The sequence below is a fragment of the Roseomonas sp. E05 genome (assembly GCF_030063475.1).
Taxonomy (GTDB): Bacteria; Pseudomonadota; Alphaproteobacteria; order Acetobacterales; family Acetobacteraceae; genus Pseudoroseomonas.
This window is the reverse complement of sequence record NZ_JASIRT010000028.1, coordinates 1-56281: the sequence shown is the minus strand read 5'-3', so window position 1 is coordinate 56281 and position 56281 is coordinate 1. Positions and strand designations below refer to the sequence as shown.

Annotated in this window: 49 protein-coding genes (1 of these 49 cut by a window edge); 20 read left to right on the top strand and 29 right to left on the bottom strand. The window is 70.0% G+C overall.

Annotated elements, in window-relative coordinates; genetic code table 11:
• Nucleotides 1-19, bottom strand: the 5' portion of a protein-coding gene (locus QMO56_RS20965; RefSeq protein ID WP_283529030.1) for a LysR substrate-binding domain-containing protein. The gene continues 881 nt to the left of window position 1, outside the view; the window shows 19 of its 900 coding nt (coding positions 1-19); the start codon lies at nt 17-19; the stop codon falls past the left edge of the window.
• A gap of 198 nt (nt 20-217) precedes the next feature.
• On the opposite strand from QMO56_RS20965, the gene QMO56_RS20960 reads away from it, so the two are divergent.
• From QMO56_RS20960 to QMO56_RS20945, 4 genes are all read left to right on the top strand, one after another.
• A complete protein-coding gene (locus tag QMO56_RS20960) occupies nt 218-1582 on the top strand; it encodes an LLM class flavin-dependent oxidoreductase (RefSeq protein ID WP_283529028.1) in 1365 nt (454 codons plus the stop codon).
• Nucleotides 1583-1876: 294 nt separating this feature from the next.
• Complete coding sequence (locus QMO56_RS20955; protein ID WP_283529026.1) at nt 1877-2959, top strand: TRAP transporter substrate-binding protein; 1083 nt, start codon at nt 1877-1879, stop codon at nt 2957-2959.
• Nucleotides 2956-3597 carry a TRAP transporter small permease subunit gene (locus tag QMO56_RS20950; protein WP_283529024.1) on the top strand — a complete coding sequence of 214 codons (642 nt, stop codon included), beginning with the start codon at nt 2956-2958 and terminating at the stop codon, nt 3595-3597. The genes QMO56_RS20955 and QMO56_RS20950 overlap by 4 nt, the downstream gene beginning before the upstream one ends.
• A complete protein-coding gene (locus QMO56_RS20945) occupies nt 3594-4961 on the top strand; it encodes a TRAP transporter large permease (RefSeq protein WP_283529022.1) in 1368 nt (455 codons plus the stop codon). Before QMO56_RS20950 ends, QMO56_RS20945 begins: the two co-directional genes overlap by 4 nt.
• On the opposite strand, the gene QMO56_RS20940 is transcribed toward QMO56_RS20945, so the two are convergent.
• The 7 genes from QMO56_RS20940 to QMO56_RS20910 form a co-directional block, all read right to left on the bottom strand.
• Complete coding sequence (locus tag QMO56_RS20940) at nt 4951-6216, bottom strand: FAD-binding oxidoreductase (protein ID WP_283529020.1); 1266 nt, start codon at nt 6214-6216, stop codon at nt 4951-4953. The genes QMO56_RS20945 and QMO56_RS20940 overlap by 11 nt on opposite strands.
• A gap of 28 nt (nt 6217-6244) precedes the next feature.
• Nucleotides 6245-8341: a hydantoinase/oxoprolinase family protein gene (locus tag QMO56_RS20935; protein ID WP_283529018.1), complete on the bottom strand. Its 2097-nt coding sequence runs from the start codon at nt 8339-8341 to the stop codon at nt 6245-6247.
• A 26-nt stretch (nt 8342-8367) separates the two neighbouring features.
• Complete coding sequence (locus QMO56_RS20930) at nt 8368-10158, bottom strand: hydantoinase B/oxoprolinase family protein (protein WP_283529016.1); 1791 nt, start codon at nt 10156-10158, stop codon at nt 8368-8370.
• A 187-nt stretch (nt 10159-10345) separates the two neighbouring features.
• On the bottom strand, nt 10346-11230 hold the full coding sequence (locus tag QMO56_RS20925) for a LysR family transcriptional regulator (RefSeq protein ID WP_283529014.1): 885 nt from the start codon (nt 11228-11230) through the stop codon (nt 10346-10348).
• Nucleotides 11231-11313: 83 nt separating this feature from the next.
• On the bottom strand, nt 11314-12051 hold the full coding sequence (locus QMO56_RS20920; RefSeq protein WP_283529012.1) for an NTP transferase domain-containing protein: 738 nt from the start codon (nt 12049-12051) through the stop codon (nt 11314-11316).
• The gene (locus QMO56_RS20915; RefSeq protein ID WP_283529010.1) at nt 12048-13643 is read right to left on the bottom strand and encodes a hypothetical protein; all 1596 of its coding nucleotides are present in this window, start codon (nt 13641-13643) and stop codon (nt 12048-12050) included. Before QMO56_RS20915 ends, QMO56_RS20920 begins: the two co-directional genes overlap by 4 nt.
• A complete protein-coding gene (locus tag QMO56_RS20910; protein ID WP_283529008.1) occupies nt 13640-14023 on the bottom strand; it encodes an HAD hydrolase family protein in 384 nt (127 codons plus the stop codon). The genes QMO56_RS20915 and QMO56_RS20910 overlap by 4 nt, the downstream gene beginning before the upstream one ends.
• Nucleotides 14024-14269: 246 nt before the next feature.
• On the opposite strand from QMO56_RS20910, the gene QMO56_RS20905 reads away from it, so the two are divergent.
• Nucleotides 14270-15247 (top strand): tripartite tricarboxylate transporter substrate binding protein, encoded by a 978-nt coding sequence (locus QMO56_RS20905; RefSeq protein WP_283529006.1) that lies wholly within the window; start codon nt 14270-14272, stop codon nt 15245-15247.
• Between the two features lie 142 nt (nt 15248-15389).
• On the opposite strand, the gene leuD is transcribed toward QMO56_RS20905, so the two are convergent.
• Genes leuD through QMO56_RS20880 form a run of 5 tightly spaced genes read right to left on the bottom strand, consistent with a single transcriptional unit; the run spans nt 15390 to nt 20431 of the window.
• A complete protein-coding gene (gene leuD / locus QMO56_RS20900; RefSeq protein WP_283529004.1) occupies nt 15390-15995 on the bottom strand; it encodes a 3-isopropylmalate dehydratase small subunit in 606 nt (201 codons plus the stop codon).
• Entirely contained in the window at nt 15992-17401 is a 1410-nt protein-coding gene (leuC, locus tag QMO56_RS20895) for a 3-isopropylmalate dehydratase large subunit (RefSeq protein ID WP_283529002.1), read from the bottom strand. Before leuC ends, leuD begins: the two co-directional genes overlap by 4 nt.
• Entirely contained in the window at nt 17398-18963 is a 1566-nt protein-coding gene (locus tag QMO56_RS20890; protein WP_283529000.1) for a tripartite tricarboxylate transporter permease, read from the bottom strand. Before QMO56_RS20890 ends, leuC begins: the two co-directional genes overlap by 4 nt.
• Nucleotides 18964-18966: 3 nt before the next feature.
• Nucleotides 18967-19431 (bottom strand): hypothetical protein, encoded by a 465-nt coding sequence (locus QMO56_RS20885; RefSeq protein WP_283528998.1) that lies wholly within the window; start codon nt 19429-19431, stop codon nt 18967-18969.
• 4 nt (nt 19432-19435) lie between these two features.
• Nucleotides 19436-20431: a tripartite tricarboxylate transporter substrate binding protein gene (locus QMO56_RS20880; RefSeq protein WP_283528996.1), complete on the bottom strand. Its 996-nt coding sequence runs from the start codon at nt 20429-20431 to the stop codon at nt 19436-19438.
• 211 nt (nt 20432-20642) lie between these two features.
• Here QMO56_RS20880 and QMO56_RS20875 point away from each other — a divergent pair, with 211 nt between their 5' ends.
• The 3 genes from QMO56_RS20875 (at nt 20643) to QMO56_RS20865 (ending at nt 23561) form a co-directional block, all read left to right on the top strand.
• Nucleotides 20643-21605, top strand: a complete 963-nt coding sequence (locus QMO56_RS20875; protein WP_283528994.1) for an oxaloacetate decarboxylase — start codon at nt 20643-20645, stop codon at nt 21603-21605.
• A 24-nt stretch (nt 21606-21629) separates the two neighbouring features.
• Nucleotides 21630-22448, top strand: coding sequence for a GntR family transcriptional regulator (locus QMO56_RS20870; protein WP_283528991.1), 819 nt, complete (start codon nt 21630-21632; stop codon nt 22446-22448).
• A 204-nt stretch (nt 22449-22652) separates the two neighbouring features.
• Nucleotides 22653-23561 carry a glycosyltransferase gene (locus QMO56_RS20865; protein ID WP_283528989.1) on the top strand — a complete coding sequence of 303 codons (909 nt, stop codon included), beginning with the start codon at nt 22653-22655 and terminating at the stop codon, nt 23559-23561.
• Nucleotides 23562-23609: 48 nt separating this feature from the next.
• Here the strand turns inward: QMO56_RS20865 and QMO56_RS20860 are convergent, their stop codons facing one another.
• The 4 genes from QMO56_RS20860 to QMO56_RS20845 form a co-directional block, all read right to left on the bottom strand.
• The gene (locus tag QMO56_RS20860) at nt 23610-26081 is read right to left on the bottom strand and encodes a glycosyltransferase (protein WP_283528987.1); all 2472 of its coding nucleotides are present in this window, start codon (nt 26079-26081) and stop codon (nt 23610-23612) included.
• A 13-nt stretch (nt 26082-26094) separates the two neighbouring features.
• On the bottom strand, nt 26095-27012 hold the full coding sequence (locus QMO56_RS20855; RefSeq protein WP_283528986.1) for a glycosyltransferase: 918 nt from the start codon (nt 27010-27012) through the stop codon (nt 26095-26097).
• On the bottom strand, nt 27012-28799 hold the full coding sequence (locus QMO56_RS20850) for a glycosyltransferase (protein ID WP_283528984.1): 1788 nt from the start codon (nt 28797-28799) through the stop codon (nt 27012-27014). The genes QMO56_RS20855 and QMO56_RS20850 overlap by 1 nt, the downstream gene beginning before the upstream one ends.
• Before the next feature lie 101 nt (nt 28800-28900).
• A complete protein-coding gene (locus tag QMO56_RS20845) occupies nt 28901-29722 on the bottom strand; it encodes a rhamnan synthesis F family protein (RefSeq protein WP_283528982.1) in 822 nt (273 codons plus the stop codon).
• Nucleotides 29723-29983: 261 nt separating this feature from the next.
• Between QMO56_RS20845 and QMO56_RS20840 the strand changes: the two genes are divergently transcribed.
• Nucleotides 29984-30787, top strand: coding sequence for an ABC transporter permease (locus QMO56_RS20840; protein ID WP_283528980.1), 804 nt, complete (start codon nt 29984-29986; stop codon nt 30785-30787).
• Nucleotides 30777-32135: an ABC transporter ATP-binding protein gene (locus QMO56_RS20835; RefSeq protein ID WP_283528978.1), complete on the top strand. Its 1359-nt coding sequence runs from the start codon at nt 30777-30779 to the stop codon at nt 32133-32135. The genes QMO56_RS20840 and QMO56_RS20835 overlap by 11 nt, the downstream gene beginning before the upstream one ends.
• A gap of 132 nt (nt 32136-32267) precedes the next feature.
• Here QMO56_RS20835 and QMO56_RS20830 read toward each other — a convergent pair whose 3' ends face one another.
• The 4 genes from QMO56_RS20830 to QMO56_RS20815 form a co-directional block, all read right to left on the bottom strand.
• A complete protein-coding gene (locus QMO56_RS20830; RefSeq protein WP_283528976.1) occupies nt 32268-33341 on the bottom strand; it encodes an ABC transporter ATP-binding protein in 1074 nt (357 codons plus the stop codon).
• Nucleotides 33342-33345: 4 nt separating this feature from the next.
• A complete protein-coding gene (locus tag QMO56_RS20825) occupies nt 33346-35094 on the bottom strand; it encodes an iron ABC transporter permease (RefSeq protein WP_283528974.1) in 1749 nt (582 codons plus the stop codon).
• 34 nt (nt 35095-35128) lie between these two features.
• Nucleotides 35129-36178, bottom strand: coding sequence for an ABC transporter substrate-binding protein (locus QMO56_RS20820; RefSeq protein WP_283528972.1), 1050 nt, complete (start codon nt 36176-36178; stop codon nt 35129-35131).
• A gap of 81 nt (nt 36179-36259) precedes the next feature.
• Nucleotides 36260-37069: an enoyl-CoA hydratase gene (locus QMO56_RS20815; protein WP_283528970.1), complete on the bottom strand. Its 810-nt coding sequence runs from the start codon at nt 37067-37069 to the stop codon at nt 36260-36262.
• A 222-nt stretch (nt 37070-37291) separates the two neighbouring features.
• Here QMO56_RS20815 and QMO56_RS20810 point away from each other — a divergent pair, with 222 nt between their 5' ends.
• Nucleotides 37292-38071 (top strand): GntR family transcriptional regulator, encoded by a 780-nt coding sequence (locus QMO56_RS20810; protein WP_283528969.1) that lies wholly within the window; start codon nt 37292-37294, stop codon nt 38069-38071.
• Entirely contained in the window at nt 38058-38891 is an 834-nt protein-coding gene (locus tag QMO56_RS20805) for a sugar phosphate isomerase/epimerase (protein WP_283528967.1), read from the top strand. Before QMO56_RS20810 ends, QMO56_RS20805 begins: the two co-directional genes overlap by 14 nt.
• 72 nt (nt 38892-38963) lie before the next feature.
• Here QMO56_RS20805 and QMO56_RS20800 read toward each other — a convergent pair whose 3' ends face one another.
• The 6 genes from QMO56_RS20800 to QMO56_RS20775 all read right to left on the bottom strand — a co-directional run bounded on the left by QMO56_RS20800 (nt 38964) and on the right by QMO56_RS20775 (nt 42445).
• The gene (locus QMO56_RS20800) at nt 38964-39944 is read right to left on the bottom strand and encodes an alpha/beta fold hydrolase (protein WP_283528965.1); all 981 of its coding nucleotides are present in this window, start codon (nt 39942-39944) and stop codon (nt 38964-38966) included.
• Nucleotides 39934-40071, bottom strand: a complete 138-nt coding sequence (locus tag QMO56_RS20795; RefSeq protein WP_283528963.1) for a hypothetical protein — start codon at nt 40069-40071, stop codon at nt 39934-39936. The genes QMO56_RS20800 and QMO56_RS20795 overlap by 11 nt, the downstream gene beginning before the upstream one ends.
• Nucleotides 40072-40172: 101 nt before the next feature.
• A complete protein-coding gene (locus QMO56_RS20790) occupies nt 40173-40643 on the bottom strand; it encodes a cupin domain-containing protein (protein ID WP_283528961.1) in 471 nt (156 codons plus the stop codon).
• A gap of 25 nt (nt 40644-40668) precedes the next feature.
• Entirely contained in the window at nt 40669-41415 is a 747-nt protein-coding gene (locus QMO56_RS20785; RefSeq protein ID WP_283528960.1) for an SDR family NAD(P)-dependent oxidoreductase, read from the bottom strand.
• A gap of 123 nt (nt 41416-41538) precedes the next feature.
• Nucleotides 41539-41760, bottom strand: a complete 222-nt coding sequence (locus QMO56_RS20780; protein WP_283528958.1) for a hypothetical protein — start codon at nt 41758-41760, stop codon at nt 41539-41541.
• Nucleotides 41761-41854: 94 nt separating this feature from the next.
• On the bottom strand, nt 41855-42445 hold the full coding sequence (locus tag QMO56_RS20775) for a LysE family translocator (protein ID WP_283528956.1): 591 nt from the start codon (nt 42443-42445) through the stop codon (nt 41855-41857).
• A 183-nt stretch (nt 42446-42628) separates the two neighbouring features.
• On the opposite strand from QMO56_RS20775, the gene QMO56_RS20770 reads away from it, so the two are divergent.
• Together QMO56_RS20770 and QMO56_RS20765 are read left to right on the top strand one after the other, a co-directional pair.
• Nucleotides 42629-44098 (top strand): PLP-dependent aminotransferase family protein, encoded by a 1470-nt coding sequence (locus tag QMO56_RS20770; protein ID WP_283528955.1) that lies wholly within the window; start codon nt 42629-42631, stop codon nt 44096-44098.
• Nucleotides 44095-45333 (top strand): MFS transporter, encoded by a 1239-nt coding sequence (locus QMO56_RS20765; protein WP_283528953.1) that lies wholly within the window; start codon nt 44095-44097, stop codon nt 45331-45333. Before QMO56_RS20770 ends, QMO56_RS20765 begins: the two co-directional genes overlap by 4 nt.
• 92 nt (nt 45334-45425) lie before the next feature.
• Here the strand turns inward: QMO56_RS20765 and QMO56_RS20760 are convergent, their stop codons facing one another.
• Entirely contained in the window at nt 45426-46184 is a 759-nt protein-coding gene (locus QMO56_RS20760; protein ID WP_283528951.1) for a bifunctional 2-polyprenyl-6-hydroxyphenol methylase/3-demethylubiquinol 3-O-methyltransferase UbiG, read from the bottom strand.
• A gap of 801 nt (nt 46185-46985) precedes the next feature.
• Entirely contained in the window at nt 46986-47945 is a 960-nt protein-coding gene (locus QMO56_RS20755; protein ID WP_283528949.1) for a hydroxymethylglutaryl-CoA lyase, read from the bottom strand.
• A gap of 151 nt (nt 47946-48096) precedes the next feature.
• Here QMO56_RS20755 and QMO56_RS20750 point away from each other — a divergent pair, with 151 nt between their 5' ends.
• From QMO56_RS20750 to QMO56_RS20725, 6 genes are all read left to right on the top strand, one after another.
• Nucleotides 48097-50121 (top strand): hydantoinase/oxoprolinase family protein, encoded by a 2025-nt coding sequence (locus tag QMO56_RS20750; RefSeq protein ID WP_283528947.1) that lies wholly within the window; start codon nt 48097-48099, stop codon nt 50119-50121.
• A gap of 21 nt (nt 50122-50142) precedes the next feature.
• Nucleotides 50143-51897, top strand: coding sequence for a hydantoinase B/oxoprolinase family protein (locus QMO56_RS20745; protein ID WP_283528946.1), 1755 nt, complete (start codon nt 50143-50145; stop codon nt 51895-51897).
• On the top strand, nt 51890-53041 hold the full coding sequence (locus QMO56_RS20740; RefSeq protein WP_283528944.1) for a CaiB/BaiF CoA-transferase family protein: 1152 nt from the start codon (nt 51890-51892) through the stop codon (nt 53039-53041). Before QMO56_RS20745 ends, QMO56_RS20740 begins: the two co-directional genes overlap by 8 nt.
• The gene (locus tag QMO56_RS20735) at nt 53038-53847 is read left to right on the top strand and encodes an enoyl-CoA hydratase-related protein (protein WP_283528942.1); all 810 of its coding nucleotides are present in this window, start codon (nt 53038-53040) and stop codon (nt 53845-53847) included. Before QMO56_RS20740 ends, QMO56_RS20735 begins: the two co-directional genes overlap by 4 nt.
• A 47-nt stretch (nt 53848-53894) precedes the next feature.
• The gene (locus QMO56_RS20730) at nt 53895-54908 is read left to right on the top strand and encodes a tripartite tricarboxylate transporter substrate binding protein (RefSeq protein WP_283528940.1); all 1014 of its coding nucleotides are present in this window, start codon (nt 53895-53897) and stop codon (nt 54906-54908) included.
• Between the two features lie 126 nt (nt 54909-55034).
• On the top strand, nt 55035-56108 hold the full coding sequence (locus tag QMO56_RS20725) for a LacI family DNA-binding transcriptional regulator (protein ID WP_283528938.1): 1074 nt from the start codon (nt 55035-55037) through the stop codon (nt 56106-56108).
• The last annotated feature ends 173 nt before the right edge of the window (nt 56109-56281 follow it).

Below are 56281 nucleotides of genomic sequence, written 5' to 3'. Positions count from 1 at the left end.
CGCACTGACGCAGGTTCATCGCCGGGCTATCCATAACCTTAGGGAATGAAGCCGGGAGAATAAGTGCTTTGACGGCCTTGTCACGCCCTGCCACCGTTTCGCCCGGGACAGGAACCCCCGCCGCGCGGCGTCACCACCAGCAAGGTCGGGATGCCATGAGATCACCTCGCACTGTGTCCTATGCCGCCGCCCCCGGCGCAGCATGGCGGGCCTGAGGATGGCCGCTCCTCGCTTCATGCGGCTCGGGCTGAACATCGTCGCCAACGGCGCGCATGCCGCCGGCTGGCGCATGCCGCAGGCCCTGACCGACGCCTGCACGGACATCCGGCTGTGGATGCGGATGGCGCAGGCGGCCGAGCGCGCGCGCTTCAACTTCATGTTCTGGGCCGACGGCATCGCCGTGCGCCACTCGGCCAGGAGCGATGAGGAACTCTCCTACAACGCGCGCATCGACGTCTTCGAGCCGCTGACGCTGATCGGCGCGCTGGCCGCCGTGACGGAGCGGCTGGGCTTCGTCGCCAGCGCCTCGACGACCTTCAACGAGCCCTACCACATCGCCCGCAAGTTCGCCTCGCTCGACTACGTCACGCGCGGGCGGGTGGCGTGGAACGTCGTCACCTCCTGGAGCGAGCAGGAGGCGCACAATTTCGGCGCCGACCGCCTGCTGGAGCACGACAGCCGCTACGAGCGGGCGGAGGAGTTCGTCGACGTCGTCTTCGGGCTGTGGGACAGCTGGGAGGATGACGCCTTCATCCGCGACAAGGCGAGCGGCCACTATTTCGACCCGGCGAAGCTGCACACGCTGAACCATCGCGGGCGGCACTTCACGGTGAAGGGGCCGCTGAACGTCGCGCGGCCGATCCAGGGCTATCCGGTGATCGCCCAGGCCGGCTCCTCCGGCCCGGGGCAGAACCTGGGCTCGCGCATCGCCGACCTGATCTACACCGCGCAGAAGACGCGCGAGAGCGCCAGCGCCTTCTATGCCAGCGTGAAGGCGCATGCCGCAGCCGCCGGGCGGGACGCGGAGCAGATGCTGGTGATGCCGGGCATCCTGCCCATTCTCGGCCGCACCCGGCAGGAGGCGCAGGACCGCTTCGACCAGCTGCAGGAGCGGGTGCATCCCTGCCTCGGCCTGCCGATGCTGGCGGAGACCTATGGCGATCTTTCCGGCCTTGATCCGGACGGGCCGCTGCCGGCGCCGCTGGCGGGCAGCAACGCGCTGAAGAGCGCGCATGAGGCGCTGATCCGCCTCGGCCGGCAGCCCGGCATGACCATCCGCAGGCTCTACCAGATCCAGGCCGGTGCCTCCGGGCACAACATCGCCGTCGGCACGCCTTCTGACGTCGCCGACCTGATGCAGGAATGGTTCGAGAACGGCTGCTGCGACGGCTGGAACATCATGCCCGCCTTCCTGCCCGAGCCGGCCCTCGAGGCTTTCGAATGGCTGGTGCCCGAGTTGCAGCGCCGTGGCCTGGCCCGCACCGAATACGGGGGCGACGGCACGCTGCGGGGCAGCCTGGGCCTGCCAAGGCCGCCCTTCCGCAGCCGCGGCGCCCTGGCCGCCCAACCACACGGAACGTGATGGAGGCGCCGGTGCGGGTGCTGCGGATGCGGGCGGAGCAGGCGCGGAGGCGGAGGATGCCGCTGCCCGATCGCCTCGGCCTGCGGCCAGGCACGGACGGCATCCGGCGCCGCGAGGCGGGAGCCCCTCTCGTGACATAAGCGCCGCTAATGGCCTCCTCTTGGGAAAGCTGATTTGCCTTCCGCGTCGCGGCTCATGATAGGCTCTCCCCGCCGACAGGCCGCCCGCAGAAGGATGGCCCGGCACCGCCAGGCAGCACGGCCTTCCGCAGGAGGACCGTGACGGATGACCCGGATGAGCACCCTGACACGCGCGATGGCGGTTTGCCTGGCCCTCGCGGCGGCGCCCTGTGGCCGCGCGCTGGCCCAGATGCCCGAAAGCCTGCCGGCGGGCCCGTCGGTGCGCATCTCGGCGGTCACGCAGCCGCTGCCCACCCAGCCGCAATTCACCCGGGTGGACATCCCCTACCTGCGCGAGGCCGTGCCGGAGCGCTCCAAGGGCCGCATCTCCGTGCAGCTCTCCACCCATGCCGAGCGCAACCTCAGCGGCACCGAGATCGTGCGGCTGGTGCGCTCGGGGCAGGTGGATATCGGCGCGGGCACGCTTTCGACGCTCTCCGGCGACGTGCCGCTGCTGGACGGCATCGACCTGGCGGGGTTGAGCCCGGACATCGAGCAGGCGAAGACGATCGCCGACGCCATCCTCCCCGCCGCCAACAAGGACCTGGAGCGGTTCGGGGTGAAGCTGCTGAACATCTTCCCCTTCCCGGCCCAGGTGCTGTTCTGCCGCCAGCCCTTCGCCAGCCTCGCCGACCTCAAGGGGCTCAAGATCCGCACCTTCGGCAATTCGCTGAACGACTTCGTCGCCACGATCGGCGCCCAGCCGATCAGCATCGGCTTCCCCGAGGTCTACAGCGCGCTGGAGCGCGGCGTGGCCGACTGCGCCATCACCGGCACCGGCAGCGGTGCCTCGGCGCGCTGGCCGGAGGTCTCCACCCACATCTCCGACCTGCCGCTCTCCTGGGCGCTGGCGGGCTACATGGTGAACCTGGCCTGGTGGAACCGCCTGGACCCGCAGGTGCGCAGCTTCCTCGAAGGCACCTTCGCCGAGATGAACGACAAGCTGTGGGAACTCGGGCGGCAGGCCACCGAGGACGGCATCGCCTGCAATATCGGCGAGGCCGGGAGCTGCAAGCTGCACCCGCTGGCGGCGCGGCCGATGACGCTGGTGAAGGCCGCCCCGGCCGACCACGAGCTCCTGCGCAAGAGCTTCCGCGCGGTGGTGCTGCCCAACTGGGTGAAGCGCTGCGGCGCGCGCTGCGGGGAGATCTACAACACGGTGATCGCGCCGGTCAGCGGGGTGGAGTACAGCCCGTGAGGCGCAGGGTGCCGGCGGCCCTGGCGGCGGCGCGCGGCGCCTCGCGGGCGCTTGCGGTCCTGTCCACGCTGATGGCCTATGTCGCCGGCTGGAACTACATCCTCTGCGCCGCCTTCATCACCTTCGACATCCTGGCGCGCAGCTTCTTCGGCTTCTCCAGCACCGCGACGGTGGAGGTGACCAGCTACATGCTGGCCGGCGGCATCGCCTGGTCGCTCGGGCACACGCTGGTCCGCCGCGCGCATATCCGCGTCGATGTCATGGTGAACCGCATGCCGCTGCGCCTGCGCGCCGGCATGCATCTCGTCGCGCTGCTGCTGCTGGACGTCTTCGCCGCGATCTGCGCTCTCGCCGGCTGGCAGGTGGTGGAGGAAAGCCTGCTGTTCAACGCGCATGACAATTCCGGCCTGCACCTGCCGCTGGTGCTGCCGCAGGGCATCTGGACCTTCGGCCTCGCCGCCTTCTGCCTGATGGTCACGCTGCAACTGGCCGAGGGCGTGCTGGCGTTCGCCCTGGTGGGGCCGGAGGAGGTCGAGCGCATGCTCGGCTCGCGCACCGCCGATGACGAGACGCGCGAGGCGCTGGAGGCCGCCGCCATGGGCCGCGTCAACGCGCTGCAGGAGGGCGCCGCCCGATGATCGCCATCGCCGTCCTCCTCATCATGCTGGCGGTGGCGCTGTTCAGCGCGGCCGCCGGCGGCGGCGACATCCCGCTGCCTGAGATCCTCGGATTGACCGCGGTCTTCGCCGTCTTCTTCGGCGCCGGGGTGTACATCGCCGCGGTGCTCGGCATCCTCGGCATGCTGGTCGGGCTGGTCTTCTCCGACCGCCCCTGGTGGGGCTTCGTCGGCCAGACGCTCTGGGCGCCGTCCAGCAACTTCGTGCTGGTCGCCGTGCCGCTGTTCATCCTGATGGGGGAGATCCTGCTGCGCGCCGGCCTCTCGGACCGGCTCTACCGGGCGCTGAACATCTGGCTGAACCGGCTGCCGGGCGGGCTGCTGCACACCAACATCGCGGCCTGCGCGGTGTTCTCGGCGATCTCCGGCTCCTCCGTCGCCACGGCGGCGACCATCGGCTCCGTGGCGCTGCCCTATTTCAAGGGCTCGCACTACGACAACCGCATGGTGCTCGGCTCGCTCGCCGCCGGCGGCGCGCTGGGCAGCCTGATCCCGCCCGGCATCACCTTCATCGTCTATGGGCTGATCACCGAGACCTCGGTCGGGCAGCTCTATGTCGCCGCGCTGCTGCCCAGCCTGCTGGTCACCGGCCTTTGCATGCTGGTGATCGTGGCGCATGGGCTGCGGCGCCGGCAGGAACGGCCGCCGCCGCTGCCGCTCGGGATGAAGCTGCGCGCGCTGCTCGACCTCGGCCCGACCCTGCTGCTGATGCTGCTGGTGCTCGGCTCGATCTATGCCGGCTATGCCACGCCGACCGAGGCGGCGGCGCTGGGGGTGGTGGGCGCGGCGCTCTTCGCGCTGATCGAGCGGCGGCTCAGCTTCCGCCTGCTGAACGCGGCGGCGGAGGCGACGGCGCGCAACACCGCGCTGCTCGGCCTCGTCATCCTCGGCGCCTACCTGCTGAACTACCTGCTGACGGCCATCAACGCGCCGCAGGTGATCTCGGGGATGATCTCCGGACTGCCGCTGCCGCCCTGGGGCATCATGCTCTGCATCATCGGCCTCTACCTGGCGCTCGGCACCTTCATGGAGGGCTTCTCCATGATCATCACCACCGTGCCGGTGATCTTTCCGGTGGTGACGGCGCTGGGCTACGATCCGGTCTGGTTCGGCGTGCTGATCACGCTGCTGGTGGAGATCGCGCTGATCAGCCCGCCGGACGGCACCGTCATGTACGTGCTGCAGGGGATGCGGCCGAAGCCGGGCGGGCCGATCACCGACATCTTCGTCGGCGTCACACCCTTCCTGCTCGCCTATCTGGCGGTGGCGCTGATGATGCTGGTCTGGCCCGCCATCGCCCTGGCGCCGCTGGCGCTCATGCGGTAGCCGCCCGGGCGCGGGCGAAACGCTCCGGGCCATAGGGAAGCGGGTCCACGAAAGGCTGCTCGCCGCGCATCATCTCGGCGAGCAGCCGCCCGGTGGTCGGCCCCAGGGTCAGCCCCTGGTGCCCGTGACCGAAGGCGCACCAGGCGCCCGCCTGGCCGGGCAGGCGGCCGATCACCGGCAACATGTCCGGCATGCAGGGGCGCACGCCGACCCAGGGCGTGGCCTCCACCGGCTCCGCCAGGGGCAGCAGGCTGCGCGCCACGGGTTCGGCCCGTGCCAGTTGCACGGGGGTCGGCGGCGCGTCCGGGCGGGCGAATTCGGCGCCCGTGGTCAGGCGGATGCCGGCGCGCATCGGCGCCAGCAGGAAGCGGCTCTCCACATCCATCACCGGCCGGTGCAGCACGGCATTGCCCTGCAGCGCGAAATGCCGGTGATAGCCACGCTTGCCGAAGAGCGGCGGCGCATAGCCCAGCGGCCGGGTGACGTTCAGCGCCGCCGCGCCGAGGGCCACCACCACCTGCGCCGCCTCGGCCGGCCCATCCGCCGCCATGACCTGCCAGCCGGCGCCATGCCGGCGCAGGCTGGTGGCGTCGCCCAGGAGGAAGCGGCCGCCCTCGGCGGTGAAGAGGGCGGCATAGGCCAGCGTCAGGGCGTGCGGATCGCTGACCGAAACCGGGTCGGTCCAGTGCACCGCGCCGGCGCGGGCGGCCAGCAGATGCGGCTCGGCGGCGGCGAGGGCGCGCCCGTCCAGTGCGGCGTAGTTGACGCCATAGGCCTGGTGCAGGGCCTCCGCTTCCGCGATCGCCGCCTCCAGCGCCTCGGGCCGGCGGTAGAGGCGCATCCAGCCCACCGGGCGCAGCAGCGGCATCGCCCCGGCCGGTCCGGCCAGGGCGCGGTGCTCATCGAGGCAGGTGGCGATCAGCCGCTCATAGGCGGCCACGGTGCGGCGGTAGCGTTCCGGCTCGGAATGCCACCAGTAGCGCAGCAGGGGCGCGGCATAGCCCGGCAGCGCCAGCGGGTGGTAGGAAACGTCCACCTGCCGGTTGCCGGCGATGCGCCGCAGCTCCGAGAGCGCGCGGGGGAAGGGATGCGGCGCGACGGCCTCGCGCTGGATCAGCCCGCCATTGCCGAAGGAGGCGCCTTCGCCGGGCGGCCGGCGGTCCACCAGCAGGACGTCGAAGCCCTTGCGGCGGAGATGCAGGGCGACGCTGACGCCCACCATCCCCGCACCCAGCACCAGCACCGTCCCGCTCATCCCATCCTCCTCGTCTGCCTGTCCCGGGTCAGGCCGCCAGGCCGGTCTCGATGGCGATATTGCCATGCGGATCGAGGCGCACCCGCATCCCGGGCGGAACCACGCAGGTGCAGTCATATTCCTCGATGACCGCCGGGCCTACCCAGTCCTGTTCCGCCAGATGGCCACGTCGCAGCACGGGTGTGGCCATCCAGCCGTGCTCCGGGCCGAAATAGGCCTGCCGCTCGGTGGGGGCAGCCTCGGCGGGAGGCGCGGTCCGTGGCTTGCCGCCGCCCGGCGTGTCCAGGCGGCCGCTGGCGAAGAGGTTGAGGCTGACCAGCTCCACCGGCTCGCCCGGCTCGGCCCGGTGGCCATAGGTCCGCTCGTGCTCATCGCCGAAGGCCTCGTCCAGGCGGGCGGCGGTCGCCTCGGTGATCGGCCCCTCCGGCATCGGCACCGAAAGCTCGTAGGCCTGACCGCGATAATGCAGCTTGGCGAAGCGCCGCAGGCGGGCCTGCGCGGGCGCGAAGCCGTCCGCGGCGAGTTTCGCGCGCCCCTGCTCCTCCAGCGCCTGCCAGGCGGCGACCAGCTCGGCGAGGTTGAGCGCGCCGGTGAGCTGCCGGTAGGTGCGGGAGAGGTGGTACTCGACATCCGAGTGGAGCAGGCCGACCGAGGAGAAGACCCCGGCCTGCGGCGGCACGATGACGCTGCGGATGCCGAGCGAGCGGGCCATGGCGGCGGCGAAGAGCGGGCCATTGCCGCCGAAGGCGACCAGGGCGAAGTCCCGCGGGTCGCGCCCGCGCTCGGAGGAGACGGCCTTGATGGCGCGGATCATGTTGGCGGCGGCGATCCGGTGGGCGCCATAGGCCGCCTGCTCCACCGGCAGGCCGAGCGGCGCCGCCACCTTCGCCGCCAGCGCGGCGCGGGATTTCTCCGCGTGCAGCCGGATGCTGCCGCCGGCCAGATGCTGCGGATTGATGTAGCCCAGCACGACATTGGCGTCGGTGATGGTGGGCTCGGTGCCGCCGGTGCCGTAGCAGGCCGGGCCGGGGAAGGCGCCGGCGCTCTGCGGCCCGACCTGCGGCGCGCCGCCGGCATCGATGGCGATGATCGAGCCGCCGCCCGCGCCGACTTCCGCCAGGTCGATGGCCGGCACCTTCAGCACATAGCCGGCACCGGACATCAGGCGGGAGCCGATCATGATGCCGCCGCCCACCGAGTATTCCTCGGCGCGCGAGACCTCGCCATTCTCGACCAGCGCCGCCTTGGCGGTGGTGCCGCCCATGTCGAAGGAGATCACCTTGTCGAAGCCGGCCCGGCGGGCGAGGACCTGCGCGCCGATGACGCCGGCGGCGGGGCCGGATTCGATGATGTTCACCGGCATCTCGGCGGCGACCTCGGCCGGGGTCAGGCCGCCATTGGACTGCATCAGCAGGAGCGGCGCGGCCAGCTCGATGCGCGTCAGGTCGGCGGCGAGAGCCTTCAGGTAGCGCCCGACCACCGGCTTGACGTAGGCGTTGATGACGGTGGTGGAGGTGCGCTCGTACTCCTTGATCTCCGGCAGCACCTCCGAGCTGATGGAGAGCACCATCTCCGGCGCCTTCCGCCGGATGATGTCGCGGATCATCCGCTCGTGCACGTCGTTGGCGTAGGAATGCAGCAGGCAGACGGAAATGGCCTCGACGCCTTCGGCGAGCAGCCGCTCCAGCACCGCCTCCACCTCGGCCGGGTCGAGCGGCCGGACGATCTCGCCCTTGGCACTGATGCGTTCGTCCACCTCCAGGCGCAGGCTGCGCTCCACCAGGGTGGGGGGCTTCTCCCAGGTCAGGTCGTAGAGACGGGGCATGCGCAGCAGGCGCAGCTCCAGGATATCGCGGAAGCCTTTGGTGGTGATCAGCCCGGTGCGGGCGCCCTTCAGCTCCAGGATGGCGTTGGAGGCGACGGTGGTGCCGTGCAGCAGCTCCGCCACGTCGCCCGCGCCGAGGCCATGCTCGGCGAAGGCCGCGGCCAGCCCCTCGCTGATCGCGCGGGCGTAGTTGTCCACGGTGGAGGACACCTTCCTGGTGATGACGCCTCCTTCCGCATCCATGATGCAGATGTCGGTGAAGGTGCCGCCGATATCGACGCCGACGCGGATCTTGCTCATCTGCGGTTCTCCGATTGGCTTCACGTTCATCCGGCGGTCTGCGGCAGTTCGCGCAGGGCATAGGGGGTCTCGCGCCAGCCGCGGGCGGCGCGGAGGCGGGCGCGCAGCGCCTCGGTGGCGGGGCGGTCCACCGCGCGGCCGTCGGGCAGCAGCGCCACGCCATACAGCTCCAGCGCGGCCTGGCGGCTGACGAACTCGTTGCGGACGTCGCGCAGCACGTGCTCGGGGTCGCGCTCCAGCGGATCGCCCCAGCCGCCGCCCGCCGCCGTCTCATGGACGAAGCGGTCGCCATGCCGCAGGCGGTCGTAGAACTTGGCGGGATAGACCTGCGGCTCGCCGCCGGCACGCGCCAAGTAGTTCATCGAGACGCCGCCGGGATAGCCGCCATAGAGGCCATAGGGCCGGACGTCGCGGCGATCGGAGCGGATCGAGATGGTCGCCTCGTCGCCGAGGAAGCGGTAGGCGCGACGATAGGGCGCGCCGCCGCGGAACTTGCCGGCGCCGCCGCGGTCGCCGACGAACTCGTAGCACTCGACGAAGAGCGGCTGCTCCGCCTCGATCACCTCGGAGGACTGGCCGGCCATGTTGGCGAACATGTGCGAGTTGCCGTCGATGCCGTCGGCGAAGGCGCGGCCGCCCCAGGCGCAGCAGGTGAAGTCGCAGAAGATGTAGGGCTTGCGCTCGGCATCGTAGCCGCCGATCGAGATGTTGGTGTTGCCGCCGTCGCCGGCGGCCGTGACCTTGCCGGGCACCATCTGGGCCAGCGCGCCGAACACCGTGTCCACCATGCGGAAGCCGGTCAGGCCGCGCGCCGCGACGGAGGCGGGGTGGACGCAGTTCACGATGGTGCCCTCGGGTGCGATCACCTCGATGGCGCGGAACACGCCGTCATTGTTGGGGATCGGGTTCTCCGTCACCGAGAGCACGCCGCAATAGGAGGCCGACTTGGTGAAGGAGAGGGTGGCGTTCAGCGCGCCGCGCACCTGTGGCGAGGAGCCGGTCCAGTCGAAGAGGATGCTGTCGCCCTTCTTGGTGACGGTCACCTTGAGGACGATCCGCTGGCCGAGGTCGATGCCGTCATCATCCAGGTAGTCCTCGAAGGCGAAGGTGCCGTCGGGCAGCTTGGCGATCTCGGCGCGCGCCAGGCGCTCGGTGTGGTCCAGCATGGCCTCGGTGAGCTGGCGGACCTTGGGAAGGCCGTAGGCGCGGCAGAGATCGGTGAAGGCGGCCTCCGCCACATGGCAGGCGGCGAGCTGCGCGCGGATGTCGCCCATCACCATGCGGGGGACACGGACATTCAACGCCATCAGCTCGAAGAAGGTCTCGTTGCGCCTGCCACCGTCGAAGATCCGCATCGGCGGGATGCGAACGCCCTCCTGGTAGATCTCGACCGAATCCGGCGCGTTGGAGCCCGCCACGCGGCCGCCGACATCGGTGTGGTGGGAGATGGTGCCGGCGAAGGCGACCAGCTCGCCCTCCACGAAGATCGGCTTGAAGATGAAGATGTCCGGCAGGTGCATGCCGCCGTGGAAGGGGTCGTTCAGGGCATAGACGTCGCCCGGGTGGATCTCGCCCTCGAAGCGGCGGAGCACCGCCGCCAGGGCGGTGGGCATGGAGCCGAGATGCGAGGGCAGGGAGAAGCCTTGCGCGATCATCCGGCCGCGCTCGTCGAAGAAGGCGGTGGAATAGTCGAGATTGTCGCGCAGGACCGAGGAATAGGTGGTCCGGTGCACCGTCAGCGCCATCTCGTCGGCGACGGAGAGCAGCGCGTTGCGGAACAGCTCGAACTCGAAGGGATCGAAGGCGGTGGCCTGCATGGGCGTGCGTTCTCCATCCTGCACCAGGGATGCCGACCGCCATGGTCAGCCCTCCGCGCTGCGCCGCCGGAGCCTGGGGGGCGGGCCGGGGCCGGTATCCCGTCAACGGGGGGACAGGATGGAGAGTGGATGTTCCAGATGTCCAATCTTTAAGCATGAAGGCTCACGATAAGCCACCCTTATCGGATCATGCCCATTCCTGCGCCACACGGCACGCGATCCGGGCAATCGCGCTCATCAGCTTGCCGCCCTGGGCGGTGCCGAAGGTGGCGGTGAAGTCGAGGTTCGGCAGGGGAAGCTCGGTGTTCAGCAGGACGAGGCGGCCTTCCCGCAGCTCCTGCTGGATCAGGATCGGCGCGATGACGCAGATGCCGATATTGTCGAGCGTCATCTTGATGATGGTCGAGACCGAGGAGCTGGCATGGATCTGCGGCGCCGGCAGGGAGCGCTCCAGGAACAGTTCCTGCAGGTTCCGGTAGGGGATGGTGGTCTTGGGGAAGCTGATCAGCGCGTGGCGGGCGAGCGCCTCCAGCGGCACCGGGTCCTCCTCGAAGGCGAGGGCGGCGCTGGCGACGAAGGAGAGGGTGTAGGAGCAGAGATCGACGCTGGTGATGCCGGGCTCGACGACCTTGCCGAGCAGGAAGGCGAGGTCGGTCTCCTGCCGCACCACGCGGCTGCGCAGATTGGTGGAGACGTCCACCTCGATGTCGAAGGTGATGAAGGGATACTGCGCGTTGACGCTGTTGATGAAGCTGGGCAGCCAGGTCTGGGCGATGGTCTCGGCCACGCCGAGGCGGATCAGGCGGCTTTCCGGGCGGGCGGCCGAGACGGCCTCGATCATCTCGGTGCGCATCTTGAGCAGGCGCTCGGCATAGAGCAGCAGCACCTCGCCGCGGTGGGTGAGGGAGGTGCCTCTGGCGGAGCGCTCGAGCAGGCGCTGGCCCAGCTCCGCCTCCAGGCTGGCGATCCGCTGCGAGACGGCGGGCTGGGTCATGAACAGGGCCTCGGCGGCCCGGGCGAAACTCCTCAGCGTGGCGACAGCGTGAAAGACCTCAAGGGTTCGGAATTCCATCGGCTGGGGCCCCTCTCCAGGGCCGGCGCATGCAAGAGGCCGGCCAGGGGGAGCAGCCGGGGGAGCAGCCGGGGGAGCAGCCGCTACAGCCTGGGGAAGGCCGCTTGCAGCGCGGCGGTGTCGGCCAGCAGCGCCTCGTATTCCACCGGCGTGCCGCTGAAGAAGATCCGCCCGGGGGGCACCGTGCCATAGCGCACGTCCTGCCCCGCCGCGATCATGTGCTGGTACATCGGCGCCACATAGAGCTCGGCGGTGCCGGGCGCGGCCTCCTCCCGCGCATAGGCCTCGCGGAACAGGGCGGCCGAGCCGAAGTGATAGAGGCCGCTGCAGCAGAGCGAGGAAATCCGCACCTTCTCGGTCACCTGCAGCGCGCGGCCCTCGGGCCCGGGGCGAACGAAGGACCAGTGATCGCCCGGCCCCTCGAAGCATTCCAGCCAGCCGGCATGGCCGTCGAAGGCGTCCTTCCGCACGCCGGGGCGGATGGTGTCGATGTTGAAGATCGTGACCGGCTCGGCCTCCGGCATGGCCAGGCGCGCGAGGCCCAGCATCACCGTCTCGGCCTGGCCGCGCGTGGGGGCCGGCAGCGCCACCATCCGCAGGTGGCGGATGCCGATGGCCTCGGCCCGCGCGCGCACGAAGGCCGCCACGCCGGGCAGGTCAAGATGGATCAGCAGGAAGGTCTCCGTCGCGAACATCGCGGAGAAGCCGAGCAGCGACCAGTCGAGCAGCGGCCGGCCGGCAAGCGGCAGCATCCATTTCGGGCGGTCATAGCCCGCCCGGGTGAAGCGGCTGCTCAGCCCCGCCATGGGGAACACGATCACGGCGACGTCTCCATCCCGCTGTAGAGGCGCAGGGCATTGGCCAGGAAGCCCTGCTGGCGGTCCGGCCGGTCCGCGTGCAGGGGCAGCATGGACAGGAAGAGGTGCACGGTCAGGGCGCGGATGGCGGCATCGCCGGTGCGGTGCCCGAGCAGGTCCATCTCGCCGACGATCTCGGGCAGGAAGGCCGCGGCCCCCTCCCGCGAGAGGTGCAGCGTCAGGTCATGGGGCGTGGGCCGCTCCAGCCGGTACCGCCCGGCCAGGATCAGGTCATAGCCCTGGACGGAGTGGTTGAGCTTGGCCAGGTCGTAGCGCAGGTCGCCATAGACGGTGGGGTGCCCGTCGCGCACGCTGCCGCGGGGATCGATCACCTTGATCTGCTGCTGGCGGAAATCGAAGAAGGCGTTGGGGAAGCACAGGTCGCCATGCATCACGCCCGGGACCGGCGTGCCCGCCGCGGCGATCCGCGCCGTCTCCGCCGCGATGCGCCGCAGCGAGGGCAGCCGCCGGCCGCCGGAGACCCATTCGGCGTCCAGGTCGGTGCCGCTGGCCTCGGCCCATTGCTCCAGCCGGCTCAGGGTCTTGTCTAGCGCCAGCACGCCCAGGGCATCCTCCGGCACCGCCGCGCAGGCGGCCTCGGCGCCCAGCTGGTGCGCGGCGGCCAGGAAGTCGAAGCAGCCCGCCATGATCTGCCGCCAGGCCGCGCGTTCCAGGCGGCCGAAGACGAACAGCTCGTGCAGGGTCGGGTTGAACTCGTAGCCGAGGCGGTAGCCGTTTCCCTCGCGCCCCAGGAAGGGCGGCGTGTGCAGGCGCAGGGCCGGCGGGATGCGCTCGAACCAGTTGGCCTCGGCCTGGAGCTTGTCGGGCTTGGCGCCGGTCTTCAGCACGGAGCGGCCGGCGACGGCGATCGAGTTGAAGGAACGCGCCGTGCTGGCCCTGGCGCGCGAGCGGTAGAAGGTCTGCAGGTGGCCGAAATCCAGCCAGTTCCCCATCTGGCGGAAGGCGAGGGAATGGCCGGCATCGTACAGGGCCAGCGCCTCCAGGAAGTCGCCGCGCGCGCGGGCCAGGGCGCGCAGCAGCGCCGGCGCCGAGGAGAAGGCGAACCATCCCGTCAGCACCTGCTCCTGCCGGGCGGTGGCGCCGGGGCGCCGGCTGACGAAGCCGTGCTTCTCGCTGCCCTCCAGCACGCCCCAGGCATAGGAGTCCGAGCTGGTGGCGATGCCCACCTCGTCCATGGCCTCGGGCAGCGTCTCCAGGAACAGCGTGTCGCCATGCAGGATCCGCGCGCCCGCGCGCGCGTCACTCAGCGTCAGGGCATAGGATATGCTATCGCCCAGGCTGAGCGCGTCCGGGATGAACAGCAGTTCCGCATCCGCCGCCTGCAGCTGGGCGCGGTCCTCCTCCTGCAGCTCGAAGCTCTGCGGCAGCGTGAGGATGATCCGCGACCCGAGATGCCGGAGGCTGGCAATCTGCGAGGCGAACAGCCGCTTGTGGCCGAACGGGAGAAAGCTCGGGGGAAGAAGCCCGAACTCGGCGCTGATCTCGGCATTGACATAGGCGGCTGACGTGATGATCGAGAGCGGCGGCTCGTTCATGCCGCGTTCCGCCCCAGCTTCAGGAGCCGGGAGATGTCGTGGTAGCTCAGCGCCGCGAACTCGTCGGGACGAAGCGCCTTGTCATCCACATGGAAGCCGTCATGCCCGCACCAGGGCTTGCTGACATGGATCTCGTCATAGGGGATGTCATGCCGCTTCAGCCAGTCGATGATGACCGGCAGGGTATGCACGTTGATCAGGCCGACATTGCCGGCATAGGTGCGCATGTTGCGCGCGGTGCAGATGACGATCTCGAATCCCTGCGCCTTGTATTCCCTCAGCCTCGCGACGACAGGAATGTTCGGCGACTTGCTGGCATAGTCGAGCTTGGGATCATCTATGGTCAGCGTGCCGTCGAGATCGATCACCAGGCGCTTCATTCCACGCATCCCTTGAGTCTCTGCAGGAGTGTTCGGGGCACTCCATGAAGAACCATATCAACCCTAGAATGATAACCCGAAGCCCGGGCGGAGCGAAACGGCCTCCCCCGGCCGGCCCGCGGAAGAAACAGCGGAACTGGCAGACGCGGGCGGTAGTCAGGGTTTCCGAATCAATGGCAGCCTGCGCCGTGACCATCCGGCAACAGGATAGGTCGAAGAGCAAACAAGCCGAGGAAAGCCACGTCCATGACCTTGCCGTCGCGCCGCCAGATCCTTGCCGCCAGCACCCTGCTGCTGGCCGCAGCGCCCCGCCCCGGACGCGCCGAGGAATACCCGTCCCACGCGCTCACGATCGTGGTCGGCTATCCCCCCGGTGGCATCAGTGACACCGCGACCCGCCTGATCGCGCGGCGGATGGAACAGGAGCTGGGCCAGCCGGTGGTGGTGGAGAACCGTGCCGGCGCCGCGACGGCCCTGGCCTCCACCTATGTCGCGCAGGCCGATCCGAACGGCTACACCCTGCTGATGGGCGCCACGACCCTGGCCATCAACCCGACCCTGCAGCCGAAGCTCGGGCCGCAGGATCCGCAGAAGGCGCTGGCGCCCGTGGGGATGGGCTATCAGTCCGCCTTCGTGCTGCACGTCCATCGCGACCTGCCCGTGCGCTCCGTGGCCGAGCTGATCGCCTATGCGAAGGAGCGCCCGGGCAAGCTGAACTTCGGCAGCTCCGGCAATGGCGCGGTGAACCACCTGGCCCTGGCGCGGTTCAACAATGCCACGGGCACCGAGCTCCAGCACGTGCCCTATCGCGGCGGGGCGCCGGCGTTGATCGACCTGCGGACCGGGCGCATCCAGGGCATGTTCTCGGCCGTGCTGGAGGCCCTGCCGGCGGTGCAGGAAGGCGCGACCCGGGCGCTTGGCGTCAGCTCGGCGGAGCGGGTCGCGCTCCTGCCGGAGGTGCCGGCGGTGGCGGAAACCGTGCCCGGCTTCGAGGCGGTCTACTGGCAGGCGCTCTTCGCACCCGCCGGCACGCCCGGCCCCATCCTGAAGCGCCTGGAGGCGGCCCTGCGCGTGGCCACGGACGACCCCGACCTGCGCGCCCGCCTGGCCGGGCAGGGGGTGTCGCTGCAGAGCGGCGACGCGGAATTCCTCCGCGGCTTCCTGGCGCGGGAGACGGAAAGCTGGGGCAGGGTGATCCGGTCCGCGGGTATCAGCATGGAATAGGCGCCGGCGAGGCCGGCCGAGGCGAGGCCGGTGCCCCTGCGCGTTGAAAGCGCAGGGGGGCAGGCGCGGCGGCCCGGGGGAAGGGTCCGGTTTCCGGTATCGGCGGCACCGGGCCCGTCCGTCGGCCCGGACGATCTCGCCGTCAGGCGGGCGAGTTGCTCCGCCTGGCCTCGAAAGCCTCGATCTGGGGCAGCAGGGAAAGCGTCAGCCCGATCTCATCCTGCCCCGCCAGCAGGCACTCCCGGGCGAAGGCAGGAACGGTGAAAGCGTGCCTGGCCCCGTCCGGCGCCACCAGCTCCTGCCTTTCGAGGTCGATGACCAGCCGCGCGGGTGAGGGGCCGGCCGCCGCATGGCGCAGCGCGTTGACCACCGGCAGGGAAAGGCGCACCGGCAGCAGCCCGTTCTTCAGCGCGTTGCTGAAGAAGATGTCCCCGAAGGTTTCCGCGATGACGGCGCGGATGCCATGCGCCTGCAGCGCGTAGACCGCCCCCTCGCGCGAGGAGCCGACGCCGAAGGCGCGCGCCGCCACCAGGATCGAGGCCTGACGGAAAGGCGCCTGGTTCAGGATGAAGTCCGGCCGCTCGCGTCCCGCCTCGTCGAAGCGAAGGTCGTGAAAGAGATAGCTGCCGTACTGCGCGTCACGCGGGCGGCGCAGGAAGCGCGCGGGGATGATCTGGTCGGTATCGACGTTGGAGGCGTCGAAGGGCGCGGCAAGGCCCTCGATGCAGGTCACGGGCTGGCGGCTCATGCGACATATTCCCGCACATCGACGATGCGCCCCGCCAGCGCCGCGGCGGCGGCCATCGCGGGGCTCATCAGGTGGGTGCGCGCGCCCCGCCCCTGGCGGCCGGGGAAGTTGCGGTTGGAGGTGCTGGCGCAGCGCTCGCCGGAGGCGACCAGGTCGCCGTTCATGCCGACGCACATGCTGCAGCCGGATTCCCGCCACTCGAAGCCGGCCTCGGTGAAGATCCGGTCCAGCCCTTCGGCCTCCGCGGCCTGCTTGATCGGCGTCGAGCCGGGCGAGACCAGCGCCGGGACCCTCGCGCGGCGGCCGCGCAGGATGGCGGCGGCGGCGCGCAGGTCGCTCAGCCGCGAATTCGTGCAGCTGCCGATGAAGACGCGGTCCACCGGCAGGCCCTCCAGCCGGGCGCCGGGGGCGAGGCCCATATAGTCCAGCGCCTGCGCGGCGGCGTGGCGGCGCCCGGCATCGGCCAGCGCCGCGGGATCGGCCGCCGTGCCGCTGACGGGCGCAGCCTGCTCCGGGCTGGTGCCCCAGGTCAGCATCGGCTCCAGCGCCGCCGTGTCCAGCCGTACCTCCCGGTCGAAGGGCGCCGCCGCATCGCTGCGCAGCCCGCGCCAGCGCGCGAGCGCCGCCTCCCAGGCCGCGCCCGATGGTGCGCCGGGCCGGCCGGCAAGCCAGGCGAAGGTTGTGTCGTCCGGCGCCACCAGGCCGCAGCGCGCGCCGGCCTCGATGCTCATGTTGCACAGCGTCAGCCGCCCCTCGACCGACAGCGCCTGCACGGCTTCACCGGCATATTCGATGGCATGACCCTGCGCGCCATTGGCGCCGATCGTCGCGATCATCGCCAGGGCCATGTCCTTGGCGCCGGTGCCGGCGCCAGGCAGGCCATCGAACCAGACGCGCATCTGCGCCGGGCGGCTCTGCCAGAGGCATTGCGTGGCCAGCACATGCGCCACCTCGCTGGCGCCGACGCCGAAGGCGATGGCGCCCAGCGCGCCATGCGTCGAGGTGTGGCTGTCGCCGCAGACCACGGTCATGCCGGGCAGCGTCAGTCCCTGCTCCGGGCCCACCACATGCACAATGCCCTGGCGCGGATCGGTGAGGCCGGCGGCGGCGATGCCATGCGCGGCCATGTTGCGGTCGAAGACCTCGATCAGCCGGCCCATCTCCGGGTCGGGCGGCGCGGCGCGGCCGGCGAGGCGGCCGGGGCGGGTCTGTGCGTAGTGGTCGGCGACGCCGAAGGTCAGGTCCGGCCGGCGCACGCGGCGCCCCTCGGCGGCGAGCGCGTTGAAGGCGTGGAAGCTGCCCTCATGGCAGTAGTGCCGGTCGATGTAGAGCAGGTCGATGCCCTCGGGGCGCGACTGCACGACATGGCTGGTCCAGATCTTCTCGAACAGCGTGCTCGCGCTCATGCGGATTCGTTCCTTGCTTCGTCGCGCCGTACCAGCGGCTTCGCCTCCGGGGCGGCGCGCGCGGTGCCGCCGCCCCGCCGGGTGCCGCGCCGCCGCAGCAGCGGATAGAGCAGCGAGGCGGCCAGCAGCAGCAGGATGACCATCGCGATCGGACGGGTCAGGATGAAGGACGGATCGCCGCCGGAGATCTGGATCGAACGCAGCAGCTCCGCCTCCGCCGCGGGCCCCAGCAGCAGGCCGATGACCACGGCGGCGACGGGATAGCCGTTCTGCCGCATCCAGTAGCCGAGCCCGGCACAGGCCACCATCGTCACTGGCCCGGCCATGGTGCCGGTGATCGAGTAGCAGCCGAGCAGCGCCAGCACGAGCACCGAGGGCACCAGGAAGCGCACGGGGATGCGCACCAGCGCCGCGGCACCGAACAGGAACAGCGTGCCGATGCCGAGCAGCAGCACGACCTGCGCCAGGTTGCCGAGAATGATGGCGTAGACGATATCCTTGTTCTCGGCGATGAAGCGTGGGCCGCCGGTGACGTTGTGCATGGCGAAGGCGCCGAGCATCACCGCCGTGGCGCTGCCGCCGGGAATGCCGAGCGCCAGCAGCGTCGCCATCGAGCCGCCCTCGGAGCTGCTGTTGGCGGATTCCGAGGCGACCACGCCGCGCGGCTCGCCGCGGCCGTAGTGCGCGGGGTCGGCGGCACGGCGCTTGGTCTCGGCATAGGAGAGCAGGTTGGCCACCGCCGCGCCGACGCCGGGAATGGCGCCGACGCCGACGCCGATCAGCGAGCCGCGCAACAGCGTGCCGGGATAGGCGAAGGCCTCACGCAGGCCCCGCAGGATGGCGCCGAACTGCGGGCGGCGATGCGCGGCATCGGCCACCAGGAAGTCGTTGCGCATCAGCCGGAACATCTCGGAGGCGGCGAAGAAGCCGATCAGCGCCGGGATGCGCGGGATGCCGTCGATCAGCGCCAGCATGCCGAGCGTGCCGCGCATGTCGCCGCGCGCGCTCATGCCGATCATGCCGATGACGACGCCCAGGATGCCGGCCAGCAGCCCCTTGGCGAAGGAGCCCTCGTTCAGCACGGCAATCAGCGTCAGGCCCCAGGCGGCGATGGCGAACATCTCCAGCGGCCCGAGCAGCAGCACCGCCTCGGCGATCGGATCCACCAGCAGCAGGAGCAGCACGTAGCCAAGCGCGGCGCCGAAGCAGGAGGCCGCCAGCGCCAGGCCGAGGGCGCGGGAGTGATGCCCCTGCCGCGCCATCGGGTAGCCGTCGAAGGTGGTGGCGACGGCGGCCGAGGTGCCGGGCACGTTCATCAGCACCGCCGGCACCGCGCCGCCGAAGCCTCCCCCGGTGAAGACGGAGGTGAGGAACATGATCGCCGGCAGGAAGTCCATGCTCATGGTCAGCGGCAGGAAGACCGCCATGGCGATCGGCGCCGAGAGCCCGGGGATGGCGCCGAAGACGAGCCCGATCAGCAGCCCCGGCGGCACCACCACCCAGGGCCGCCAGTCCGAGAGCAGGAGGCCGCAGGCCTGGGCGAGCGCGGGAAGGTCGATCATGGCCTAGAGCACGAGCGTGGTGAGCGTGAAGGGCAGGATGGCCTGCAGCCCGAGCACCGCCAGCGCGGTGAAGGGCAGCGCGAAGGCGAGCAGCACCAGCGGCCGCCGCTCGCCCAGCAGCCAGGGGGTGGCGAGCAGGAACAGCAGCACGCCGACGTCGAAGCCCACCTCCTCCATCAGCAGCACCAGTCCGGCCAGCAGCGCCAGCAGCGCCAGCACCGGGCCGAGCGGCGCCGGCTCCGCCGCGTCCGGCTCCGGCCCGCGCCAGGCGCGCACCGCCAGGACCGCACAGGTGACGAAGGCGAGCGCCGCCGCCGGAGCCACCATCACCAGGTTCTCCAGCGTGAAGGAAGCGCGGGCGGCATCCGCAGTGAACCAGGCGACGAAGGCGGCGATGACCAGTGGCAGCGCGACGCGGCCGAGCCGCGCGCGCTGCCCCGCCTCCGCCGCGTGCACCGGCGCGGCCACCGCCTCAGCCCTGCTTCGGGGCATAGGCGGCCAGTGTCTCGAAGGCCTCGTTCGCAACTTTGGCGGAGCGCTCCGGCCCGTACCATTGCCTCGGGATGTCGGCCTTCGCCGCCGCCTCCTGATAGTCCGGGCGTTGCAGCGTGCGTTGATAGGCGGCGAGAAACTGCTTCTGCAGCTCCGGGTGCTGCTTGGAGAAGCTGCTCTGCGCGATCATCGAGACGGCGTAGTTGCTGACCAGCGGCATGGTGAAGCCATACTGGTCCTGCAGCACCTGGTTGATCGGCGGCGCCGGCCAGTCGGGCGAGGGTTCGTCGTCCACCACCGCCAGCGCGCGGACGCGGTCCTGCACGCCCAGGGTGCTCTTGGCGGCGACAATGGTCATGTTGACATGGCCGCCGGCCACCGCCGTGCGCACCGGCGCGCCGCCGTCATAGGTGACGTAGCGCAGCGCGTCGCGCGGCAGGCCGAGCTTGTCCAGCAGGATGAAGTGCTGGATGTAGGCGCCGCTGCCGGCCATCACCGCGCTGGAAATCGTGCCGGGCTTCTCCTTCACCGCGGCGATCAGCTCCGGCAGCGTCTTGTAGGGGCTGTCCTTCGGCACGGCCAGCACGGCGTAGTCGTTCCACTGGATGTTCAGGATGCTGAACTGGTCCCACTTGATCGGCGCGTCGAAGCGCAGGATCGCGTTGGCCAGGAAGGGGATGCACTGCATCACCAGGAAGGCGGAGCCGTCGTTGCGCTGCTGGGTGAACCAGGCGGCGCCGGCGGCGCCGGACGCGCCGGGGCGGTTCACCACGCTGATGCTGGCGCCGCCCAGCTCCTCCGGCATGTACTGCGCCAGGCCGCGCGCCATGGTGTCGGCACTGCCGCCGGCATTGAAGGGCACGACGAACTGGATGCGCCTGGGGCCATCCCAGGCCGGCGTTCCGGCCCGCGCCAGCAACGGCGCCGACAGGCCTGCGGCCGCGGCGGTCAGGACATGGCGGCGCCTGATGGCCATCGCTCTTCCTCCTTTCTGGCCGCTCCGGTGCATGGCCGGGCGGTCGCTTCGTTTCGACGCCGGGCAGCTTCGTACTTGCCATGAATACATGTCAAGCATGGACGGAGTGGTGATCCGTGAAGGGCTATGAATGCTGGGGGAGCGCTGCGGGCTTCCGCTGTGCGGGAACATCCTGTTATGCTGACATGACAAGCAGAGAAGGGGATCCGCCATGCGCCTCGGCCTCGGCCAGTCCAAGCCTCCCACCAGCCGCCTGCGCGAACTGCTGGCCCAGCCGGGGCCGCTCGTGGTGCCGGGCTGCTACAATGCGCTCTCCGCACGGATCCTCGAAGGCGCCGGCTTCCCGGCCCTCTACATGACGGGCTACGGCACCTCGCTGGCGATGCTCGGCCTCCCCGATGCCGGGCTGGCGACGCTGACCGAGATGGCGCTCAACGCGAAGTTCATTGCCGCCGCCACCGGCTTGCCGCTGATCGCCGACGCCGATACCGGCCACGGCAACGCGCTGAACGTCATCCGCACGGTGGAGGAGTTCATCCGCGCCGGCGCGGCCGGCATCCATCTGGAGGATCAGGTGGCGCCGAAGCGCTGCGGCCATGTCGCCGGGCGCGAGGTGATCCCGCGCGCCGAGGCCGCCCGCAAGATCGCCGCCGCCGCCGATGCCCGCGCGAAGCTGGACCCCGACTTCGTCATCATCGCCCGCACCGACGCGCGTGGCGCGCATGACGGCTCGCTCGACGAGGCGATCGACCGCGCCAATGCCTATCTCGATGCCGGCGCCGACCTCGCCTTCGTCGAGGGGCCGGCCAGCCTTGCGGAGGTCGAGGCGGTGTGCGCGCGCGTGAAGGGGCCGGTGTTCTATAACATGACCGGCATCTCGCCGCGGCTGACCGAGGCGGAGATGGCCTCCCTCGGCATCGCCGTGTGCATCCTGCCGAGCTTCACGCTGCGCGCCACGGTCATGGCCGTGCATGACGCGGCGGTGGCGCTGCGCGAGCAGGGCACGGCCGCGCAGCGGGCGCTGGACGAGCGCCTGGCGAAGCACCCGCTCGGCAACCTGCACGACTTCGCCGGATTTGGCCGGGTGCGCGCGCTGGAGGCATGCTATCTCCCCGCCGAAGCCATGACGAAGTACGAGAATGCCCTGGGGCACCAGCCGCAAGCCGCCGACTGACCGGCGCGCAGCATGGAGGGAGAGGTGAGCCGCCGCAGCCTCTCCGCCGCGGCCTCGCAGGACGAGGATGCGCGACTCGCGGCGCTGTTCGCCGGCGCGCGGATCGATCCCGGTTCGGCCAGCCCGCGTTTCCTGCAGGTCTGTCTGGTGATTCGCGAGCGGATCCAGGGCAAGCAGCTCCGGCACGGCGAGCGGCTGCCGAGCGAGGCCGAGATCGTCGCCTGGTTCGGCGTCTCGCGCATCACCGCCCGGCGCGCGGTGGCGGAACTCGTGGGAATGGGGCTGGCCGAGCGGCAGCGTGGCCGCCCACCCACCGTCAACTTCCAGAGCACGCGCCAGCGGGGTGCCATCGAGGACCTTCTGCAGAACCTGCTGGTCCTGGGCGAGCGCACCGCCGTGCGGGTGATCGAGTTCGAGTATGTCCCCGCCTCGCCGGCAATTGCCGCCGCGCTGGAGGTGCCGCAGGGCGAGCAGGTTCAGCATGTCCTGCGGATGCGGCTGGACGACGGCGAGCCGCTGAGCCTCATCGAGACCTTCGTGCCCGCCGATCTCGGCCGCTGCTACGAGCGCGCGGACATGGAGGCGCTGTCGCTGCAGGCGCTGTTCCGGCGTCTCGGCGTGCAGGTGGCGCGGGCGGAGCAGAGCTTCACCGCCTGCCTGGCGCTGGGACGCGAGGCCAGGCTGCTGGGGGTGGAGGCTGGTGCGGCCCTCTTCCGCGTCACGCGGACCGTCTATGATCAGAGCGGCCGGCCCGTCGAGCATGTGACATCGCTCTACCGCAGCGACCGCTATGAGTATCAGATGTCGCTGGTGCGGGCCGAGGGAACCTGGAAGCGCGCGTAAGCCGGCAGGACCTGCGGCCGCCATCGCCCGGCATCGTGCCGGATGCCTGACGGAACAGAATCGTGAGCGGGATAATAATCCTTGGGCGGCGTATATATCTGCTGCCGGATGGCCTTGACATGGCAGTGACGCGAACAGGTTAACATTGCTCACCGCTCGGCGCTGGAGTAAGGCCTGCGGGCTTGCTGGGTGAGAAAGGCGCGAATGTTGAAGCATCGCGGCATGAACGGCGGCGCCTCACGCTCTTGTGCGGCAGTCGTTCTGCATCTACCGGATCCTGAGATCCTTGGCCGCCTGGCTGCTGGGCTCCGCAGGCACCGCCTGATCGCCGTCGCCAACGGCCCTCTCGCGCCCGCCGCGCGTGCGGTGCTGACAGGGCTCGACCTGCGGTTGATTGAGAACCAGGCCAATCTGGGACTCGCCGCGGGCCTGAATGCCGCTACCCGGGCAGCCGCGGAGGAGGGTTTCGACCATGTCCTCCTCCTCGACCAGGACAGCGAGCCGCCGCCGGGCCTGATCGAAGCCCTGACGGCCCGCGCCGATGCGCTGGCGAGCGCGGGCAGGCCCGCGGCCGTCGTCGCGCCCCGCCTCCTGCCGCCGGACGAAGGGAACTACCGCCCGATCCGCTATGCCTGGCGCGGGCGGGCGCAGGCGGATGAACTCGCCGCCGTCGACTTCGCCCCCACCTCGGGCTCGCTGACGAGCCTTGCTGCCTATGCCGAGATCGGCCCCTTCCGCGAGGATTTCTTCATTGCGGGGATCGACATCGAATGGGGCTTCAGGGCCTGGGACCGGGGCTGGGGCTCCTATGTGGCAACTGACCTCACGATGCTTCATCGCTGGGGGGAGGCGGCCTCGCCCGAGGAGGCGGCGACGCCCCAGATCCTGCGCCACGCTCCGGTGCGCAACTACTATTACACGCGCAACCTCGTGGCGACGGCCCGGCTGCCTTATGTGCCGGCGCTCTGGCGGGCACGTTCCTTCATGAGCCTCGCGGTGCAGATCGGCCTTCTCGCGCTCCGAGGGGCGCCAAGCTCGTTGCGGCCGGTCCGTGCGGGCCTGCGCGACGGCGTCCGGGGCCGGATGGGGCCCGCGCCGGCGGGCCTGGTCTGAGGCCTCCTCCGAGGCGCCCGCAGCGCCTGCGCGCACGGAAGGGTGCGCTCAGAGGCTCCATTCACGCGGGCGGAGGCCGGCGATCTTCTCCTCTGCCCTGGCCGGGACGGCAATCCCCAGCGACCTTACCAGGGCGATGAAAAGCCCGCCAACCCGCTCCAGCGAGTAGCGGTCGCGCATCACCGCGCGCCCGCCGCTGGAGAGACGTGCCCAAAGCGCCGCATCCTCATGCGCCCGCACGATCGCCGCGGCGATCTCGTCGGCGTCGCGCCCCAGCAGGATGTTCTGCCCGTCGGCGAGCCCCATTCCCTCCGAGGCGATCGGCGTTGCCACGCAGGGGACGCCGGCCGCCAGGCTCATGGCGACCTTGCCCTTGATGCCTGCTCCGAAGCGCAGCGGGGCAACCGTCAGCCGGGCCCGGGAGAGGAGGGGATGCAGATCCTGCACGAACCCTCGCATGGCGACGCCCGCGCCGGGATCATCGAGTTGCCGGACCTTCGGCGGCGCGTTGCTGCCGACAATCTCCAGCCTGGCGCCCGGCAGGACGCGCCGCACCTTCGGCCAGATCGCGCCGACCAGCCACTCGGCGGCGTCGATATTGGGCGCATGCAGAAAGCCGCCGACGAACAGGACGCCCCTCCGCTCCTCGAAGCCGGGACCGTCGCTCGACAGGCCGCGGGCGAAGGGGATGACATGGACCGCCGACCCCGGCAGAAGCTCCGAGAGCAGCCGCCCCTCCTCGTCGCTGAGCACGATCGTGGCATCGGCCTCGGCCATGCAGCGCAACTCGTCGTGACGGCGCTGCAAGGCAGTCTGCGCCTTCTCCAGGGAGCCTTCGAGGGCCGCTTCCCGCTCCTCGCGCAGGAAGTGGAGATCGACGGTGTTGAAGACGACGCGCGCGTTCGGGGCGCAGCGCCGGACATGCGCCAGCAGGCGCCCCGCGACATGGATGCGGTTCAGCAGGATCAGGTCGAAGTCGTTCGCCGTCTCTTGGAGCAGTTGCTCGGGCGAGGTGCCGGCCTCGCCGACAAGATACTGCACACCCGCCTTGCGGAGTGCGTCAGCGTAGGGTGCATCGCTCGGGCGCTCCATCACCGGCATGAAGGCGGTATCGTAGCCCATTGCCTGGAAGAGGCAGAGCTGGTTCCACAGATCAAGCGAGCCGGAGTCCTGATCGGGTGTCGGCACCATCCAGTCGATGAAGAGGACGCGTGGCCGTTCGTTTGAGCGGCGGACCGGTGGTGCGGCAGCCGGGATCAAGGCGGCGCGCAGGCGGCGCCGCAGGCCCGCGGTCGCCGAGCCGACCTTCCGAACGGGCTTGGTGAGGCGCCAGGAGGTCGAGGCGCGAATCTCCTCGATCTGCCGGGCGCGCTCGTCGATCAGCGCCTGCATCTGCTGGGTTTCGCGCTGGAGGTCCGCGATGGCGGTCCGCGCCTGGGCGAGTTCCCCCTGCAGGCGGGCGCGCTCGCTGATCAGCGCCTGCATCTGCTGGGTTTCGCGCTGGAGATCCGCGATGGCGGCACGCGCCTGGGCGAGTTCCCCCTGCAGGCGGGCGCGCTCGCTGATCAGCGCCTGCATCTGCTGGGTTTCGCGCTGGAGGTCCGCGATGGCGGCGCGCGCCTGGGCGAGTTCCCCCGCAATGCGCGCACGATCCTGGGCGCCGCTCTGCAACTCCCCGTTCAGCCGCTCGATCTCGGTGTCCCGCACCATGACCTCGCGCCCAAGCGCGACGGCGTGCTTTTCCGTCTGCGCAAGCCAGGAGCCGTCGTCGAGCGCGCTGGCGGAAACGGGAGGCAGGGGTGCGTCGGAGGCGAGGGCGATGAGATAGTGGGCTTTCGGATTGCCCAGGGCCTGGCGATAGGTGCGGCCGTCCGTGGAGGCGAGGAGCTCAAGCGGAGCAGGCGCCCCTCCTTCCGGCCCGATCAGCGAGCCGACGAGGGAATCCTGCTCGAGGATCGTGACCTGGGCGAAGCGGCCGCCGATCAGATCCTTGAACTCGGCGCGGTCGAGTTCGCGCAGATGGAACTCGTTCTCATGACCGTCCGCCTCCGTGTAGATCGTCCTGTCAGGCGAGGAGATGATCAGCAGGCCACCTGGACGCAGCGCGCGGCGTATGCCCTGGAGGAAGCCGTCGTGATCGACGAGGTGCTCGATCGTTTCAAAGCTGACGACAACGTCGAACGCGTTCTGCTCGACGAGGCGGGCGGCGTCACCTTGCCGGAAGGAGACATGGTCCGCGCCATAGTTGCGCTCGGCAAAGGCAACCGTCCCGGGATCGAGATCGACACCCCGCACGCTGCGGGCGACCGTTCCGAGCAGGGCGGAGCCATAGCCTTCGCCGCAGGCGACGTCGAGCACGTCGCGGCCGGCGCAGAAGCGCGCGGCGAAGAGGTAGCGGTGATGATGCTGATGCCGGATGGGGCCGGAGATATCCGAGGTGTAGCGCTCGCCGGTGAAGGGGAGCTGCTCGGACGGCTCGGGAAAGGCCAGCTCTTCAGAGAACCGAGGGGAGGAAGTCACGTCCGCCATTTCCTTACCTCAGGTGGCTCAGGAAGGCGCGCGTCGCCGCGCTGCGCAACGTCGCGTCGTAGAAGGCCGGCGCGGAAGGCAGGCCGGCGCGGGCGCACTGCAGCAGGCTGACGAGGGTGCTGAGGCCCTTGCTTTCGAGTGCTGTGACGAACGGCCCGACACCGTCGGGCTGCATCCCCCCGAGGATCCGCGGGCCGGCCTCGAACAGTGCATTGGCCCAGACGGCGGCGATCTCCAGGCGGATCTTGTCGAGGCTCTCGCCGATCGTGTTGCGCGGATGCACGCGGTATTGGATGTGCGTGATGCCGCGATCGATCGCGACGCGTCCGCGGCTGAAGCAGGTCATCAGGAAGTCGAGGTCGTGGCAGTAGCGCAGGTCGCGGAAGCCGCCCACGGTTCGCCAGAACGCGCGGGAGAACACCATGTTGGAGGTGGTGGCGACCCAGTTCTCGTGCAGCAACGACAGTTGCGGCAGGCCATGCGCATCACGGAAGGCGAGCGCCCGGCGCATCCAGTCGGCGGCGACGCCGGTCTCCTGCAGCTTGCCCTTGTCGTCGATGATCTGGGCTTCACCGACGATCAGATCGACCGCCGGATCGGCCGCCGCGAGCGCGCGGCAGCGGGCGAGCTTGCCGGGCGCGAACAGGTCGTCCGAGTTGAGCACGGCGACGTAGTCGCCACCCGCCATCCCGACCAGCTTGTTGATGGTGGCGTGGGCGCCGATATTCTCATGGCCCAGCGCGCGTGCGTTCGGCCGCCCCGCCAGGACCTTCTGCGCGCGGGCGAGGCCGTCGTCGGAGGAGCCGTCATCGAGCACGATGATCTCGTCGGCGGGCGAGGCCTGGCGCAGCACGCTGTCGAGCGCGGACTCGATGTAGCTCGCGTGGTTGTAGAGCGGGATGACGACGGAGATCTGCGTCATTACTGGATGTCCGTGTCGAAGAGAGGGAAATATTTCGTTCTGTACCGCAGGTCCCGTGTCCGCTCCCTGATGGGGCGGGCCGGATTGCCGGCGACGATGACATAGGGCGCTACGTCGCGGGTGACGACTGCGCCGGCCCCCACCACCGCACCTTCGCCAATCTTCACGCCCGGGGAGATGATCGCGCGCGCGCCGATCCAGGCATGGTCGCCGATCTCCACCGGGCCTTCGATGCAGACGAAATCCGGGTTCTGCGGATCATGGGTGAGGGTCTGGATCAGCGTATAATGGGAGACGTTGACGTTGTTGCCGATCCTGAGCGGCACACGGCCGTCCAGGTAGCAGAAGCGGTTGATGACGGTGTTCGAGCCGATCTGGATACCGTAGCCGGTGACGAAGCAGCCCGAGCAGATGCTGGAGTCGGTGCCGATCCGCACGTTGCAGAAACGGCGCAGGTAGGCGTGCCGCACGCGATAGGGCATCCAGTTCATGAAGAAGTGGTTGCCCAGCCAGAAGGCCAGCGCCGGCTTGTAGCGGTAGCGCGCGTCATGGATGAGGCGGCGCAGGCGGCCCCTGGCGCGGGCGGCCAGGGAGGGCGGCGCGGGCGGGGGCGGCGCTGGCGCGGGCGGCGCGGCGGCCAGTTCGTCCATGATCTCGCGATAGCGCGTGAGGACACTCTCGAAGCTGTGCCGCTCATGCAGCTTGGCGCGCCCGCGCAGGCCGGCCTGCCGCCACTGATCACGCTCGGCGGCGAAGCGCAACATGGCATCGGCCAGCGGCTGGGCCAAGCGATAGTCCTGCGGCGCATAGGCCAGCCGGTCCAGCTCGGCGGAGTCCAGCCTGAGGAAATCCGGGTACTCGGTCGGCAGAAGGATGCCGATGTCGTCCTTCTCGATGACCTCGCCCGCACCGCCCGTGTCGGTGAGGATCATGGGCTTGGCGTAGTGCATCGCCTCGTTCATGGCGATGCTCCAGCCCTCGATGAAGGAGGGAAGCAGGAAGGCATCGCTCACCCCCATCGGGTCGGCGATATCCTCGAAATAGCCGGGCATCAGGATGTGCCGGTCAAGGCCCTCGCGCTTCAGATAGGTCTTCAGCTGCTCGACATGGGGGGCGAAGATCTCGTTGCCGACGCAGAGCACGCGGACATCCTGCCGGACGGCCAGGACGCGCTTCATTGCCGCGGCCATCAGGTAATGGCCCTTGTGCAGGTTGTAGGAGGCGGGGTTGAGGAAGACGTAGTCGCCCTCGCCGATCCCGAGCTGCGCGCGTGTGAGGGTACCCTGCCTGTCGAGCGGATATTTGGAGAAGTCGAGCCCGTTGGCGACGACCACGACCTTCTCGGGGGCGATGCCGAGACTGGCCTGCGCGTACTCCGCCGCCTTGCGGGAGACGGCGATGTATTTGGAGACGTAGTGGTCCCCGGCGCGGAAGGCGGCGCGGGCCTCTTCCGGCAGGAAGGCATAGACGTTGTGGATGAAGCAGATGATCGGCACGCCACGCGCGGCCAGGTAGGGATAGCCGGCATCCGAGAAATGCGCCTGGGCGACCGTCGGGCGGAATTCCTCGATCAGCGCCGGATAGGCCTCGTGGACGCGGTCGGCGGGCAGGCGGCGCACCTCGACGCCAGCCGCCTGCGCCTCGCGGGCCAGGCTGCCCAGCGGGCCGCAGGTCACGATCAGCGGCTCGTAGCCATGCTTCTTCAGGCCGATGGCGACATCCAGGACGACCTTCTGGAGGCCTCCTTTGTCAAAGGAGGGGAGTTCGATCAGAACGCGGCCGGCCATCGCCACCTAATACCTGTGCGGACGGCCGCCTCCGCCGCTACCGTCGGATCGGCCTAGGAGGGGCGTTTCTTAGGGGATTTCCGCTGGATGTGCCAGCCGGGTCAGCGGGGGCGGAGACGGCGCCCTGAGAGTGAGCGCGCCTCGTAGCCCGCCGCCAGCCCGGACAGGACGAAGCATCGCTCGACCGCATGGTGCAGGGTGCCGTCGAGCTGGCCCGCCTCGGCCTCGAAATCCTCCGTCCGCAGGCCGAGGCGCTTCAGGGGCTCCAGGGCGACTGGACGAAACCAGAACATCGAGCCCTCGAAGAAGCCGACTTGTGCCGGTGCGCCCATGCGCCGACACAACGCCTCCACCCTGGGGCGGTTCGCCATCCAGTAGAGGGGGCGGGTGCGGAAATAGGAGCCGAGGCCGACGAAGCCGACGGCCGGATCCCGGAAATGCGCCAGCACGCGGGCGACGTTGCCACGCGAGCCCGCGAGGCCGACGAAAAAGATGCGCCGCCGCAGGTCGCCATGGCGAAGATGCGGGCTCTTCTTGCCGTGGATCTTCAACACTGCGTCAAAGCGATCCAGCCGCCCCTCCGTGAGGAGCTTCACGAAGGGCGCGATGTCGCGCCCCCGGTTCTCCACGGCGTGGACCTCCACGTCCGGCCGCCCCCGCACCTCCTGCCGGAGGCGCGCGGCCTGTTCGGGCGGGGCGGTGATCAGGAGGGTGGAGCCGCTGGGCAGGGCGGCCAGCGCCGTCAGCGCCTCGCACAGAAGCTCGGGGTAGTAGAGATGCGCCACGATGGCCGCCCGGCTGGCGGCCGGCGGTGCGAGCCGCCGCAGCCGCCAGGCGCGCAACTGCTGGGCTGGCGCCGAGAGAAAGGCCGCTCCGAGGGCCATCTCCGCCGCACGCTGCGCCATGATGGCGGGGCGGCGCACGAACCTCCTGAGCAGGCTGGCCCGCGGGGTGGCAGAGGATGAGGGCTGGGTCACAGAGCCTGGATCGGGCGGCGTTCGGGCGGTCAGATTGCCCAGCCTAGTCTATCCTGCCCCGTAGCCCGGATCAACCGTGCGGCCGGTGCAGGCTTGACCATGCCATGGCTCGTTCATTAATGACCCCTCGGTCGCGGCGCTGGGATTTCGTCCGACCACATCTAGAGAGGTCGTCTTCTCTTGCTCCAACAGGCATCTGCGCATGACGTGGCGTCCGGGCTGCGCACGATCATTGCGTCGCGTCGGCTGATCTGGACCTTGACCAAGCGAGAGGTTGCGGCGCGCTACCGCGGATCGGCCCTCGGTCTCGTCTGGCTCGTGCTGCTGCCCCTGCTCAACCTCATGGCCTTCACCTTCGTGTTCCGCACGGTGCTGAAAGCACGATGGGCGGGGTTGGCGATGGAGGAGGGCATCGGCGCCTTCTCCGTCTACATGTTCGCCGGCCTGACGATCTTCACCATCTTCGCAGAGGTGATGACGCGCTCGCCGGGGCTTGTGCTTGAGAATCCGTCCTACATCAAGCGCGTCGTCTTCCCGCTCGAGATCATGCCGATCGTCGCGCTGCTCACGGCGCTGGTCAATGCGGGCGGGTCCATGGTGATCTGGCTCGTGTTCTACATCGTCACCTTCGGCGTGCCGCATCCGGAGGCATTGCTCCTGCCGATCGCGCTGGCGCCGATGTGCCTCGTCATTCTGGGGCTGAGCTGGTTCGTGAGCGCTGTCGGCGTCTATCTGCGGGACCTGCGCCAGTTCGTCGCGCCCGTGGTGACGGCGCTGCAGTTCCTCTCTCCCGTGTTCTACCCGCTCGCGGCGGTGCCGGAAGGCGTGCGCTGGATCTTCAATATCAATCCCCTGACGGTTCCGCTCGAGCAGGCGCGCAGCCTGCTGTTCCAGGGCGAGGTTCCGAGCCTCGGCTCGATCGCCTTCGCCATGTCCGTCGGCGGGCTGGCGGCGGTCCTGGGGCTGTGGTGGTTCCAGAAGACCCGGAAAGGATTCGCTGATGTCGTCTGACGTCGTCATCCGGGGCACGGGGATCAGCAAGGTCTACAATATTTTCCGGAAGCCGGAGGACCGGCTCAAGCAGATGATCTTTCGGCGGAGGAAGTTCTTCGACGAGTACTGGGCGCTGAAGGATGTCAGTCTCGAGATCCGGCGCGGCGAGACGGTGGCCCTGGTCGGCCGCAACGGCTCCGGCAAGTCGACACTGCTGCAGATCATCACCGGAACCCTGCTGCCCACCACCGGGAGCATGGAGATCGAAGGCCGCGTGGGCGCCCTACTGGAACTCGGGGCTGGCTTCAACCCCGAGTTCACCGGCCGCGAGAATGTCTACATGTCCGCCCAGATCCTGGGGCTCGCGCGGCAGGAGGTGGATGCGCGCTTCGACACCATCGCCGCCTTCGCCGATATCGGCGACTTCATCGACCAGCCGGTGAAGCTCTATTCGAGCGGCATGTATGCGCGGCTCGCCTTCTCGGTCATGGCGCATGTCGATACCGACATCCTGATCGTGGACGAGATCCTCGCGGTCGGCGATGCCGCTTTCACCCAGAAATGCATGCGCTTCATCCGCAAATTCAAGGAAACCGGCACGCTCCTGTTCGTTTCGCATGACGTCGGCGCTGTCCTCAGCCTCTGCGACACCGCGGTCTGGATGGACGCCGGCATGGTGCGCGCCCATGGCCCGGCCCGCGAGATCTGCGAGGCCTACCAGGCCGATGTGGAAGGGGCCAAGGGACACGAGAACGACTTCCGCATCGGTGGATCGCGCAAGGCCCCCGACGGCCCGCGGACCTTCCCGCGCGACCACCGGGAGGAGGCCCTCAAGGAGCTGGGCCTGCAGGGCAAGGGCGAGGTCTTCGCCTTCGACCCGGATGCGCCCTGGTACGGGCAGCGCGGCGCCACGATCGAGGGGGTGCAGCTCCTCGACGCGGACGGTGCGCCGCTGACCTCCTTCGAGGGGGGCGAGGATATCCGCCTCGAGATCCGCTGCCGCGCCGAGCGCGCGGTCGACCGGCCGATCGTCGGTTTCAACGTCAAGGACCGGCTCGGGCAGAGCCTGTTCGGCGACAATACCTTCCTCACCTACCGGGACACCCGGTTGTCACTCTCGCCCGGAGACGTGCTGACCGCTGCTTTCGACTTCCGCATGCCCTATCTGGCCGGTGGCGACTATTCGCTCTCCGTCGCGGTCGCCTCGGGCACGCAGGATGATCACGTCCAGCACCATTGGGTCGATGACGCGATGTTCTTCAAGGTGACGAAAGTTTCGTCCAAGGGCCTGATGGGGATCCCGATGCGCGACATCCGGATGTCGGTCTCCCAGGGCGCGGACTCGTCACCCAAGAAGGCGCTGTGAGGCGGAGCTCCGTTACGGGGCTGCCTGTGCATCGGGCCGGTCGAGAGGTCTTGCCCAGCCGCGCAACCGGCTGAGGCTCCTGCGCTTCGCGGGCCTCGCGCCGCACGGCCCGGTGCCGGGCTGCCGCGGCCCTCAGTTGACGACCGCAATCTGCTGCGGATCGAGTTCAAGCCAGACCTGCTCGCCGACCTCATGCACCTGCAGCGGTGGTGCGGTGACGCGCAGCTGCAAACCACTCTCCTGCGGACGGACCACATAGTCCCAGGATTCCCCGAGATATGTGCGTTGCGCCACGGTGGCCGGCAGCAACGGCCGCCCGTCCCGCAGCTGTGGCTGGCTGCGGTACAGGGACATGGCCTGGGGCCGCACCGAAAGCAGAATGGGGCGCGCGGCCTCGGGAACCTCCTGGCCGAGCTGGGCAGCGCGAAGCGTGAAGCCATCCAGCCCGATCTCGCCATTGGCGAGGCGGCCTTCCAGCAGGTTGGTGCGGCCGATGAAGGCCGCGACGAAGCGCGTGCGGGGCTGGGTGTAGATCAGGTGCGGCGCGTCCACCTGCTCGATGCGGCCGGCACTCATCACCGCGATCCGGTCGGCGGTGGCCATCGCCTCCGCCTGGTCATGGGTGACATAGACGGTGGTGATGCGGAACTCGTCATGCAGGCGGCGGATCTCGAAGCGCATCTCCTCCCGCAGGTTGGCGTCGAGGTTGGAGAGCGGCTCGTCCAGCAGCAGCACCGCGGGCTTGACGACAATGGCACGCGCCAGCGCCACGCGCTGTTGCTGACCGCCGGACAGCTCGGCGGGATAGCGGTCGGCGAGATGGCCCATCTGCACCACCTCAAGGATTTCGCTGGTGCGCATGCGGACCTGGGCGGCAGGGAGCTTCTGCAGCTTCAGCCCGAAGGCGACATTCTCGGCCACCGTCATGTTCGGCCAGATGGCATAGCTCTGGAAGATCATCGACATGCGGCGGCGCTCCGGAGGCAGCACCGCGCTCGGCATGGAAAGCACCTCACCATCCATGCTGATGCTGCCCGCCGTCGGTTCGATGAAGCCGGCGATCATGCGCAGCGTTGTCGTCTTGCCACAGCCGGAGGGGCCGAGCAGACAGACGAACTCTCCCTCCTGCAGCGTCAGATCGACATCATCCACCACCCGGAGCGGCCCATAGGCCTTGCTGAGGCCCTTCAGCGTCAGACGGGGCATGGTCTCAACTCCTCCGCAGCATGAAATCACGGCCGGCCAGCTTCATGCCGACGGCGACCAGGATCAGGGTGATGGCCAGCAGCAACCCGCCGAAGGCGGCCAGAACCTCGAAATTGCCGGCCTCGCTGAGGTCGTAGAGCAGCACGGACATGGTGCGGGTGCGCGGCCCGACCAGAAAGACCGCCGCCGAAAGCTCCCGTGAGGCGACGATGAAGACGATCAGCCAGCCGCCGATCAGGCTGCGGATGATCAGCGGCGCGGTGATGCGCCGGACAGTCAGCAGCCGCCCGCCGCCCAGGATGCGGGCTGCCTCCTCCATCTCCGGATGCACGGCGCGCACGGCGGCGGCGGAATTGGCGAAGGCGATCGGCAGGAAGCGCGCGGTGAAGGCGAGGATGATGATCAGCGCCGTGCCGTAGAGCGCGACCGGTGGCGCGGCGTAGGCGGCATAGAAGCCGATGGCCATGATGATGCCGGGGATGACGAAGGGGGCCATGGCCAGGAAGCCCAGCGCCGAGCCGAAGGGTACCAGCTTGCGCGCGACGATGTAGGCGATCAGCACGGCGATCACGACGGCCGCCGTCGCCGCCGCCGCGGAGAACCACAGCGTGTTCCAGATCGAGGTCAGCGCCATCTCGTGCCGGAACAGCAGATAGGTGTAGTTGCCCAGCGTAAGGTTGTCCCAGGCCAGGCCACGCCCCCAGGCCTTGGCGAAGGAGGCCTGCAGCAGCACGACGAGCGGCATCAGCACCGCCAGCAGGCCGACGAAGCCGCAATAGGCCAGGACCGCCCAGCGCCAGTGGCCAAGCTTGATCGGGCGCCGCTCGCCGCCCTTGCCGGTCTGCGAGACGAAGCCCTTGCGCGCCAGCAGCAGCTTCTGCACGGCGATCATGCCGATGGTGATCAGCAGCAGCGGCATGGCATAGGCCGCGGCCACCTCGACGCGCACCGGATACTCGAAGAACTGCCAGAGCTGCGTGGTGACGACGTTGATGCGCGCCGGGATGCCGATGATGGCGGGTGTGCCGAACAGTGCCACGGTCTCCAGGAAAACCACGATGATGCCGCCGAGCACGGCGGGCCAGACCAGTGGCAGGGTCACCTTGCGTGTCGTCGTCCAGGTGCCGGCGCCCAGGATATTGGCGGCATCCTCCATTTCCGAGGAGATCAGGTCCAGCGCGGACTTCACGAAGATGAAGATCAGCGGAAAGGAATGCAGCGAGATGACCAGCGCCAGGCCGAAGAAGCTGTAGACGTTCACCAGCGGGGTCTGCAGGCCGGTCAGCCACATCCAGGACTGGTTGATGAAGCCGGAGTTCGGGCCCGCCAGAAGGATCCATCCGACCGCGCCGAGATAGGGCGGCATGATGAAGGCCCCCATCACCATTGCCCAGGTGAGGCCCTTGCCCGGCATGTCCGTGCGCGAGACGGCCCAGGCCAGCGGAACGGCGAAGACCACCGCCAGCAGGGAGGAGAGCGCGCCCAGCATCAGCGAATTGCCGAGCGCCTCCAGGTAGCGCACCCGGCCATAGGCGGTGGCGTAGTTGGAGAGGGTGAAGGCGCCCGTTCCCTGCTGCTCAAAGCTGACGATCAACAGCTTGCCGATCGGCACGGCCACGAGGAACAGCAGCGCCGCGACCAGCAGGACCCAGAGCAGGTTGGATGGTTCGAGATAGCGCAGGCGGCGCAGCAGCCCCGGCCGCCGCGCTCCTTCCGCGGCGGATTTCGGCAGGATCGCGGCGGTTTCGTTCATGCGGGCGTGGCTCCCTCGCGATGTGGGGGCTCGGTCATACGCCGAAGGTGTCGCGCCAGAGTTCCTTCACCTCCTGGCCGTCGCGCTCGAGTTCGTCCGGATCGGCGGTGATCATCGTCACCTCGTCGAGCGGGCGGGAACCCGGCGGCGGCGGCACCTCGGGGCGCAGCGACTCACTGAAGAAGGGACGCGTGATCTCGTAGTAGGTCGGGCTGGTCATGAACTCCATGAACAGCTTCGCCGCGTTCGGGTGCGGCGCGTTCTTCAGCGCGCCGCTCGGCGCGGGCACCATCAGCGTGCCGTCGGTGGGATAGATCAGCGTGATCGGATTACCGCGCGAGATCGAGAGCAAAGTGGTGGCGGAGGGAAGCGCGGCGGCGATGCTCCGCTCGCCGGCGTTCAGCATGGTCACGGGATCTGCGCTGGAACGGCCGATCTGCGGCTGGTTCTTCTCCAGCGCCTTGAAGTAGTCCCAGCCATAGAGCTTGCGCATGGCCAGGCACCAGGAGGTGATGGCGCCGCTATAGCCGGGATGGCCGACGGCGATCTTGCCGCGCCATTTCGGGTCCAGCAGATCCTTCCAGCTCTTCGGCGCATCGGCTTCCGACACCTGGTCGCTCCGCCGCCCCATCAGGAACAGGCCGAGATAGGTGACCTGGAAATACCCGTCCGGATCCGCCGCCTGCTGCGCCGCCTTGATCAGCCCCGCCGCGTTCTTCGGCTTGTAGGGCATCAGCTTCTCGTTCTGCTTCAGGAAAGCCAGGTGGCTGTGGTCGGTGGAGCTGAACACGTCGCACTGCGCGACGCCGGCGCGTATGTCCTGCGACAGGCGCTGGAAGGCGACTTGCGAAGTGCTCCGCACGACATTGACGGTGATGCCAGGGAAGCGCTCGGTGAAGCCGCGCCCGATGGCCTGCGAGGGTTCTGCCTGATACTGGCCGGTGTACCAGGTAACCTGCCCCTCCCGCTTCGCCGCCTCGTAAAGCTCCTTCTCATGTGGCCGCATTTCCGCCGCACGCGCGATGCCGAAGCGCGCCGCCGCGCCTCCGGCGGCCAGTCCGAACAGCAGGCGTCTGTTGATCATCACCATCTCCGTCTCCTCCATCTGCGGCGCGGGGTGGCGGCTCTGGCGGCCGCGCTTGCCCCATGCTGGCGGTGTGCCGGCTCAGCGGCCGGCGAAGACCGGGGCCCGCTTCTCCATGAAGGCGCGACGGCCCTCGGCATAGTCGGCGCTGTCGAAGCAGGCGCGATTCAGCCGCTCCACCAGCGCCGGGTCGCGGGCGGCCGGATCGCCGGCGATCTGGTCGATGGCCAGCTTCGAAGCTTCGACCGAAAGCGGCGCGTTGCGCGCGATCTCGAGCGCGAGCGCCGTGACGACCTCCTCGAGCTGCTCCGGCGGCACCACGCGGTTCACCAGCCGGCAGGCCAGAGCCTCGGTGGCGTCGAGCTGCCGCCCGGTGAAGAGGATTTCCTTGGCGAGGGCAGGGCCTGTCAGCGCCACAAGGCGCGCCAGGCTCTCCTGGCCATAGGCGATGCCGAGCCGCGCGGCCGGGATGCCGAAGCGGCTGTCAGCGGAGGCGATGCGCAGATCGGCCATCAGCGCGACAGCGTAGCCGCCGCCGATGCAGAAGCCCTCGATCATGGCGATCAAGGGTTTGCGCAGGGATTCCAGCTTGCGGCGCGCGGCGCTGCTGCGCCGGCTGTACGCCTCCTGTGCCGCGGCATCGGCGCGGACGCGGTCGAATTCGCTGATGTCCGCCCCGGAAGCGAAGGCCTTCCCGCCGACGCCATGCATCACCACGACGCGCACCGTGTCATCGGCGGCGAAATCCTCCGCCGCGGCGGCGATGGCGTCCCACATGGCCAGCGAGATGGCGTTGCGTTTTTCCGGTTGATTGATGGTCAGCCAGCCGATGCCGTCTTGCTTGCGGGTCAGGATTTTCGTGGTGGCGCCAGGGGAGGCGGAAATGTCCATGACGGGCCGGCTCCTGCTGCAATGCGAGATTCGGTCAAGCACGTCAGGAGAAGCCACGCCCCGCGCGGCCGTTGCGCCGTGCAGCACGTCATCAGGCTTTGCGTGCGGCGGCTTGTTTCGTGCCTTCCACGCAGCGGATCGTTTCTCTCCTCGTAATGAGCTTGTCACCGGCCATGTGGAATGTAAACAATAAACACCTCGCCACCTGGAGATGGCTCGACCATGCAGCGGCGCCAGAGCATCCGCCCGGAAGGCCTTTCGCCCGTGGCGGACACCGTGGCCGAACTGCGCCAGCGCCTTGCCCGGCGGGAGTCGCTTGGCCGCAGCGTGCAGGCGGCGCTTGAGCAGATGATCGAGAGCGGGACGCTGGAGCCAGGCGCACGGCTGAATGAAATGGAACTGGCCGCGCAGCTCGGCGTCAGCCGAGGTCCGGTGCGGGAAGCGGCGCGCGCCTTGGAGCGGACGGGGCTCGTCACGGTCATTCTCAACCGCGGCGCCTTCGTGCGGAGCCTCGATATCGAGGAGGTTCTGCAGACCTATGACATGAATGCCGTGCTGTTCGGCCATGCCGCGGCGCTGCTCGCGCGCGTGATCGCGCCGCCACAGGCCGCGGAGCTGCAGGCGATCGTGGAACGCATGGACGAGGCCGTCGCAGCGGGCGAACTCGAAGCCTTCTTCACCGCGAACGTGCTGTTCCACCGGCAGATTGTCGAATTCTGCGGCAACCGGCCGTTGCGCGACGTCTATCTCGACCATACCCGCAAGCTTCTGCTGCTGCGCCGCCGCTCCTTCGATGCCGCCGGCAACATGCGCGCTTCGAACAGCGAGCACCGCCGGCTGCTGGCGGCAATCCTGTCCGGCCGGGCCGAGCAGGCACGGCAGCATGCCGAGGCGCATACGCGCGCGGGGCGCGCCCGCTACCTCACTGCCATCGCGCACGGCAACGCGGCGGCGGACGAACACATCATGCCGGAGGGGAGGACATCTCATGCTGACGGTTGACAGGATCGGGGTCGATATCGGCCGTCGCTTGCGGCTGGAGGATGCCATCGACTGGGCGGCGGAGAACCAGGTCCGCTACATCGACATCCAGCTCGATACCGGCCCGAACAGGGTGGACAGCTTCGACGATGCGCGTGCGACGGCGATCCGCAAGCAGGCGGAGCGGCAAGGCGTGGTGCTCGGGCTGCACACACTCTCGGCAGTCAATGTCGCGGAGTATTCGCCCTTCCTCTCGGACGCGGTGGATGCCTACCTGCGCGCCTATATCGAGCTGGCGCCGAAGCTCGGGGCCGAGTGGATCGTGGTGCATGCGGGATACCACTTCACGGCCGACGTGAAGCCGCGCATGGAGGCAGGGCTGGCGCGGCTGCAGCGGATGGTTGCGCATGCGGAGAAGCATGGTGCGCTGCTGCTGCTGGAGAATCTGAACAAGGAACCGGCGGATGCCGAGGTCCACTACCTCGCGCATACGATCGAGGAATGGCGCTACTACTACGACCGCATCCACTCGCCGGCCTTTGCGCTCTCCTTCACCGCCAACCATGCGCATCTGATGCCGGATGGTGTGGAGGGTTTCGTCGAGGCCATTCCGCTGGGCCGGGTGGCCGAGGTGCGGCTGGCCGACTGCTTCCGCAACGGGCATGAGCAGCACCTCCTGCCTGGCCAGGGGAATTTCGATTTCGGCGCCATGTTCGCGTTGCTGGAGCGCAAAGGCTTCAAAGGTCATTACATGAACGCCTTCGGCACGCTGGCGGACATGCAGAAGGCGCGGCATGACATGATGGGCATGGCGCAGGAGGCCGGGGCCGCGGCCTCCTGAGGCTTTCCCTGCGCAAGGCGGGGCCATCCTCCCCTCGTGAAGGTTCACCAGGGCCAGTGCTCATGGGCGAGGTCATGCAGGCGCGGAGCCACTGCGGCCCGGCGCATGAGAGGCGAGGCGTGCTGTCCGATCGGAATCATTCCCGCCTTCCACGGCGCCTGCTTCCGCCATCCCTGGCGCCGGCCAGGGATTCACGCCCTGCTGGAGCCAGGCCAGCGTGCCCTTCCAGAAGCTGTCCTCGAAGCGTGCGTGAAAGAGGGCGAAGTGGCCGATCGCCGGCAGGCCGAAATCACTTGGCGTCAGCATGGCTTCCTGGTGCGGGGCATTGCGGTAGTAGCGGAGGCCGCGGCGGATCGCCGGCTCCGTTCCCAGCGGATCGTCCCGGACGATGACGGCCAGGATGGGCGCGGTCACTGCCGCGAAGCGGGCGAGGAGCGCGGCGCGCTGCGGCGGCGGCAGGTTGTGCTCCATGCGCGCGCGGCGGAAGCTCCATTCGTTCGCCACTCCGGCCGGCAGGTCCTCCAGCCAGCCGAGGCGCCGGCCGGGAAAATAGCCGCAGACTGCCGTCACCACGGGCATCGCGACATGCCATTTGAGGAAGAGGCTAGGCCGCTGCGCCGGTGCATAGTCGCGCCAGTAGGCATATTGTGCGCCCACGGTCAGGATGCGGTGGATGGCCGGCGCGCTGGCGGCGAGACCCGGCAGGAAGCCGCCGATGCTGTGCCCCACCACCTGCAGCGGCAGGTCCGGTCGCGCCTGCCGCATGAAGCGCAGCGCCGCGTCGAAATCCAGCGTGCCCCATTCATGCCAGCGATAGCCGCAGCCGCGGAGCCGCGTCGGGCGGGAGGCACCGATGCCACGGTAGTCATAGGTCAGCACATCGAAGCCCTGCGCGGCCAGGAAACGCGCATAGCGGTGGTAGTAGCGCGCCAGCACGCCGGTGGCGGCATTCACCACCACCACGCCGCGCGACGGCCCGCGCGCCGGCCAGACATGGCCGCCGAGCCGCACCCCGTCGGCGCAGGGGATGCGGACAGCCTCCTCATCCGGCATCGGCGAGGCGCTCCGCCACGGTCCGCCGATAGGCGAAACGGCCTCCGGCGGTGGCGGCGCGGGCCGTGGCCGCCCAGGCCTCCTCGGCTGCCCGGGCGAGGGCCTGGCTGAGCCTCGCCCGCGGCATCCCGGCCGTCCGCAGGGTCGCCTGGCTCCGATCGGGAGAGCAGGGGGCCATCGGCACGCTCACCGGCCGCCTGGCGGCGGTGCGCCTGGCCTGGCCGCGCATCAATAGGGCCTCCCGTCCTTGTGGCAGAAGCGCCAGGCGCCATCCTCGCGCACCGCCGTCAGGTCATCGGCGGGGTAGAAGACCTCGTCGCCCTCCGCGCGGTCGCCGATCTCCAGGTAGCGCACCGGAGCGGCCGAGCGGTTCTCCAGATGATGTGCCGCGCCGCCGGCCGGAAAGCCGGCGCAATCGCCCGGGCGCAGCACGGTCTCCCCCCCTGCGCCAGTGACGAGCACCGGCTCGCCCTCCAGCACGAAGATGAACTCGTCCTGCCGGCTGTGCGCGTGGTGCAGCGCGGAGCAGGCACCGGGCTGCAACTCCGTCAGGTTCACGCCGAAGCTGCGCAGGCCGAAGGCGTCGCCCAGCGGGCGCTTGATGCGGCCCGCCATGCGGGCGGCGAAGACGGGCGGGTAACTCGAAGGCCGCGCGCGTGGCGCGACCGCCATCGCGGTGAGGGAAATGGGGTGGTCCATGGCGATCCTCCGTTGCTGACCCCGTTCACAGCCCGCCCGTCACCCGGAGCACCGCCCCGGTGGCGTAGGCCGCGGCGCCGGAGACGAGCCAGGCCACCGCCTCGGCGATCTCCTCCGGCTCGCCGATCCGTCCCATCGGCACGCGCGGTGCGATGCGGGCGGGGCGACCGGGATCCCCGGCCAGGGCGTGGATGCCGGTGTTCACCGTGCCCGGCGCCACGGCGTTCACACGGATACCCTGCGCCGCCACCTCCCGCGCCAGCCCCAGGGTGAAGGCCTCCACCGCCGCCTTGCTGGCCGCGTAATGCACGTATTCGCCGGGGCTGCCGGTCTGCGCCGCGACGGAGGAAAGGTTGACGATCGAGCGCCCCTCGCCCTCCGCCGTCGCGAAGCAGCGCAGGGCCGCCTGGGCGCAGAGCATGGTGCCGATCAGGTTCACCTCGGCGACACGGCGCATCCAGGCGGGGTCGAGATCCCGGAAGGCGCCGAGCGGGCCGGTGATGCCGGCATTGTTCACCAGCGCCTGCAGCGGCCCGAAGCGCTCCTCCGCCGTGGCGAAGAAGCGCCCCACCGACTCCTCGCGCGTCACGTCCAGCGGCAGGGCGAGCGCCGTGCCGCCTGCCTGGGCGATGCCGGCGAGCACGGGCCCGGCTTCCTCCGCCTGCCGGCAGCCGATGGCGATCCGGTAGCCCTCCTGCGCCAGGCGGCGCGCGATGGCGGCGCCGATGCCGCGGCTTCCGCCGGTGACGATGACGAGGCGCGATGGCGGCATGGCCGGTCTCCTCTCACGGTCAGAAGGCTGGTGCCGTCTGCCGGCACGATGAAGGGAAATTTCCCGACGCGCGGCATCGGGCGGTGGTCGGCAGCGGCTCCATCGGCGTGCCTCCCCCCGCGCTCAGACCTGCCACCACCATTTCTGCGCCTCCCATTGGGCCGCCTGCCGGTCCATGCCGATGTCGCGCAGCAGCCGCGCGTCCATCTCCGTCAGGCGGCAACGTTCACGATGACGCCTCAGCATACGCCGGGTGTCCAGCAGGAGGGTGGCGGCGCCCCGCCACAGGCGGCGGCCCGGGAGAGTGGACGTGAAGGACGGGAAGCCGTGCAGAGGTTCCGACATGCGGCTGATCCTGTGGGAGAGGGCGGGCGCGCGGCAGACCAGGGCCGACCCGCCCGGCATGGAAGGGCGTCCCCCGCTGCGTGGCGGGCGGCGTTCATGGCCACCAGATCGGGATCACCGATCCCGCCAGCAGCGCGCCGAGCAGGCCGTTCGTCACGGCCCATTGCCGCTCGGTCCGCAGCCGCCGCCCCATCGCGCGCCCGGCGGCGCACCAGAAGGACAGGGCCAGCAGCGCAAAGCCGACGAAGGTGCCGCCCAGCAGCAGGGCCAGCCCCGCCGGGCTCGCGGCCAGGCCAGAGAAGGAGGCGGCGGCACCCAGGGTCACCGCCCAGGCCTTGGGGTTCTGGCAGGTGAAGAGGAGGCCGAGCAGCAAGCCGGCGGGCGCCGCCGCCTCGCCACGGCGCGGCGCGCCGCTGCAGGCGATGCGCCAGGCGAGCCACAGGAGATAGCCGCTGCCCACGAGCCGCAATGCCGTCTGCGCCGAGGGCGCCAGCAGCAGCGCCGCGCCCAGCCCGCCTCCCGCCGCGGCGGCCATCAGGCCGAGGCCGAGGGCAAGCCCGGCCACCAGCGGCAGGGAACGCGCGAAGCCGAAGCGCGCGCCGGAGGCGATGGCCATCACCGTGGCGCTGCCCGGGGTGACGGTGGCGATGGCGGCGAAGAGCAGCAGCGGCCAGAATCCGTTCATGCGCCGATCCTCCGAAAGCGCGGCCATGCTTCGCCGTCGCCGCCCGGATCCGCCAGCCACGCCTCCCCCGAACTGTGGCGCCGGACTGCCGACACAGTTGCTGCCAGCACCGGCACGCCTCGCCTTGCTGGCGGCCCGCCGCGCGCCGATGCTGGACGGATCGCGTCCCAGGGAGGCGCCGCCATGGCCCAGAGCTCCATCCCCGCCGCACCGGCCCGGCCGGCCCTGCGCCTCGTCCTCGGCGGGCATGCGCGGCTTTCCGTCGAGATCGACCGGCAGGCGCCGGAGCCGCTCGCCCACCAGATCGCCGGGCGGCTGGCGGAGCTGATCCGGGCCGGCACGCTGCCGCACGGGGCGCGGCTTCCCTCCATCCGCGCGCTGGCCCACCGCACCGGCATCGGCGTGCACAGCGTGGTGGAGGCCTATGCGCGGCTGGCCGCCATGGGCCTCGCCATCTCCCGCGCCGGCTCTGGCGTCTATGTCATCCGCCCGGCGGCGCTGCCGCCGCCGGCGCCGCTCCCCGCGCCGGACCCGACCCTGGCCGAAGGCGTCGCCATGGCCATGCTGGAGGCGCGGGAGGACGTGCTCTGCCCCGGCGGGGGCGTGCTGCCCGAGGCCTGGACGGAGGGCGCCTGGCAGGGCGGGGTGCTCTCCCGCTTCGCGCGGCACCTGCCGGCGCATCTCGGGCGCGTGGCGCCGCCGCAGGGCGGGGCGGCCATCCGGCAGCATGTCTGCCAGCGCCTGGCGACGCGCGGCATCACCGTGCCGCCGGACCGCGTGCTGATGACGGCGGGCGGCACGCAGGCGCTGCAGCTCGTGGTGCAGACCTTCCTCGCCCCCGGCGACACGGTGCTGGTCGAGGACCCCGGCTACTTCATGCTCTTCCCGATGCTGGAGCAGCGTGGCCTGCGGCTGGTGCCGGTGGAGCGCCGGCCGGACGGCCCCTGCCTGGAGGCGCTGGAACGCGCCTGCCGCACGGAGGCGCCGAAGGCCTTCTTCCTGCAGCCCGTGCTGCACAACCCGACGGGCTGGACCGCCTCTGCCGCCAATCTCCACCGCCTGCTGCGCATCGCCGAGCGCCACAACCTGCTGCTGGTGGAGGATGACGCGCATGGCGACCTGCATGGCGGCGAGCCGGTGCGGCTCATGCAGCTCGACGGCGGCGCCTGCGTCATCCATGTCGCCAGCTTCACCAAGCTGATCGGCCAGGGCACGCGCACCGGCTTCCTCGCCGCCTCGGCGAAGCGCGTGCAGGCGCTGCTGCGCACCAAGATCACCACCAGCCTCACCGGCTCCGGCGTCGAGGAGCAGCTGCTGCTGGAGATGCTCTGCTCCGGCCAGTACCGGCGCCACCTGGAGGCGCTGCGCGCGCGCCTCTCCACCGCACGCGGCCTGGTGGCGGAGCGCCTGCGCAGCCTCGGCTTCACCATCGCGGCGGGGGAGGACGGCATGTTCCTCTGGGCGGAGGCGCCGCCCGGCGCGCGGGACGACCTCGTCCTCGCCGCGCGCGACCGCTGCCTGGTGCTTGCGGGGGGCGCGCTGTTCCGGCCCTGCCGCCAGCCCAGCCGCCACTTCCGCTTCAATGTCGGCCGCAGCACGGATCCGCGCATCCCGGAGCTGCTGGGCGCCCTGCTGCGGGAAGGGGAGGCATGACGCCGCGGCCGCACCAGGGGGCGCTGGCCGCCGTCCTGGCCGGCGGCGCCGTCATGAGCGTGGCCCTGGGCGCGCGACAGAGCTTCGGCCTCTATCTCGATCCGCTGACGCGTGGCGGCCATTCCCTTGGGCTCGTCGCCTTCGCCATCGCCCTGCACAACCTGACCTGGGGCCTCGCCCAGCCCTTCGCGGGCGCGGCCTCCGATCGCTTCGGGCCGATGCCGGTGGTCGCGGCAGGCGCCGTGCTCTATGCCGCCGGCCTTTCACTCGTCGCCCTCTCCGCCTCACCGGTCGCGCTGGTGATCGGCATGGGGCTGCTGGTGGGGCTGGGTATCAGCGGCACCAGCTTCGGCGTGGTGCTGGCGGCGCTTGGCCGCGCCGTGCCGGCGGAGCGGCGCAGCCTGGCGATGGGGCTGGCCAGCGCCGCGGGCTCGCTCGGCCAGGCGCTGCTGGTGCCCTTCGCGCAGGGCATGGCGCAGCGCTCGGGGATGGCCGCCTCGCTCCTGGCCCTGGCCGGCTTCCTGATCGCGGTCGCGCCGCTCGGGCTGCTGCTCGGCCGCCCGGCGGCCGGCCCGCCGGCCGAGCCGCCCATGCCGCTGCGGGCTGCCCTGGCGCAGGCGCTGGGTCACCGCGGCTATCGCCTGCTGACCCTTGGCTTCTTCACCTGCGGCTTCCAGCTTGCCTTCATCGGCACGCATCTGCCGGCCTATCTCAGCCTCTGCGGCATGCCGGCCGGTACGGGCGCGCTGGCGCTGGCGGCGATCGGGCTGTTCAACATGCTCGGAAGCTGGGCCTGCGGCTGGCTGGGCGGCCGCTTTTCGCAGCAGCATGTGCTGGGCTGGCTCTACCTCCTCCGCGGCGCCGTCATCCTTGGCTTCTACCTGGCGCCGAAGTCGGCGGCGGTCGCCCTAGTCTTCGCTGCGGCGATGGGGCTGATGTGGCTGGGCACCGTGCCGCTGACGAGCGGCCTTGTGGCGAGGGTCTTCGGCACGCGCCATCTCGGCACGCTGTTCGGCCTATGCTTCCTCAGCCATCAGATCGGGTCCTTCCTCGGCTCCTGGTCGGGCGGGCTCGTCTTCGACCGCACAGGCTCCTATGGGGCCGTATGGCTGGCCACCGCCATCGCCGGCTTTGTGGCCGCCGCCCTCCATTTCCCGATCGACGGCACGCCGGCGCAGCAGGCCGTGCCCCGCGCTGCCGGACGGGCATGGCGCCGGTGGCCGGCACTGCGGTGAGGCGGGGCGGCGCCTCGCCGGCGGCATGCCGGCGCTATCCGCCGGGAGCCCCTGCCACATGCTGGCCAGGGGCCCAGGTCGTCCGGCAGCCGTTATCCCTTCCGGCCGTAGACCACCACCCGCGAACCGCGACGGAACTGCTCGTAGTCGCCTTCGGGGCTGGGCAGCACCGACACTTCCGAAAAGCCGAAATTCTTCATCAGGGAGACGACCGCATTCAGGGAGGGGATCAGCGCGACTTCCGTCGAGCCTCCCTCGCGGGCGCTGGCATAGTCCGGCGAAAGGGCGAACACACCCTGGACCGGCCGGACGTTGTAGTAGGCGCCATCCTCGATCTGGCCGCTGATGTCGTAAGGATAGACCTGGGTTTCGATCAGGATGTGCTTGCGGCTCATCTGGCTGGCGAGACGCAGCGTGTGGACCGGATTCTCCAGATGATAGAGCAGGCCGAAGAGCAGCACGAAATCGGCCGTCTGCGCGGGATCGAACTCCATCTTCTGGAGATCGGCCTGGACGTACTCGACATTCGTTGCGCCCATCGCCTCGGTGATGGCACGCGCTGCGGTGAGACTGGAATCCCGGAACTCGTATCCCCTCACGCTCTTGAAGTGCCTGGCGAGCGCGAGCGAGTAGAAACCTTCATGGGAGGCGAGATCGAAGGCGCTGAGGGCGCCGGCATCCGGCACCTGTTCGCGAATCACCCCAAGGAGCTTTTCCAGGCGCGACTGGTGGATGGGGAAGACTTCCGGCGAAAGGTCATGCTGGGTCTTGGTGCCATCGGGGAGTTCGAACTCGTAGAACCAGCGCCGGTTCTTGATCCATTTGAGCCGCTCAACTGCCGTTTGATCCATTCCGCATATCCTTGGCGAGGTTCAGAAAATCGGGAGGAATCCGGTTGCTGGCGCTGCTGGCCGGCAGACGGGGCCAAGCAACTCCTGGCTGAGTTCTCCCGGATGTGAAGGCGGGGTTCTGGAGTGGTCAGGCTGCAGCCCGCTCCATCCGGCCGGGAATGAGCGGGCCGCCTGCGCGGTGCAAGCCGTGGCGGCCGGGGCAGACATTCGGGAAAGCGGAGGCACCACGGCAGGGAATGCCGGCAGGTGGCAGGCCGCTGGCCGGATGGGGGCAGGGACCCCGGGCCGGGCTGCTGGCGCGCAAGGGTCAGGCACGGTGCGGCCGGAGCCGGGTCTCGCAGCATGCTGCCCGACATGATCCGGCGGACAGCCCTGAACCCGGATCCTCGGAGAAGAGTGGCAGGGGGCAGGCCGGCAGCGCCACCAGGCCGGCCACAGCATGCCCTGGCTTGAATGCCCCGGTGCATCTCTGCCTCGCTCTGTGGGCCATCGGGACATCTCGCTCCTCATGAGTTTAGCAGGAGTGTCCACCCAGAAGAGAAAGGTCCAGCATCATCCCCAAGGGCCGATGGCTCGATGCAGAGCATTCGTCCGGCGCTGCAGCCCCAAAGGGCCTTTAGGCCGCCCAATATGTTCTCCGGCCGATATTGGCAAGAGCGGAAATGGTCAAGCCTCTGGCCGCCTGGGCCCGCCTGATCCGCGCTTCCGGCGCGCGATGCATTGCCGCGGCTGTGGAGCCGGCGCATGAAGCCCGTGCGCCAGCGGCTCGGGCCGCAGCAACGAGGCCGGCCGCGCGAGTCTCTACACCGCCGGGCCGGCCTCGGCCCGCCGTTGCTCCGCGCTGACATAACGCTTCGGCAGGCCGGCACGCGCCAGTGCACCATACATGGCCTCGCCGGGGAGTGCCGCGGCCACCTGCCGTCGCACCGCCAGCAGCGCCTCGAGGTCCACGCCGGTGCGCAGGCCCATGGAATCCAGCATGAAGCAGAGATCTTCCATGACGATGTTGCCGGTCGCTCCCGGCGCGAAGGGGCAGCCGCCGAGACCGCCCAGCGAGGCGTCGAAGCGCCGCACGCCACAGTCCAGCGCGGCCGCGACATTGGCAAGGCCGGTGCCGCGCGTGTCATGGAAATGCGCGGCCAACGGCAGGGCGCCCAGATCGGTCCGCAGCGCATCGAACACCACCCGCACCTGGGCCGGATCTCCGTAGCCGACGGTGTCAGCGATGATCAGTTCCTGCGCCCCCGCCTCAGCCAGCAGCGTGGCGTAGTGCCGCACCGCGTCAGCCGGCACCGGGCCTTCGAAGGAGCAGCCGAAGGCGGTGGAAAGGCCGCCGACCAGCATGGGCCGCCGCTCCGGTGGCAGGGCCACCAGCATGGCGGCGATGCGCCGGAAATCGGCGAGGGATTCTTCCCGCTCGCGCCGTACGTTGTTCAGGTTGTGCGTGCGGCTGACTGACATCACGAAGTTGATCTTTCCGACGCCGGCTGCCACCGCACGCTCGGCGCCCTTCAGGTTGGGCACCAGCGCGGCGGTTTCCAGACCCGGCAGGCGCACGGCGGCAGCAGCCACTTCCGGCGCATCGGCGAACTGAGCGATCACGGCCGGCGGAACGAAGGAGGTCACCTCGATCTCGGACACGCCTGCTGCCACCTCGGCCTCGACCCAGGCGATCTTGGCGGGCGTCGGCATGAAGCCGCCGATGATCTGGATGCCGTCCCGCAGCCCCACCTCGCGCACCGTCACATCCGTCTCTGCCATGCGGTTTTCCTTCCCTGGGGCTGGTCTGCGGGCCCGGAGCCGCATGACGAATGCCCATTGACCATTCCATGGAACCGTTTCATCGTCTGTTTGACAAGAGGGCTCGCGGTCGTTGCCGCTGCACGAAGCCTTGGCTGGGAGGAAGAGAATCGTGAACCGCATTGGCATCGATGTCGGCGGCACCTTCACCGACGTCGTCCTGATCGAGGATGACGGCCGGGCGCACAGCGTCAAGGTCCCCACCACCCCGCGGGACCGTGTCATCGGTGCCGTGGCAGGGTTTCGCCGCGTGCTGGAAGTGTCGGGAATCGCCGCCGAGACGGTAGGCTTCGTCGGGCACGGCACCACCATGGCGACCAACATGGTGGTCGAGGGCACCGGCGCGAAGACGGCGCTGGTCACCACGCGCGGCTTCCGCGACATTCTCGAACTGCGCCGTATTGCGCGGCACGACCGCGCCGATCTCTACGACCTCCTGTTCGACAATCCGAAGCCCCTGGTGGCGCGCCGCCACCGCTATGAAGTGCCGGAACGGCTGGATCATCGTGGCGGTGTCGAGCTGCCACTCGACATGCAGGCGCTTGCCGAGGTTGCCGAGGCCATCGCCGCCAGTGATGTCGAGGCCGTGGCGGTCTGCTTCCTGCACGCCTTCATCAATCCCGCGCATGAGCAGACGGCGGCGCACTTCCTGGCCGAGCGGCTGCCGGGCCGCTTCATCACCGCCTCGCATGCCGTGAATCCCGAGCTCGGCGAGTATGAGCGCACCAGCACGACGATCATGAACGCCATGCTGGGGCCGATCTGTGCGCGCTACATCCGCAATCTCGGCGGTGAGCTGCAGCGGGCCGGCTTCCATGGCGAGCTGATGTTCATGCAGTCCAATGGCGGGCTCGCCCATGCCGAGATGGTCGCCGCGCGCCCGGTCATGCTGCTGGAATCCGGCCCCGCCGGCGGCGTCAGCGCCGCCCTGCGGCTTTCCGACCCGGAGGCTGCCGGTGTCATCCTCGGGGACATGGGCGGCACGACCTTCGACGTCTCGCTGATCCGTGAGGGGCGGCCGGAACTGCGCCATTCCAGCCTTTTGCACAGCTATGCCGTGCGGGCGCCCAGCATTGATATCGATTCCATCGGCGCCGGCGGCGGCTCCATCGCCTGGATCGACGCGGGCGGCGGCGTGCGCATCGGGCCGCAGAGCGCAGGCGCCGATCCCGGCCCCGCCTGCTACGGCCGCGGCGGCACGCGCCCCACCGTCACCGACTGCAACCTCGTGCTCGGCTACATCGATCCCGACACCTTCCTCGACGGCGGCTTCCGGCTCGATGTGGCGGCGGCGGAGGCGGCGATCCGCACGCATCTCGCCGAGCCGCTCGGTATGCCGGTGCTGCGGGCGGCGCGCACCGTGCGCGCGGTCGCCAATGCGCTGATGGCGCAGGCGATGCGCCTGATGACGGTGGAGCGCGGCTATGATCCGCGCGAGTTCTCCTACCTGTGCTTCGGCGGTGCCGGCCCGCTGCATGCGCTGGATCTGGCGCGCGAGCTGGAGATCCGCCGGGTCATCGTGCCGCCGCTCCCCGGGCTGTTCAGCGCCCTCGGCATGGTGCTGGCCGATCGCAAGACCGATGGGCAGGCGGCCGTGGAGCGCGAGCTTTCCTCCATGGACGTGGCCTGGCTCGAACAGCGCTTCGCTGCGCTGGAAGGGGAGGTGCTGGCGAGCTTCCGCGCCGGCGGCATCGCGCCGGAGCAGATCACGCTGCGCCGCGGCCTCGACTGCCGCTATGCCGGGCAACCGGATTCCATCGCCATCGACCTGCCGCCCGAGGGTTTCAGCGGTATCGGCCATGCCTTCGCGGCGGCGCATCAGCGCCTGTGGAACTTCACCAAGCCTGATCAGTCCATCATCGTCAACAACCTGCGCATCGAGGGGCAATCCCGCACCGGCTGGCGCGGCGAGCTGCGCGTCGGCACGCCGAAGCCGAGGCCCGAGCCGTGGAAGACACGCGACGTGGCGCTCGGCGAGGCACCGCAGACCCTGCCGGTCTGGCGCCGCCGCGACCTGCCGGCGGGCTTCCGCATCGCCGGCCCCGCCGTTGTCGAGGAGCAGAGCAGCTGCATCATCCTCGGCCCTGGCGAGAGTGCCGAGGTGGATGCGGCGCTGAACCTCGTCATCGGGCTGTAAAGGGCGGCAGGGAGCAGAGACATGGACATCGTCACCTACGAGATCCTGCGCAACGGCCTCTACGCCACCGCGCGCGAAATGAAGATCGCGATGATGCGCACGGCCGGCAGCCCGATCGTGCATTCCGGCGGAGATGCCTCGGCGGCGCTGTTCGATGCCGAGATGCAGCTCGTCGCGCAGGGCAACGACATCCCGACCATGCTCGGTTCGGCCGTCATCTCGACCCGCGCCTCGGTCGAGGCGGTGGGCCGCGACAAGCTGCGCCCGGGCGACGTCATCATCTCCAACGACGTCTATCTCGGCGGCGGCAATCACCAGCCGGACATCCAGTTCACCCGCCCGGTCTTCGTGGATAACGAGATCGTCGCCTTCGTCATGACGCGCGGCCACTGGACCGATATCGGTGGCCAGGCGCCCGGCAGCTACACCTGCATGACCTGGGATGTCTTCGCCGAGGGTGTCCGCATCCCGCCCGTGTTGCTCTACCGGGAGGACAAGCCGGTGGAGGACGTGATGACGCTGATCGTGCAGAACACGCGCGATCCCGCCGTGCGGCTGCTCGACATTCAGGCGCAGTATGCCGGCTGCTATGTGGGGGACCGGCGCGTCGTCGAGATGGTGCGCAAATACGGCAAGGAGGCGCTGCGCGAGACCATGGCGCGCGCCCTTGATCATTCCGAGCGGCTGATGCGCGAGGCGATCCGCGCCATCCCCGACGGCATCTACGAGGCGGAGGATGCGCTGGAGCCGGTGGCCGGCCCCGCCGGTTGGCCGACCGAGCCGATCCCGCTGAAGGTGAAGATCACCAAGCAGGGCGACCGCATCGACTTTGACTATGCCGGCACCGGTGCGCAGACGCGCGGTGGCATCAACTGCCCCTTCTCCGTCACCTGCAACAGCACCTGGTTCACGGTGAAGGCGATCACCGACGTCACCATCCCGATCAACCAGGGCTGCTACCGGCCGGTCGGCATCGCCGCGCCCGAGGGCAGCGTGGTGAACTGCCGCTTCCCCGCGCCGGTGGTGGCGGGGAACACCGAGACCTCGCCGCGCATCATCGATCTGCTGTTGAAGGCGCTAGCGCCCGCCGTGCCCAAGCGGGTGGTGGGCCAGAGCAACTGCGGCGCCTTCTCCGGCATTTTCGGCGGTGACGACCCGGATGAGGAGCGGGTGCGCCGCACCGGCCGCAAGTTCGTCGGCATGATCGATCCGCATGCCGGCGGAATGGGCGCCCGGGCGGACAAGGACGGCGTCAACGGCATCCGTGTCTATGTCGGCAATGCCGGCAGCACGGCGGTGGAGATCATCGAGCAGACTTCGCCGCTGCTGGTCGAGGAGTGGTCGCTGGTGCCGGATACCGGCGGCGCCGGCGAGTTCCGCGGCGGCCTCACCTCGCGCCGCGTCTATCGCGTAGGCTATGAGGAAGCCACCTTCACCGCCTGCGGCGAGCGCGGCATCCACCCGCCGCTCGGCCAGTTCGGCGGCGGCGCCGGCAGCACTTTCCTCTGCGACATCCAGCACAGCGACGGCAGCGAGCAGCGGGTGCCGGCCAAGGCGGGGCATTCCATCGTCCACCGTGGCGACCGCGTGCGGCTGCAGCCCGCCGGCAGCGGCGGCTATGGCGATCCGCGCCGGCGGCCGCGCCAGAAGCTGCTGGACGATCTGCGCGACGGCTACATCACCGCCGCTGCCCTGACGCGCGACTACTTCCTCTCCGAGGCCGAGGCGGCGGCGCTGCTGGCCGAGGCGGGGCAGCCGGAGCGGGCGCATGGCTGAGGCGCTTCCGCTCGACGGCGTCTTCGTGGTCGAGATCAGCCACAGCCTGGCCGGTCCCTTCGCGGGCATGGTGCTGGCCGATCTCGGCGCCACGGTCCTGAAGGTGGAGAGCGCCGGCCGCGGGGACCATGCGCGCGACTGGGGGCCGCCCTATGTCGATGGCGCGGCGGTGCTCTTCCATGCGGTCAACCGCGGCAAGAGCAGCGTCTGCGTCGATCTGCGCGACCCCTCCACCGCCGCCGCGCTGCGCCGGCTGATCCTGGAGCGCGCCGATGTGGTGCTGCAGAACCTGAAATACGGCACGGTGGAAAGCGTCGGGCTGGGCGGTGAGGAACTCGCCGCCGAGAAGCCGGAGCTGGTCTACTGCAATCTGGGCGCCTTCGGGCGCACCGGTCCGCTGCGCGATCGGCCCGGCTACGATCCGCTGATCCAGGCGGCCAGCGGGCTGATGAGCATGATCGGTCATCCCGGCGAGCCGCCGAGCCGGGTGCCGGTCGCCATCAACGACATCGGCACCGGCATCTGGGCGGCGCTGGGCGTGCTGGCGGCGCTGCTGCGGCGGCGTGCCAGCGGGCGCGGCAGCGTGGTGGACGTCTCCCTCTACGAGACCGCGCTGGCCTGGATGACCGTGCCTGCCTCGGACTTCCTGGCCAGCGGCGTGCTGCCGCGGCGGCTGGGTTCCGGCGTCGGCAATATCGTGCCCTACCAGGCCTTCGACTGCGCCGACGGCAGGCTGCTGATCGCCGCCGGCAACGACCGGCTGTTCGGCCGGCTTTGCCAGGTGCTCGGCTGCGCGGAGCTCGCGACCGATGCCCGTTTCGCCACCAATGGCGGCCGCGTCGCGCAGCGCGATGCGCTGATCGCGCTGCTGGCGCCGCTGGTGCGTCAGCGCAGCATGGCGGAGCTGGCCGCGGCGCTGCAGGAGGCGGGCGTGCCCTGCGGGCCGGTCAACACCGTCGATGCCGCGCTGGCGGATCCGCAGACCGCGGCGCTCGGCATGGTGGCGGCGATGCCGGGCGAGGGGGTCCGTACCATCCCGCTGCCGCTGAGCTTCGACGGCCGGCGCCCGCCGCTGGCCGGCCGCGCGCCGCGCCTCGGCGAACAGCAGGACAGTTTGCTCTCAACAGGAAAGACGGTGCCATGAGACTGGCCGCGCTGGACCAGCCCTTCGAGACCCTTGCGCTCAGCGAGCCCGGCGAGCGGATGCTGCTGATCACGCTGAACCGGCCCGAGCGCGCCAACGCCATGAACACCACCATGGGCGAGGAACTGATCCGCGCCTTCGCTGCGCTGGAGGCGGCGCCCGAGGCCTATCGCTGCGTCGTGCTGACCGGCGCCGGCGACCGCGCCTTCTGCGCCGGCGCCGACCTCAAGGAGCGCGACGGCATGGATGACGCCGCCTTCGCGCGGCAGCACTACATGTTCGAGCGGATGATGCGCGCCATCCTCGCCTGCCCGCCGCCGCTGATCGGCGCCATCAACGGCGCCGCCTTCGCCGGCGGGCTGGAGATCGCGCTCTCCTGCGACTTCTGCTTTGCCTCCAGCGCCGCCCGTTTCGCGCTGACGGAGGTAACGCGGGGCATCATGCCCGGCGGCGGTGGCACGCAGCACCTGCCGCGCGCCATCGGCGAGCGCCGCGCGAAGGAGCTGATCTTCACCGGCCGGCCCTTCTCGGCCGAGGAGGCGCTGGCCTGGGGCGTGGTCAACCGGCTCTGCGCGCCGGGCGCGGTGCTGGACACCGTGCTCGAGGTCGCAGCCGCCATCGCCGGCAACGCGCCCATTTCCATCCGGCAGGCAAAGAAGGCCATCAGCCGCGGCCTGCAGGCTGATCTCAATACCGGCATGCTCTTCGAGATCGAAGCCTACTACCAGCTGATCCCGACCGCCGACCGGCGCGAGGGCATCGCAGCCTACAACGAGAAGCGCAAGCCGGTCTTCAAGGGAGCCTGACGCGGGACGAACCGGCGCGGGCATTCGCATCGTGGAGGAGACCGACCATGACGAACAGGATCATTCCGGCGCCGCCTTCGGCGCCTTGGCTGACGCGGCGGCGCCTGCTGGCGGCCGGCGCGGCGGTGGCGGCCGCGCCGCTGGCCCGCCCGGCACTGGCTGAGGCGGGGTGGCGGCCGAGCCACCCCGTGCGCATCCTGGTGCCATTCCCGCCCGGCGGCGCAACCGACATGCTGGCGCGGCTGATCTCGCAGAAGATCGGCAACCGGCTTGGCCAGCCGCTGGTCATCGAGAACCGGCCCGGTGCCAGTGGCATTATCGCCACCCAGAACCTGCTGAATGCGCCGGCCGACGGGCACAGCCTGCTGCTGGCCACCGCCGACACGCACACCGTCATGCCGGCGGCCAACAAGAAGCTGCCCTACAAGGTGTCCGAGTTCGTGCCGGTGACGGGCGTCGCCTATGTGGTGTTCGCGCTGGTGGCGCGCCCGGGTCTGAAGGTCACGGACGTGCCCTCGCTGGTCCGGCTGGCGAAGGCAGCGCGGCCGCCCCTGACCTATGCCTCCTATGGCGTGGCCAGCGCCTCCCATGCGGCCGGCGAGATGTTCAAGCAGGCGGCGGGCGTCGACATGGTGCATGTGCCCTATCAGGGTGCCGGGCCAGGGGTGACGGCGATCACCGCCGATCAGGTGGACGTCATGATGGTGCCGGTGGCCGTCTCCTACCCGCAGCGGGAGCGGCTGCGCATGCTGGGCGTGGCCTCCGGCCAGCGCTTCGCCATGGTGCCCGACCTGCCCACGCTGGAGGAGCAGGGGGTGCCGCTGGTGGCCGATGCCTGGATCGGCCTGCTGGCCGCGCCCGGCACGCCGAAACCGGTTGCCGAAAGCATCAACGCGGCGCTGGGCGAGGCGCTCGACACGCCGGATTTCGCCGAGGCCCTGCGCACCAACGGCTTCAGCGCCCTGGGCTACGGGCCTGAGCGCTTCGCCAGCTATCTGAAGGAGGAGGACGAGCGCTGGGGCAAGGTGGTGCACGAGGCCGGCATCACCGTCGAGATCTAGCGCCCGGGCCAGCCGCCGGGCGGTTGCGCACCCGGCCGGCAAGCGCCATTAACTCCTGACAGAGAGACGATCGCGCCGCGCCCGCTTGCTCAACCGGGTGCGGCGCCGGCCGCAGGATTGCCTGTCATGAGTTCCCCGATAGGCCGCCGTTCCGGCACGGCCGCCGCACCGACGATCCGTGATGTTGCCGAAGTGGCCGGAGTCGGTCTCGGCACCGTCTCGCGCGTGATCAATGGCCGGCCGGAGGTCAGTCCGGAGCTGCGCGAGAGGGTGCTGGCGGCCATCCGCAGCCTTGGCTATGCGCCGGATGCCGCCGCGCAGAGCCTGCGCAGCGGCCAGAGCCGCAGCTTCGCCTGCGTGGTGCGCGACCTCACGGTACCGGTGCTGGCGAGCTTCGTGGACGGCATGCAGCAGGAGCTGGACAAGGTTGGCTACGGCCTGTTCGTCGCCTCCTCCTACCATGACCCGAAGCGTGAGGCGGCGCTGCTGGGCAGCTTCGTGCGGCGCCGGGTGGACGGCATCGTCATCGCCACGGCCTCGGAGCGGAAGCCGCAGGTGCTGCGCGCGCTGCGCGCCGTGCCGGTGCCGGTGACGCTGCTCGACCGCACGGCGCCGGCCGGGTTCGACAGCGTGCTGGTTGACCATGCCGCCGGCAGCGAGCAGGCGGTGGCGCGGCTGCTGGAACTGGGGCATCGCCGCATCGGCTTCATTTCCGGCGAGCCGACGGTGCGGGCAACGCGTGAGCGGCTGCGCGGCTTCGAGGCGGCCTTCGCCCGCCGCGGGCTGGCCGCGGACCCCGAGCTGCTGCGGCTCGGCAGTTTCGCCGCCGACTTCGCGCAGGAGGCGGCCATGGCGCTGCTGGATGGCCCAGAGCCGCCGAGCGCGTTCTTCGCCGCCGGCACGGCCCTGCTGCCCGGCCTGCTGCGGGCACTGCAGCTGCGCGGCCTGCGCATCCCGCAGGACATCTCCGTGGTCGCCGGTGCTGACAGCGAACTGGCGGCCTTCCATGTGCCGCCGATCTCGGTGGTGCGTTGGGACCATCGGGCCCTCGGCGTCTCCGCGGCGAGCTTCCTGCTCGGCCGCCTGGCGCAGCCCGACATGCCGCCCCGCTCGCTGATGGCCCCGACGGCCTTCCTCGACCGTGGGTCCTGCGCGCCGCCCGCTCGCGCGCCCGGGTCCACGGCCCGGGCGGCGCGCTAGCGCAGATCCCGTTCCGGTGGCATCATCGGAACGGGTGAAGATGCTCGTCAAAACAAAATGCTCTAGGCGGTGGTGACGATTTCCTGATCTGAGGGATTCCGCTGCTGAGCGGGGCGTGATTCAAGGCTGGCTTTTGGAGGCTGGCCTGGATGAGCGCGGACCCGGATGCGTTG

Excerpts from the sequence above, each read along its gene's own strand:
- QMO56_RS20960 (WP_283529028.1), top strand. The coding sequence starts at position 218 with ATGGCCGCTCCTCGCTTCATGCGGCTCGGGCTGAACATCGTCGCCAAC.
- QMO56_RS20955 (WP_283529026.1), top strand. The coding sequence starts at position 1,877 with ATGAGCACCCTGACACGCGCGATGGCGGTTTGCCTGGCCCTCGCGGCG.
- QMO56_RS20945 (WP_283529022.1), top strand. The coding sequence starts at position 3,594 with ATGATCGCCATCGCCGTCCTCCTCATCATGCTGGCGGTGGCGCTGTTC.
- QMO56_RS20940 (WP_283529020.1), bottom strand. The coding sequence starts at position 6,216 with ATGAGCGGGACGGTGCTGGTGCTGGGTGCGGGGATGGTGGGCGTCAGC.
- QMO56_RS20935 (WP_283529018.1), bottom strand. The coding sequence starts at position 8,341 with ATGAGCAAGATCCGCGTCGGCGTCGATATCGGCGGCACCTTCACCGAC.
- QMO56_RS20930 (WP_283529016.1), bottom strand. The coding sequence starts at position 10,158 with ATGCAGGCCACCGCCTTCGATCCCTTCGAGTTCGAGCTGTTCCGCAAC.
- QMO56_RS20925 (WP_283529014.1), bottom strand. The coding sequence starts at position 11,230 with ATGGAATTCCGAACCCTTGAGGTCTTTCACGCTGTCGCCACGCTGAGG.
- QMO56_RS20915 (WP_283529010.1), bottom strand. The coding sequence starts at position 13,643 with ATGAACGAGCCGCCGCTCTCGATCATCACGTCAGCCGCCTATGTCAAT.
- QMO56_RS20910 (WP_283529008.1), bottom strand. The coding sequence starts at position 14,023 with ATGAAGCGCCTGGTGATCGATCTCGACGGCACGCTGACCATAGATGAT.
- QMO56_RS20905 (WP_283529006.1), top strand. The coding sequence starts at position 14,270 with ATGACCTTGCCGTCGCGCCGCCAGATCCTTGCCGCCAGCACCCTGCTG.
- leuD (WP_283529004.1), bottom strand. The coding sequence starts at position 15,995 with ATGAGCCGCCAGCCCGTGACCTGCATCGAGGGCCTTGCCGCGCCCTTC.
- leuC (WP_283529002.1), bottom strand. The coding sequence starts at position 17,401 with ATGAGCGCGAGCACGCTGTTCGAGAAGATCTGGACCAGCCATGTCGTG.
- QMO56_RS20890 (WP_283529000.1), bottom strand. The coding sequence starts at position 18,963 with ATGATCGACCTTCCCGCGCTCGCCCAGGCCTGCGGCCTCCTGCTCTCG.
- QMO56_RS20880 (WP_283528996.1), bottom strand. The coding sequence starts at position 20,431 with ATGGCCATCAGGCGCCGCCATGTCCTGACCGCCGCGGCCGCAGGCCTG.
- QMO56_RS20875 (WP_283528994.1), top strand. The coding sequence starts at position 20,643 with ATGCGCCTCGGCCTCGGCCAGTCCAAGCCTCCCACCAGCCGCCTGCGC.
- QMO56_RS20865 (WP_283528989.1), top strand. The coding sequence starts at position 22,653 with ATGTTGAAGCATCGCGGCATGAACGGCGGCGCCTCACGCTCTTGTGCG.
- QMO56_RS20855 (WP_283528986.1), bottom strand. The coding sequence starts at position 27,012 with ATGACGCAGATCTCCGTCGTCATCCCGCTCTACAACCACGCGAGCTAC.
- QMO56_RS20850 (WP_283528984.1), bottom strand. The coding sequence starts at position 28,799 with ATGGCCGGCCGCGTTCTGATCGAACTCCCCTCCTTTGACAAAGGAGGC.
- QMO56_RS20835 (WP_283528978.1), top strand. The coding sequence starts at position 30,777 with ATGTCGTCTGACGTCGTCATCCGGGGCACGGGGATCAGCAAGGTCTAC.
- QMO56_RS20830 (WP_283528976.1), bottom strand. The coding sequence starts at position 33,341 with ATGCCCCGTCTGACGCTGAAGGGCCTCAGCAAGGCCTATGGGCCGCTC.
- QMO56_RS20825 (WP_283528974.1), bottom strand. The coding sequence starts at position 35,094 with ATGAACGAAACCGCCGCGATCCTGCCGAAATCCGCCGCGGAAGGAGCG.
- QMO56_RS20820 (WP_283528972.1), bottom strand. The coding sequence starts at position 36,178 with ATGATCAACAGACGCCTGCTGTTCGGACTGGCCGCCGGAGGCGCGGCG.
- QMO56_RS20815 (WP_283528970.1), bottom strand. The coding sequence starts at position 37,069 with ATGGACATTTCCGCCTCCCCTGGCGCCACCACGAAAATCCTGACCCGC.
- QMO56_RS20810 (WP_283528969.1), top strand. The coding sequence starts at position 37,292 with ATGCAGCGGCGCCAGAGCATCCGCCCGGAAGGCCTTTCGCCCGTGGCG.
- QMO56_RS20805 (WP_283528967.1), top strand. The coding sequence starts at position 38,058 with ATGCTGACGGTTGACAGGATCGGGGTCGATATCGGCCGTCGCTTGCGG.
- QMO56_RS20800 (WP_283528965.1), bottom strand. The coding sequence starts at position 39,944 with ATGCCGGATGAGGAGGCTGTCCGCATCCCCTGCGCCGACGGGGTGCGG.
- QMO56_RS20795 (WP_283528963.1), bottom strand. The coding sequence starts at position 40,071 with ATGCCGCGGGCGAGGCTCAGCCAGGCCCTCGCCCGGGCAGCCGAGGAG.
- QMO56_RS20790 (WP_283528961.1), bottom strand. The coding sequence starts at position 40,643 with ATGGACCACCCCATTTCCCTCACCGCGATGGCGGTCGCGCCACGCGCG.
- QMO56_RS20785 (WP_283528960.1), bottom strand. The coding sequence starts at position 41,415 with ATGCCGCCATCGCGCCTCGTCATCGTCACCGGCGGAAGCCGCGGCATC.
- QMO56_RS20780 (WP_283528958.1), bottom strand. The coding sequence starts at position 41,760 with ATGTCGGAACCTCTGCACGGCTTCCCGTCCTTCACGTCCACTCTCCCG.
- QMO56_RS20775 (WP_283528956.1), bottom strand. The coding sequence starts at position 42,445 with ATGAACGGATTCTGGCCGCTGCTGCTCTTCGCCGCCATCGCCACCGTC.
- QMO56_RS20770 (WP_283528955.1), top strand. The coding sequence starts at position 42,629 with ATGGCCCAGAGCTCCATCCCCGCCGCACCGGCCCGGCCGGCCCTGCGC.
- QMO56_RS20765 (WP_283528953.1), top strand. The coding sequence starts at position 44,095 with ATGACGCCGCGGCCGCACCAGGGGGCGCTGGCCGCCGTCCTGGCCGGC.
- QMO56_RS20760 (WP_283528951.1), bottom strand. The coding sequence starts at position 46,184 with ATGGATCAAACGGCAGTTGAGCGGCTCAAATGGATCAAGAACCGGCGC.
- QMO56_RS20755 (WP_283528949.1), bottom strand. The coding sequence starts at position 47,945 with ATGGCAGAGACGGATGTGACGGTGCGCGAGGTGGGGCTGCGGGACGGC.
- QMO56_RS20745 (WP_283528946.1), top strand. The coding sequence starts at position 50,143 with ATGGACATCGTCACCTACGAGATCCTGCGCAACGGCCTCTACGCCACC.
- QMO56_RS20740 (WP_283528944.1), top strand. The coding sequence starts at position 51,890 with ATGGCTGAGGCGCTTCCGCTCGACGGCGTCTTCGTGGTCGAGATCAGC.
- QMO56_RS20735 (WP_283528942.1), top strand. The coding sequence starts at position 53,038 with ATGAGACTGGCCGCGCTGGACCAGCCCTTCGAGACCCTTGCGCTCAGC.
- QMO56_RS20730 (WP_283528940.1), top strand. The coding sequence starts at position 53,895 with ATGACGAACAGGATCATTCCGGCGCCGCCTTCGGCGCCTTGGCTGACG.
- QMO56_RS20725 (WP_283528938.1), top strand. The coding sequence starts at position 55,035 with ATGAGTTCCCCGATAGGCCGCCGTTCCGGCACGGCCGCCGCACCGACG.